Annotated in this window: 43 protein-coding genes and 1 pseudogene; 21 read left to right on the top strand and 23 right to left on the bottom strand. The window is 70.3% G+C overall.

Annotation, left to right across the window (positions count from 1 at the left end; all coding sequences use genetic code 11):
- The coding region (locus ACFU5K_RS18630) for a transposase (protein WP_384062675.1) at positions 1–635 on the bottom strand (635 nt) is incomplete at its 3' end.
- A 513-nt stretch (positions 636–1,148) separates the two neighbouring features.
- Between ACFU5K_RS18630 and ACFU5K_RS18625 the strand changes: the two genes are divergently transcribed.
- The 3 genes from ACFU5K_RS18625 (at position 1,149) to ACFU5K_RS18615 (ending at position 2,882) form a co-directional block, all read left to right on the top strand.
- Positions 1,149–1,310 carry a hypothetical protein gene (locus ACFU5K_RS18625; RefSeq protein WP_384062672.1) on the top strand — a complete coding sequence of 54 codons (162 nt, stop codon included), beginning with the start codon at positions 1,149–1,151 and terminating at the stop codon, positions 1,308–1,310.
- Between the two features lie 247 nt (positions 1,311–1,557).
- On the top strand, positions 1,558–1,833 hold the full coding sequence (locus ACFU5K_RS18620) for a GlsB/YeaQ/YmgE family stress response membrane protein (RefSeq protein ID WP_384062669.1): 276 nt from the start codon (positions 1,558–1,560) through the stop codon (positions 1,831–1,833).
- Between the two features lie 335 nt (positions 1,834–2,168).
- Positions 2,169–2,882 carry an SDR family NAD(P)-dependent oxidoreductase gene (locus tag ACFU5K_RS18615; protein ID WP_384062666.1) on the top strand — a complete coding sequence of 238 codons (714 nt, stop codon included), beginning with the start codon at positions 2,169–2,171 and terminating at the stop codon, positions 2,880–2,882.
- Positions 2,883–2,918: 36 nt separating this feature from the next.
- On the opposite strand, the gene ACFU5K_RS18610 is transcribed toward ACFU5K_RS18615, so the two are convergent.
- Entirely contained in the window at positions 2,919–3,614 is a 696-nt protein-coding gene (locus ACFU5K_RS18610) for a type 1 glutamine amidotransferase domain-containing protein (RefSeq protein ID WP_384062663.1), read from the bottom strand.
- Between the two features lie 448 nt (positions 3,615–4,062).
- Here ACFU5K_RS18610 and ACFU5K_RS18605 point away from each other — a divergent pair, with 448 nt between their 5' ends.
- Positions 4,063–4,746: a hypothetical protein gene (locus ACFU5K_RS18605; RefSeq protein WP_384062660.1), complete on the top strand. Its 684-nt coding sequence runs from the start codon at positions 4,063–4,065 to the stop codon at positions 4,744–4,746.
- A gap of 23 nt (positions 4,747–4,769) precedes the next feature.
- On the opposite strand, the gene ACFU5K_RS18600 is transcribed toward ACFU5K_RS18605, so the two are convergent.
- Positions 4,770–4,967, bottom strand: a complete 198-nt coding sequence (locus ACFU5K_RS18600) for a hypothetical protein (protein ID WP_384062658.1) — start codon at positions 4,965–4,967, stop codon at positions 4,770–4,772.
- On the bottom strand, positions 4,964–6,226 hold the full coding sequence (locus ACFU5K_RS18595) for an amidohydrolase (RefSeq protein ID WP_384062655.1): 1,263 nt from the start codon (positions 6,224–6,226) through the stop codon (positions 4,964–4,966). Before ACFU5K_RS18595 ends, ACFU5K_RS18600 begins: the two co-directional genes overlap by 4 nt.
- 166 nt (positions 6,227–6,392) lie before the next feature.
- On the opposite strand from ACFU5K_RS18595, the gene ACFU5K_RS18590 reads away from it, so the two are divergent.
- Complete coding sequence (locus ACFU5K_RS18590) at positions 6,393–6,563, top strand: thiazolylpeptide-type bacteriocin (RefSeq protein WP_384062653.1); 171 nt, start codon at positions 6,393–6,395, stop codon at positions 6,561–6,563.
- 80 nt (positions 6,564–6,643) lie between these two features.
- On the opposite strand, the gene ACFU5K_RS18585 is transcribed toward ACFU5K_RS18590, so the two are convergent.
- From ACFU5K_RS18585 to ACFU5K_RS18540, 10 genes are all read right to left on the bottom strand, one after another.
- On the bottom strand, positions 6,644–8,566 hold the full coding sequence (locus tag ACFU5K_RS18585) for a TOMM precursor leader peptide-binding protein (RefSeq protein WP_384062692.1): 1,923 nt from the start codon (positions 8,564–8,566) through the stop codon (positions 6,644–6,646).
- A 23-nt stretch (positions 8,567–8,589) separates the two neighbouring features.
- Positions 8,590–9,345 (bottom strand): ABC transporter permease, encoded by a 756-nt coding sequence (locus tag ACFU5K_RS18580; protein ID WP_384062650.1) that lies wholly within the window; start codon positions 9,343–9,345, stop codon positions 8,590–8,592.
- Positions 9,342–10,319 (bottom strand): ATP-binding cassette domain-containing protein, encoded by a 978-nt coding sequence (locus ACFU5K_RS18575; protein WP_384062647.1) that lies wholly within the window; start codon positions 10,317–10,319, stop codon positions 9,342–9,344. The genes ACFU5K_RS18580 and ACFU5K_RS18575 overlap by 4 nt, the downstream gene beginning before the upstream one ends.
- Before the next feature lie 43 nt (positions 10,320–10,362).
- Positions 10,363–11,490 carry a metalloprotease gene (locus ACFU5K_RS18570; RefSeq protein WP_384062644.1) on the bottom strand — a complete coding sequence of 376 codons (1,128 nt, stop codon included), beginning with the start codon at positions 11,488–11,490 and terminating at the stop codon, positions 10,363–10,365.
- Positions 11,487–12,629: a lantibiotic dehydratase C-terminal domain-containing protein gene (locus tag ACFU5K_RS18565; RefSeq protein ID WP_384062641.1), complete on the bottom strand. Its 1,143-nt coding sequence runs from the start codon at positions 12,627–12,629 to the stop codon at positions 11,487–11,489. Before ACFU5K_RS18565 ends, ACFU5K_RS18570 begins: the two co-directional genes overlap by 4 nt.
- Positions 12,617–15,379, bottom strand: a complete 2,763-nt coding sequence (locus ACFU5K_RS18560) for a lantibiotic dehydratase (protein WP_384062638.1) — start codon at positions 15,377–15,379, stop codon at positions 12,617–12,619. The genes ACFU5K_RS18565 and ACFU5K_RS18560 overlap by 13 nt, the downstream gene beginning before the upstream one ends.
- A 12-nt stretch (positions 15,380–15,391) precedes the next feature.
- The gene (locus ACFU5K_RS18555) at positions 15,392–17,020 is read right to left on the bottom strand and encodes a nitroreductase family protein (RefSeq protein ID WP_384062635.1); all 1,629 of its coding nucleotides are present in this window, start codon (positions 17,018–17,020) and stop codon (positions 15,392–15,394) included.
- A 44-nt stretch (positions 17,021–17,064) separates the two neighbouring features.
- The gene (locus tag ACFU5K_RS18550) at positions 17,065–18,990 is read right to left on the bottom strand and encodes a TOMM precursor leader peptide-binding protein (protein ID WP_384062632.1); all 1,926 of its coding nucleotides are present in this window, start codon (positions 18,988–18,990) and stop codon (positions 17,065–17,067) included.
- Positions 18,980–21,223, bottom strand: coding sequence for a TOMM precursor leader peptide-binding protein (locus ACFU5K_RS18545; RefSeq protein ID WP_384062629.1), 2,244 nt, complete (start codon positions 21,221–21,223; stop codon positions 18,980–18,982). Before ACFU5K_RS18545 ends, ACFU5K_RS18550 begins: the two co-directional genes overlap by 11 nt.
- Positions 21,224–21,406: 183 nt before the next feature.
- On the bottom strand, positions 21,407–23,311 hold the full coding sequence (locus ACFU5K_RS18540) for a BTAD domain-containing putative transcriptional regulator (RefSeq protein ID WP_384062627.1): 1,905 nt from the start codon (positions 23,309–23,311) through the stop codon (positions 21,407–21,409).
- Between the two features lie 576 nt (positions 23,312–23,887).
- Between ACFU5K_RS18540 and ACFU5K_RS18535 the strand changes: the two genes are divergently transcribed.
- The 8 genes from ACFU5K_RS18535 to ACFU5K_RS18500 all read left to right on the top strand — a co-directional run bounded on the left by ACFU5K_RS18535 (position 23,888) and on the right by ACFU5K_RS18500 (position 34,390).
- Positions 23,888–24,913 carry a helix-turn-helix domain-containing protein gene (locus ACFU5K_RS18535; RefSeq protein ID WP_384062624.1) on the top strand — a complete coding sequence of 342 codons (1,026 nt, stop codon included), beginning with the start codon at positions 23,888–23,890 and terminating at the stop codon, positions 24,911–24,913.
- Between the two features lie 465 nt (positions 24,914–25,378).
- Positions 25,379–25,957, top strand: a complete 579-nt coding sequence (locus ACFU5K_RS18530; protein WP_384062621.1) for a CGNR zinc finger domain-containing protein — start codon at positions 25,379–25,381, stop codon at positions 25,955–25,957.
- Positions 25,958–26,346: 389 nt separating this feature from the next.
- Complete coding sequence (locus ACFU5K_RS18525; RefSeq protein ID WP_384062619.1) at positions 26,347–26,526, top strand: hypothetical protein; 180 nt, start codon at positions 26,347–26,349, stop codon at positions 26,524–26,526.
- A gap of 1,253 nt (positions 26,527–27,779) precedes the next feature.
- On the top strand, positions 27,780–29,135 hold the full coding sequence (locus ACFU5K_RS18520; protein ID WP_384062617.1) for an ABC transporter substrate-binding protein: 1,356 nt from the start codon (positions 27,780–27,782) through the stop codon (positions 29,133–29,135).
- Positions 29,136–29,202: 67 nt separating this feature from the next.
- Positions 29,203–30,123, top strand: coding sequence for a carbohydrate ABC transporter permease (locus ACFU5K_RS18515; protein ID WP_384062689.1), 921 nt, complete (start codon positions 29,203–29,205; stop codon positions 30,121–30,123).
- On the top strand, positions 30,120–31,019 hold the full coding sequence (locus tag ACFU5K_RS18510; protein ID WP_384062615.1) for a carbohydrate ABC transporter permease: 900 nt from the start codon (positions 30,120–30,122) through the stop codon (positions 31,017–31,019). Before ACFU5K_RS18515 ends, ACFU5K_RS18510 begins: the two co-directional genes overlap by 4 nt.
- Positions 31,016–33,085 (top strand): beta-galactosidase, encoded by a 2,070-nt coding sequence (locus ACFU5K_RS18505; protein ID WP_384062612.1) that lies wholly within the window; start codon positions 31,016–31,018, stop codon positions 33,083–33,085. The genes ACFU5K_RS18510 and ACFU5K_RS18505 overlap by 4 nt, the downstream gene beginning before the upstream one ends.
- 327 nt (positions 33,086–33,412) lie before the next feature.
- Positions 33,413–34,390: a LacI family DNA-binding transcriptional regulator gene (locus ACFU5K_RS18500; RefSeq protein WP_384062686.1), complete on the top strand. Its 978-nt coding sequence runs from the start codon at positions 33,413–33,415 to the stop codon at positions 34,388–34,390.
- A gap of 111 nt (positions 34,391–34,501) precedes the next feature.
- Here ACFU5K_RS18500 and ACFU5K_RS18495 read toward each other — a convergent pair whose 3' ends face one another.
- Both ACFU5K_RS18495 and ACFU5K_RS18490 read right to left on the bottom strand, forming a co-directional pair.
- Positions 34,502–34,936 carry a hypothetical protein gene (locus ACFU5K_RS18495; RefSeq protein WP_384062609.1) on the bottom strand — a complete coding sequence of 145 codons (435 nt, stop codon included), beginning with the start codon at positions 34,934–34,936 and terminating at the stop codon, positions 34,502–34,504.
- Between the two features lie 18 nt (positions 34,937–34,954).
- Positions 34,955–35,377, bottom strand: a complete 423-nt coding sequence (locus ACFU5K_RS18490) for an organic hydroperoxide resistance protein (RefSeq protein WP_384062606.1) — start codon at positions 35,375–35,377, stop codon at positions 34,955–34,957.
- Positions 35,378–35,893: 516 nt separating this feature from the next.
- Here ACFU5K_RS18490 and ACFU5K_RS18485 point away from each other — a divergent pair.
- Positions 35,894–36,154, top strand: a complete 261-nt coding sequence (locus tag ACFU5K_RS18485; RefSeq protein ID WP_384062684.1) for a hypothetical protein — start codon at positions 35,894–35,896, stop codon at positions 36,152–36,154.
- Positions 36,155–36,215: 61 nt separating this feature from the next.
- Here the strand turns inward: ACFU5K_RS18485 and ACFU5K_RS18480 are convergent, their stop codons facing one another.
- The 5 genes and pseudogenes from ACFU5K_RS18480 to ACFU5K_RS18460 all read right to left on the bottom strand — a co-directional run bounded on the left by ACFU5K_RS18480 (position 36,216) and on the right by ACFU5K_RS18460 (position 42,108).
- Complete coding sequence (locus tag ACFU5K_RS18480) at positions 36,216–38,249, bottom strand: SpoIIE family protein phosphatase (RefSeq protein WP_384062603.1); 2,034 nt, start codon at positions 38,247–38,249, stop codon at positions 36,216–36,218.
- A gap of 412 nt (positions 38,250–38,661) precedes the next feature.
- Positions 38,662–39,594, bottom strand: a complete 933-nt coding sequence (locus ACFU5K_RS18475; RefSeq protein ID WP_384062600.1) for a hypothetical protein — start codon at positions 39,592–39,594, stop codon at positions 38,662–38,664.
- On the bottom strand, positions 39,591–40,307 hold the full coding sequence (locus tag ACFU5K_RS18470) for a PA domain-containing protein (protein WP_384062597.1): 717 nt from the start codon (positions 40,305–40,307) through the stop codon (positions 39,591–39,593). Before ACFU5K_RS18470 ends, ACFU5K_RS18475 begins: the two co-directional genes overlap by 4 nt.
- A gap of 56 nt (positions 40,308–40,363) precedes the next feature.
- Positions 40,364–41,532: pseudogene (locus ACFU5K_RS18465) on the bottom strand (S8 family serine peptidase).
- Positions 41,533–41,847: 315 nt separating this feature from the next.
- On the bottom strand, positions 41,848–42,108 hold the full coding sequence (locus ACFU5K_RS18460; RefSeq protein WP_384062595.1) for a hypothetical protein: 261 nt from the start codon (positions 42,106–42,108) through the stop codon (positions 41,848–41,850).
- Positions 42,109–42,979: 871 nt separating this feature from the next.
- On the opposite strand from ACFU5K_RS18460, the gene ACFU5K_RS18455 reads away from it, so the two are divergent.
- Entirely contained in the window at positions 42,980–43,816 is an 837-nt protein-coding gene (locus ACFU5K_RS18455) for an SDR family oxidoreductase (protein WP_384062593.1), read from the top strand.
- Here the strand turns inward: ACFU5K_RS18455 and ACFU5K_RS18450 are convergent.
- Positions 43,803–45,524, bottom strand: a complete 1,722-nt coding sequence (locus ACFU5K_RS18450) for a cytochrome c biogenesis protein DipZ (protein ID WP_384062590.1) — start codon at positions 45,522–45,524, stop codon at positions 43,803–43,805. The genes ACFU5K_RS18455 and ACFU5K_RS18450 overlap by 14 nt on opposite strands.
- Before the next feature lie 662 nt (positions 45,525–46,186).
- On the opposite strand from ACFU5K_RS18450, the gene ACFU5K_RS18445 reads away from it, so the two are divergent.
- The 5 genes from ACFU5K_RS18445 (at position 46,187) to ACFU5K_RS18425 (ending at position 50,791) form a co-directional block, all read left to right on the top strand.
- The gene (locus tag ACFU5K_RS18445; protein ID WP_384062588.1) at positions 46,187–46,576 is read left to right on the top strand and encodes a molybdopterin-binding protein; all 390 of its coding nucleotides are present in this window, start codon (positions 46,187–46,189) and stop codon (positions 46,574–46,576) included.
- A 416-nt stretch (positions 46,577–46,992) separates the two neighbouring features.
- Positions 46,993–47,775, top strand: a complete 783-nt coding sequence (gene modA / locus ACFU5K_RS18440) for a molybdate ABC transporter substrate-binding protein (protein ID WP_384062681.1) — start codon at positions 46,993–46,995, stop codon at positions 47,773–47,775.
- A complete protein-coding gene (modB, locus tag ACFU5K_RS18435; RefSeq protein ID WP_384062587.1) occupies positions 47,772–48,641 on the top strand; it encodes a molybdate ABC transporter permease subunit in 870 nt (289 codons plus the stop codon). The genes modA and modB overlap by 4 nt, the downstream gene beginning before the upstream one ends.
- A 61-nt stretch (positions 48,642–48,702) precedes the next feature.
- Positions 48,703–49,797: an ABC transporter ATP-binding protein gene (locus ACFU5K_RS18430; protein ID WP_384062585.1), complete on the top strand. Its 1,095-nt coding sequence runs from the start codon at positions 48,703–48,705 to the stop codon at positions 49,795–49,797.
- 166 nt (positions 49,798–49,963) lie between these two features.
- Complete coding sequence (locus ACFU5K_RS18425) at positions 49,964–50,791, top strand: siderophore-interacting protein (protein WP_384062582.1); 828 nt, start codon at positions 49,964–49,966, stop codon at positions 50,789–50,791.
- 723 nt (positions 50,792–51,514) lie between these two features.
- On the opposite strand, the gene ACFU5K_RS18420 is transcribed toward ACFU5K_RS18425, so the two are convergent.
- Positions 51,515–51,673, bottom strand: a complete 159-nt coding sequence (locus ACFU5K_RS18420; RefSeq protein WP_384062580.1) for a hypothetical protein — start codon at positions 51,671–51,673, stop codon at positions 51,515–51,517.
- A gap of 273 nt (positions 51,674–51,946) precedes the next feature.
- On the opposite strand from ACFU5K_RS18420, the gene ACFU5K_RS18415 reads away from it, so the two are divergent.
- The gene (locus ACFU5K_RS18415) at positions 51,947–52,204 is read left to right on the top strand and encodes an IS3 family transposase (RefSeq protein WP_384062678.1); all 258 of its coding nucleotides are present in this window, start codon (positions 51,947–51,949) and stop codon (positions 52,202–52,204) included.
- Positions 52,205–52,925: the final 721 nt, after the last annotated feature.

Genomic DNA, 52,925 nt, shown 5'->3' with positions numbered 1-52,925 from the left:
ACCTCGTCGCCGGCCAGCCAGCGGGCCGGTATCCCCAGCACGCGGGCGTGTCGCAGCATAGCGGCGGCGAGCTGGGGCTTGGTGGCGAACTCGATCTCGTCGGGCACGCCGGTCAGCAGCCGGCGTTCCTCGTCGGCGGCCCAGTCCTTGCCGAAGTACAGGGTCCTGCCAATGGGGGCGTGTCCGTGCCGGGACGCGTAGGTGAGGTGGACGGCGACCTGACACAGGCCGACGCCGCCGATTGCGCCGGAGTACTGGTGGGCGGCCCCGACGCAGTCGGTGGAGGACTTCTCGTCGCCGGTCTCGTCCACGATCAACACCGCGTCCGGGTCGGCGAGTTCACTCGCGGTCCAGATGGCGATCCGGTCCGCTGCGGTGTCGTGGTCGAAGACCGCGCGGGACAGCAGGTGCTGCAGCCGGTGCGGACCCGAGTGCCCCAGCGCCTCGGCCAGGGTCCAGCAGTTGCGGGTGTCCAGCTCCATCAGCATCCCCTCGCACACCTCCCGCACCAACTCGCGCGGCCCGCGCCGCTCGAAGCAGTCCGCAAACCGGGCCGTCACCGCCCCCAGCACCGTCGTCCACGCCTGCTCGGCTATCGTGGCCTCCACGGCCACCGTCTCTTGATACGTCGTCACAAACGTTCATGATCACGGTGGCCGTACCCATGCCCGCAGGCGCCCCCGCAACCACCTCGGCCAGGGCGAACGCGTCACTCAGCAGGATCTACAGCTGCCGTGACAGAGCGGCCTCTGTTCTGCAGCCGGATTAAACCAGGCGGCCAAGCCCGCGAGTTGAGGCCGACCAAGCTCCTGGCACATGGCCCCGCAGTCGAGAACCTCGCCAATGCCGGCTTGCGATCGTTCCTGATTGCACCCTCACTGGCATTGCCGGTGGTGAATGTGACAGGTGCCCCGCAGTATACATTTGCCCAGTCAAGTATACGCCCTCTTTTTCAGGCACACGTGAATATCTGCCCGGCGCGAGTGCGGCCATCGCGCTGTCGCTGGGTGCGCTGAGCGCTCCAAGCACTCTGTGCGGGCGGGCCCGCCAGGTGATCCGCCGCTCGCAATCGGTCCGGAAGAACGAGTGCGGAGCAACGGCGGCGCAACGGGAGCCGGCGCCGGCTGCTGCCTGGAGTACGGCCCGCCGTGTATGCCGGACGCGGAGACATCAACCGGCGCGAAGCACTACGACGAGGAGCACAGTTCACCGCTCTGGTGGTCCTGGCCTCCTGCCTGAACACGGCGAACCGGCTGAACGTCATCGCCCGGCAGCCGGCCGGCGACCACGTGGCCGGCCAGTTCCGCTGACCGCCCACGGACGACCATCCCGGGCACCCGTCGCGGCAGAGCGGCCTGCCATTCACGAGGCACCAACTGCGCCGCGGCGCAGCGGTCGGGTCGCCGCGCACCGGGAGGGGAGCCCCTTCTGGACCGGCGAGCGTGCGGGGCTCGCCGCAGACACGGCAAAGCGTTTGTGGATGGTGTGTTTGGAAACGCCGAGGCGGTAAAGACGGTGCGTTGACAGAATCTTTATATGAGAGGTAGGAGACGCATCATGGGCATCCTGGCCTGGATCATCATCGGACTGCTCGCCGGTCTCATCGCCAAGGCACTGATGCCGGGCAAGGATCCCGGTGGCATCATCATCACGATGCTCATCGGCATCGCGGGAGGCCTCCTCGGCGGCTGGCTCGGCAAGGTCCTTTTCGGCGTCGACTCTATCGACGGCTTCTTCGATCTCTCCACCTGGATCGCCGCCATCGTCGGCTCCATCATCCTCTTGGCCCTGTACCGGGTCGTCACAGGCAACCGACACTCCCGTCACGCCTGATACCGCACATCGCATGCCGAAAAGGGATCCGCGCCCCATAGGGGCGCGGATCCCTTTTCGGCGTGCGAAGCCGAACTTCGATGTGTGGAGGATCGCGGTGGCGTCCTGCGCGGAGGCGACGACTGAACATGCCCAGTGCTGTGGGTGACGCGGTCGACCTGCGCCCGCGGCGGATCGGCGCCCCGGAGCCTACGCACCCAGATCCGCGTATCTTTCGCCGTGCGGGCGCGTACCAGCAGATTTATCGTTGCCTGGCAGTCACAGGGGCTCCGCACTCCAAGGCATGTCGAACGTGCGCTCGTTGTCCCAGAGTTCGAAGTCGACAGGAGCTTTTCATGAACGCCACACGGAAAGTCGCCATCATCACAGGTGCTTCGGGGGGCATCGGGACAGCTCTGGTGAAGGCCTACCGGGCGATGGGGTACGCGGTGGCCGCGACCGGCCGTACCAAGCCGCCGTCGAGCGATCCCGGGGTGCTGGCCCTCGCAGCCGACGTGGCCGAGCCGGGTTCCGGGGCACGGCTCGTCGACGCGACGGTTGAACGCTTCGGCCGTGTCGACACGCTGATCCACAGTGCCGGGCTCTTCGTCTCAAAGCCGTTCACCGAGTACACCGACGAGGACTACGAACGGGTGACCGGAGTGAACGTGCGTGGCTTCTTCGAGGTGTCGCGCAGTGTCATCTCCGCGATGCTCGCCCGCGATGACGGTGGGCACATCGTGAACATCTCCACCAGCCTCGTCGACAACGCCGACGCCATGGTCCCGGCGGCCCTCGCATCCTTGACCAAGGGGGGCCTCAACGGGGTCACGAAGTCGCTGGCCATCGAGTACGCCACCCGCGGGATCCGGGTGAACGCCGTCGCGCTCGGCGTCATCCGAACCCCGATGCACCCGACGGATCCCGACGGGTTCCAGGCAGCGCGCCATCCGGTCCGCCGCATGGGCGAAGTGGATGACGTGGTCCGGGCGGTGCTCTATCTCGAGCAGGCCCCGTTCGTCACCGGCGAGATCTCGCACGTGGACGGCGGCCAGAGCGCGGGGCACTGACGAGGCGCGCGCTGCGCTCACCCGCCGCACAGGTGGTCAGGCGAGGATCTGCAGCATCCGCTCACCCAGCACGGAGGCGGAGGCCGGGTTCTGCCCAGTGACCAGGTTGCGGTCCTCGACCATGTACGGCTCCCACATCGGCCCACGACTGTACTGGACGCCGATCTTCTCCTTGAGCTCCGTCTCCAGCAGCCACGTCGCCTTGGATGCCAGCCCGACGCCCTCCTCCTCCTCGTTGGTGAACCCTGTGACCTTGTACCCCTTGAAGGGCGACACACCGTGGATCCTCGTGGCCAGCAGCGCGGCTGGAGCGTGGCACACGATGAACAGGGGGTTGCCCGACGCGAGCTGCGCTGTCAGTAGCCGCCCCGCGTCCGCGTCGTACGCGAGGTCCGACATCGGACCGTGACCGCCCGGCAGATAGACCGCGTCATAGTCCTCGAGACGGACATCGGACAGCTTGAGCGGTCGACGCATCGCCTCGGCGTCGCGGATGACGGCCTCCAGATCGAGGGCCGCCTGCTCGCCGCCCGTCATCGACGGACGCAAGCTCATCATGTCGACGTTCGGGGTCGTGCCGCCCGGTGTCGCGACGACGACCTCATGGCCGGCGTCCGTAAGTTCCTTGTACGGGTTAGCGAACTCCTCGGCCCAGTATCCAGTGGCGTACCTCGTGCCGTCCTTGAGCACCCAGTACGTCGCTCCGCTCACTATGAACAGGATCTTCGCCATCACTCATGCGCCTCCGCTCGGGCCCGTATGGGACGTTTTGGCTATCTTTAGCCTAATTGGGTGTTCCTCCAGGTGCACGCGTTGGACGTATCGGCGCACCCACCGCGCGAAACGGGCGGGCGGGAAGCCGCGGACAGGCCAACGCGGTCGCAAGGCGCCGCAGGCGCTCGCTGCCGGAGGCGACCGTCAGCACGCCTGAGGGCCTGTGTCAGGATGACCAGGCTGGAGCCGGTCGTCCCGCCCGCGATCCACAGGCCGAACGCCACGCCGGGAAGACAGCGGACACTGTCGACGACGCCGCTGACCGCACACACGCGTGCGCGGGTCGCGGCCGCGTCCGGTACGGCAAAGGAGCGGGCGCCGTACTGCCCTCGTCCTGTCTTTCCCGCCGAGCCGGCCGACGCGCGTGGGGCCGACAAGGCGCCCACCGCACCGAGGAGCAGACCCCATGGCACAGCAGACACCTGACACTGTCCTTGCCGACAGCTGCCGATGGGTCGTTCACTCCACGTGGGGGGCCGCCTACCGTGCCGCGCACGACGACGAGCCCGCGGAGTCCGACATCCAGAAGCGTGTGGAGATACTCATCCACGACACGGACTTCATCGATCTGGCGCTGCGCGGCAGCCAGTGGCGCAACATCAGCCGTCTCCTGGCGGCCTTCGCAGAGGCGGGTACGGCGGGCGACCCGAACGTCGCGGCGTTCTACACCCACACCTACTACCTGAGCCCCGGTGAGGAACCGCCGGAGCACCCGGAACAGTGGAAGGGCAAAATCGCCTTTCCTCTCCCGGACACCGCCCCGGCGACGGCCGGTAAGTCATCGGCACCGCCCGCCGCCACCTCCCGCGGATACGAACGTGAGGCGGCGTACAACGAGCTGCTCGTCGTCGCCGCGAAACTGGACAGCACCCGCCGGATCGGCGGCAAGAAGGTGCTGCCTCACGACACCGCCGCCATGCACGCGGTACGCCTTGCGGCGAGTCTCCTGTGGCCCCGCGTGGACTCCCCCGCCCCGCCGTTCCCGCCCCGGCGGACCGACCGTCTCCTGAAACTGGTCAAGCAGTGGCACGATGCGGCGCTCTTCCCCGATCGGATGGACAGGGACGAAGCCGCCGACGGCGCCGCCTGAGGTGAGCGTCGTCGGCCTGTCGGTCACAGCCCCTGCGCGGCGACCCCGGCGGGCGCGACGCGGGCTGCTCGCGCGATGAGCGCGTCCTGCGGCTTCGCTTCGCGGGAATCCCCCCGGGAGAGCACCGCGACGATGACCGGCGGGGAGTCCGGCGGCCAGATGACGGCGATGTCGTTGCGGCTGCCGTAGCCGCCCGTGCCGGTCTTGTACCGTCGTCTCACAAGGCGTCCCGGCGAGGGCACGGCACAACGCCCAGCCGGGTCAGCGCCGCGGACGTCAGCGCCGTGATGGCCGCCGGCAGTGCCGTGCGGACGTCCGGGGCGAAGTGCGGGGAGTGGTTCGGCGGCACGTGGGCCTGGGAGGCCGCCCACTGGGTGCGGCCTGTCGTACCCAGCATCCAGTAGGCCAGGGGGATTCCGGCTTCGCCGTGCACGGACTGGCCCGCGTCGCCGTAGAGCGGGAAGTCCTCGGCAGCCATGGACGCGGGCCAGGTCGTTACCCGTTCCGGGCCGTACAGGGCCGTGTGCGCGGACCGTATCGCCTCCGTCGCGTCCGGGTCGACCCGGAGGGCCGGGGAGCGCGACAGTGTGGTCAGGTTCGGGTCACGTGGGCAGGCGGAGGCCGCGCACTCGGCCCGGACGATGCGGTCCAGCGCCGCCAGGGCCCGGTCCAGGGTTTCGTCCGTGAGGGCGCGCAGACCGATGCCGAGTTCCGCGGTGTCCGGGACGACATTGACAACCGATCCTGCCCGCATCGTGCCGACGGTGAGGGTGAGCTGGTCCGCAGGGGCGGTCTCACGGGAAGTGATGGTCTGGAGACGGCTGATCACGGCCGCCGCCGTGACCACCGGGTCGACGGTGAGGTGCGGGGTCGCTGCGTGGCCGCCCCGTCCGTGCAGGACCACGTTCAGGGCGGCGCTCGCGGCGGCCATCGGGGTGTGCGGGCCGCCGTGGGCGATCATTCCGGCGGGCAGGGGCGCCGCGTGCTGGGCGAGCACGGCGTCCGGGCGGCCGCAGCGCTCGTACAGGCCGTCCGCGAGCATCGCGCGGGCTCCCGTCAGCGTCTCCTCGGCCGGCTGGCCGACGACGACGAGGGTGCCGCGCCAGTGGGCGGCGGTTCGGGCCAGCAGGTCGGCCGCGCCCGTCGCGGCGGCCAGATGCAGGTCATGACCGCAGGCGTGCATGGCCCCGTTCGTAGCGGCGTACGGCAGACCCGTCCGCTCGGCCAGCGGCAGGGCGTCCAGCTCGGTCCGCAGATACACCCTCGGACCGTCACCGTTGCGCAGGACACCCGCGACGCCGTGGCCTCCGACGCCGCGTGCGACCTCGAACCCGGCGCCGGCGAGCCGGTCCGCGAACAGGGCGGCCGTACGGCTCTCCCGGCCGGAGAGTTCCGGTGTGCGGTGGACGTCCAGGTAGAGGGTGAGTGCCGGTCGTACCGCCGACGTTACGTGGGTGAGGGCGGGGTGGTGCTCGGTCACGGGTTTCCTCTGCTGATGAGTGGGCTGCGGACCGCTGGCGTCCGGTGCCAGCGATGTGTGAGCGCGGGGCATGCCGAACGGTGAGCGGCCGACGGTGGAATGGGGTCGTACACCCCAAGCAGGAGGCCTTTCCCATCTCGGCGGGCCCCATCCGGAGGAGACACCCATGGACAAGAACCTGAGCACCCTCGCCGACGAGATCCTGGAGCTCGAGGCCGAGACCTTCGAGATCTCCGACTACTCGGACGCCAGCGAGGTCGTGCTGGCCGGTTCGACCAGCACCAGCTCGACGTCGACGTGCAGCTCCACCACCAGCACCACCTCCTGCTCGGCCTGACCGGACGTCAGTCAGGTCGCAGGGCACGCGCCCGGGATCCGTCCGCTCGACGGATCCCGGGCGTCGCCGTGCCCGAGGGGTCACGGGAACGGGTGCGGCACCCTCCGGATCTCGGCGTCCGCCAGGTCCGTCGTGCGGTGGCCGCCCCGCCTCAGCGCCGTGCGCAGCCGGGGCATCAGCAGAGCACGCTGCCGGTTCCAGCCGAAGTCGATGGGCAGGAGTCCGGGCACCAGGGTGCTGACCGTGCGCAGGCCCATACGCTCCTGTTCCGGGGTGGTCTGGTCGACCGCGATCACATCGTGCCCGGCCGCGGCGAGCTCACCGACGACCGCGCGTACGTCGTCGCGCAGGTCGCCTGTGCGGGGGCGCTGCGAGGTCTCCCACCGCCGGTAGACCTCGTCGAAGGACCGAACGGCGAGCGGTTCCAGATAACTGCGGGCGTGGACGGCCATTGCGGGCAGCCCGTACAGCTGGGCGTGGTCCTTGAGGTGGCGGACGCGGTGGAAGTCGTCAGCCATGGCCTCCAGTTCATCTCGGCGTTCCTCGGTCTGCCGGGCCAGGTGCGGGATGTAGGTGAGGACCTCGGAAAGGGCTCCTTCCACGGCGGACCGGGGGTCCAGCGACGCGGCCGCCGCGAACGACAGGGCGCCGGGGCCGCCGTCGCGGCGTACGGCGACGGCGGTGGCGACCGGGATCGCCAGGTCGACGCGGTTGTCCAGGACGTGGACGTCGTAGCCCTGGAGCGCGGCCCGTTCCGCCATGGCGGCGGTGGTGGGGCCGCCGACGGTCGCCAGGTCGATCTCGGTGAGGCGGGCATTGCCGTACCAGGCGTTCAGGAACGCGTCACGTTCGACGAGTTCGAGGAGGCCACCGAGGACCGCCTCCTCCAGGCAGCCCCCGATGGCGCAGCCGTTGGAGCACTCGAAGACGAAGTTGTCGGCCGCCAGCCCTGCGCTGTAGTAGACGAGGCGGGAGGGGACGAGAACCGGGCGGTCGTCGCGCAGGGAACGGCCCCACTCCCAGGGGATGGCGCGGTCCGGGTCGAAGGGATCGACCAGGGGGTCGTCCCGGTACGTACGCGGGTCGTAGAACCCGCAGACGGCGGGGTCCACGGCATCGGCCCTGAGCTCGTTCCAGGATCCGGTGACGGGGGTGGTGCGGCCCCGCCGGTGGGTTCCGGCGTAGCGTTCCAGACCCTCCAGGAAGGCCAGGGTGCGGCTGGTGGAGAAGGCGTTCTCCTGGCCGCTCCAGGTCACGTCGTTGAGCCCGGCGTAGCCGCGTACGAAGACGCTGCCGGCGACCGGGGCGGTGGTCGGCGACGTGACGTTCAGCCAGGTACCGCCGCCGAGGGCCCCGCACACGGGGTTGGCCAGTGCGTTCTCGGGGATCGGGTAGGAGGAGGCGGCGCGCAGCCGGTACGTGCCGGGGTCGGGCTTGGGCCGAGTCTCCAGGGTGAGCGGGAGTGGCCGCGCCGGGGTGCCGGGCGCAGCGCAGTCCGGGCAGAGGGGATCGGCGAGGAGAGGGTACGTCCGCACCTGGAGCGTCATCAGGTCGAGGCGGGACACCTGAGGGAGGGCACGGTCCGCCGGGTCGGCGGCCGGCGGTGCGGGGGCCGGGTCGGCGTCGAGCAGCGCGGTGCACAGGGCGGCCACGGCGTCGTACGTGTGCCCGCTGAACAGCGGCCAGGCGCCTGCCGGGCGGGGGCCGTCCGGCCCGCCGGTCTCCAGGGCGTCCCGCTCCGAGCGGCTGCGCAGCCTCTGCCAGCGCAGTGCCAGGCAGCGCCCGCAGGCCGGGGCGGTTTTGTCGCCGCCCCAGGGACCGATCAGTACGGCGGAGGCGGTGAGGTGGACACGCGCCCCTGCCCGCAGGTGCGCCCAGGGGTCGGGGGCGCCCCGGTCACCGAGGGTGGCGGCGGCGTCGGTCGCGCCGACCGGCACGACGGCGACGTCGCGGCCGGTGCGGTCGGCGAGCGCCGTGTGGAGGGCGTCGCGTGCGGCCTCCATCGGCAGGCGCCGCGTGGGGGCGCTCACGAGGACCTCGTCCAGCGGAACGTCCGGACCGCGATCACACCGAAGACGAGTGCGAACACGGCCAGTCCGGCGCAGCCGACGGTGACGTCCGAGCCGTCTCCGCGCCCGGTCAGCGCGTGGGACACCGCGTCGTTGAGGTAGCGCAGCGGCATGAGCAGGGAGACCTTCTGCAGCCAGGCGGGCATGGCGTCCAGCGGGAAGAACGACCCTGACAGGAACGCCATGGGCAGCATCAGGAAGTTGGCGACGGCGGCGACCGACTCGGGGGTGTCGGCGAGCGAACCGATGATCACGCCGAGCAGCAGGAACGTGGTGATGCCGAGGACCATCACCGGGATCAACAGCGGCCACCCGGCTGCGGGTTCGAGACCGAACAGCGGCAGCATCGCCACCCCGACGAACAGGAGTGACTGCACCAGCCCCACCGCCAGGGCGATGACGTAGCGGGAGCCGATCACGGCGGACAGCGGGGCCGGGGACATCCGGATCAGCCGGAGGATGTCGTCGGAGCGCCACTGCATCAAGGTGAACGCGATGCCGAACACGGCGGCGTTGGCGACGCCCCAGGACAGCACTCCGGCGGCGGTGTACGAGATGTAGGACAGGCCGCTCTGCTCGACCGCCTGGCCCCGGAAGATCAGGCCGAAGACGACGAGGAAGAGGAGCGGGAAGGCGAAGGTGAAGAACAGAGTCGTCCTGTCGCGGACCTGGGCACGGCAGCCCGCTGCGGTCAGTGCGGCGTACGCGCTCATGACTGGTGCTCCGGGGTGGTTTCGGCGGTGCGGCGGAGGGTGTGCGGATCCCGGGCGAGCCGGGCGGTGAGGTCGAGGTAGACGTCCTCCAGGCTGGGTGTGCGGGTCTGTACGCCGTCCAGGCCCACGAGTTGGTCGAGGGCACTGAGCACCCTGCCGGTGGTGCGGGTCTCCAGGACCAGGGAACCGCCCTGGACGGTGACGCGGTCGACGCCGGCGACGGCCGCCGCCTTCCGCTCGTCCAGCCGGCCGAGCGGCAGCAGGAGCCGGCTCGGTGCGCGGGAGGCGTCCACGAGGTTGTGCGGGCTGTCGGTCACCGCGATCCTGCCGTCGACGAGGATGGCGATGCGGTCGCAGAGCGCCTCCGCCTCGTCGAGATGGTGCGTGGTGTAGACGATGGTGCGCCCTTCCGCCTTCAGCCCGCGCAGTACGTCCCAGAGGTCGCGCCGGGCCTGCGGGTCGAGGGCGGCGGTCGGCTCGTCCAGGAAGATCAGCTCGGGGCCGTGGACGAGGGCGGACGCGATGGCGAGGCGCTGACGCTGCCCCCCGGAGAGGTTCTCCACCTGGACGTCGCGCTGCCCGGTGAGCCCCACGGAGTCGAGGGTCGCGTCGACGGCCGCCCGGGAGGCCCCGTAGAGCGCGGCAACGGTGCGCAGGTGCTCGTGGGCGGTCTGACGTACGAAGAAGGCGGAGGACTGGGTCTGTATGCCGATGCGGGGCAGCAGGGTGGTGTTGCGGGGCCACGGGGACTCGCCGAAGAGGGCGACCGATCCGGTGTCGGCGTGGCGCAGCCCTTCCATGATCTCCACCAGGGTGGACTTGCCGGCTCCGTTGGGGCCGAGGAGACCGAAGAACTCGCCCCGGCTGATGTCCAGGGACACGTCGTCGACGGCCTGCCGGTCCCCGTAGCGTTTGGAGACCCCCTGCACGTGGACGGTGGTGGGCGTGGGTCGCATGGCCTGTTCCTCACTCATGTGGTGCGTGGTCCTTCGGTTCGGGTGCGTGCGAGCGGTCGGGTCACGTGAGAAGCAGGAGCACGCCGGTGCAGGTACCGGCCACGGCGAGCAGGATCAGGAGGACCGACCCGGTGCCGTACGCCGTGTAGATCAGCCGGGCGCGGCGGGGATAGGCGGAGGCGGCCTCGGGGCGGGTGCGGCGCAGGGCGAGGTAGGCCCTGGTCTCGGGGGCGAGGTGGGCGGTGCGCAGGAGGTGGCCGAGCATCCGGTAGCCGTCCAGCGGGGGGAGCGGGACGAGGTTGCTCAGCGCCTGGACGCTGCCGAGCAGCAGCAGTCCGGCGAGCAGGGGGCGGGCCGGGGCGCCGCCGGGGAGCGTGGACCACCAGATCCCGAACGGCAGCAGCAGGACCAGGTTGATGTACGCCCCGGCCCCTGCGATCACGAGTTTGGCGCGACGGCCGGGTATGAAGAGGTAGTCGTCGACGGTGCAGTACAGCATCGCGGCCGGGAAGCGCCACCGCAGGCCGATCTCGGCGACATGGCCGCCGAAGTGCTGGGCGGCGACGCCGTGGGCCAGCTCGTGGACGGTGATGCTGATCCACAGGAAGAGTGCGACGGCCCCGAGTACCACGGGTTGGCGGGTCAACTCGGCTGCGCCGCGCATGAGTTCGCCGGTGTTCAGGGCGAGGAGCAGCACCAGGGCGAGCACGGCGGCGAGCAGCGGCAGCTGGATCGCGCGGTGCAGCAGGGGGCGCAGGATCCGGTGCAGCCGGGCGGTGGTCGCGTCGGCGTCGGCGACCAGCCGGCGGGTGCCGCGCCAGAGACTCTGCGCGGGTACTGCGGAGGGTACCGGGGCCGGCGGGTCGGGTGCGCCGTCCAGCAGGCCGCGCGCGCCGAGGAGGCCCAGGAGCCGGAACCAGCTGTCATCGGCGAGACGCCGGCCGAAGCGGGCGGCGTACTCGGGAGCCAGGTCGTCCAGGTCCCTGGTGCCGTCCAGCCGCGAGATGACGAAGTGCTCTTTGGTCCTGACCTCCGACACCGCGCCGGTGGCGGGGTGCCGGATGAGGTGCACGATGCGGGGGCCGCGCAGCAGGGGCGGGCCGATCCGGACCCCGGCCCGCAGCGCGGGACGGTAGGCCCGGGTCGCACCAGGGTCCACCGGGGCGGGGACGTCGGGGGTGGCGCTCATGCGCCGGCCGCCTTCGGCGCGCCCGCCGCGTCCGGCGCTCTCAGGACCTGGCCGAGCATGAAGGAGAGGTACGCCTCGTCGCGGATCGTCACGTGGAGCCGGTTGTTCGTCATGTGCATGTAGGGGGACAGGAGCCGGGGCAGCACGGCGGGCACATGGGTGACCGCCTCCAGCGGTGCCACGTCCGCGGGCTGTGCGCGTTCCTGACCGGTGTCCTCCCGGGCGGGCCCTTCCCAGGCCGGGAACAGCAGTTCGCCCCGGGTGGTCAGGTCCTCGATCCGGCCTCGCAGTTCGAGACAGTGCTCCGCCCAGCCGCGCAGGAAGCGCGGCAGCCGCCCCAGCTCGCCGCTCCGGACGGAGGTCCGGATCTCGGCGAACCGGCGTCCCAGCTGGGGAGCCATCCGCGCGTACGTAGCCTCGTACTCCTCGGAGCCGATGAAGCCGGTGCCGGGAAAGGCCCGGTGCCAGAAGGCGTAGTAGCTGTCCAGGTAGTCCGCGAGGCGGTCCTCCTCGGGCAGGAAGCAGCCGGCCATCACCATCATCAGCTGGGCGGAGGTGCCGAGCAGCACGGTCCGAAGGTGCAGGTTCATGGTGCGGAAGGCGTCGATGACCAGGTCGCTGGAGTGGCGGAAGTGCCATTCGGCGAGCTCGACGCCGGCCGGTCCACCGTATTTTTCGTACTCCGGGGCGTAGGGCTCGTACGCGAAGGAGTTGTTCGGCCGCAGGTTCATCCTGCCGTCCCCGCCCATGAAGCGGGCGCGGTCCTCGCCGGGGAACTCGATGTCGAACAGTGCGTTGTAGAAGTCCTTCAGGAAGCCGGAGTCGACCTCGTACAGGGCCGGGCGGCTGCGGAGGAAGCCGCTGAGCGCCTCCTCCGCCCGGCGCTTGACCTCGGAGGCGGCCTCTGCAGATGCGGGGCGCAGCCGGAGGCGGACGTGCGGGCCCTCCAGCCAGTAGTTGATGAAGAAGTGGCCCGCGAGAAGCCCGTCGGCGGTCAGGCCGTCCACCAGCGGCCGAACGCAGTTGACCAGCATCGGCTGCGGGCTGGCGGCGTAGAAGACGTGAAGTGCGATCCACTCCCCCGGCGACTCGGCCGCCGGTTCGGTGGTGGCGGGGCGGGGATCGGTCAGTTCCGGCATGTTGGGCCGTCCTCGGTGCGGGAGGGGCGGGAAGTGAAGGTCTCTACGGCCAGTTCGGCCACGTGGCGGCCCTGTGCGGAGGTCAGGTGCAACCCCTCCTCGGTGGGGAGCATCTCGCGCAGGATCACCGCGGTCCCCGGGGTCCGGTCCACGAGGGCTTCGAACGCGGTCAGGGAGAGGGGGCTGTCGAAGTCCACGTACAGGGGCTTGGCACCCGGGGTGCGGCGGCCGGCCCCGAGGATCGTGGCGAAGACCTGGTCGGGCAGCCCGTGGCTGCGGCGCCAGCGCTGCCAGTCCAGGTACCACAGCGCCTCGTCGGCCTCGGGACGGCGGACCGGGAGGGCGGTGGCGTCCGCCGTCCAGCTGCGGCGGCTGACGACCACGTCACCGTGCGCCACCCGCGGCCGGCGGGTGACACCCTCCACGGCGGGGCCCTCCGGGACGCCACCCCAGACGTCGCTCGGCGTCATGGTGCTGGGCGACAGGAGCAGCAGGGTACGGGGGATCTCCGGCAGGGCCACCGGGACGAGGTAGCCGAGGTAGACGGGAATGACCTCGCGGTCCAGCCGGCGCGAGCGCAGCACGAGGCGGTCGGCCACCTCGTCGTGGACGAGGTAGAGGTCGTCCAGGTGTATCCGGTCGGCCTCGGGCACGGTGGACGTCTCTCCGGGGCAGACGATCTGGTAGTCCGTCATACGGCCGTGGAGGTTGAGGTTGCTGGTGACCGTACCGCCCGTCACTTCGGCGAACACCGCTCCGAAGGGAAGCCGTCCGCGCAGTTCGTCCCGCAGCCGAGCGGAGAGGCCGGGGGCGTCGGTGGGGTCGTAGACGTGGGTGAAACGGCTGAAGGGGAAGGCGAGTCCGCCGTACGAACGGTTCAGGACGACCATGGGGCCCTCCGGGTGGCCGGGGACGGGCCCCGACACCTGGATGTGATGGCTCTGCGGAATGAAGTCGCCTGCCACTGAGGCGAGTTGCCCGGCGACGGAGGCGAGGAGGTCATCCGGCAGCTGCACCTCGTCGGCCGCTCCCTCCTTCGACCACAGCTCCCTCATGCCGGACACGAAGCCTCGGCGGGCGTCGTCCAGGGTCCGCAGCGCGCTCTGGCCGAGCCAGTTCTCCTCCGGGACGTAGACGCCGTCCTGGTCGAAGGCGGTGCGCTTGGCGGTGAACGAGGTGTACTGGTCGAAGAAGTCCTCGTGGAAGTCGTGGACCAGGCCGAGCAGGTCGTCACAGCGTCCACCGCGCCCGTGGCGGGCCGTGAAAAAGCCGCGCAGGGTGATGCGCTGGGGCAGTGTGATGTCGAATATGGGCAGGACGCCCTCGACCGCCCGCAGGGCACGCCCGGTCTCGCCGGCCAGCAGGCCCGGCGGGCAGACGAGGTCGCCGCCCGCACTGACGTCCTCGTACAACAGGGTCTGCGGGAGGGTCGGTTCAGCGGCGCCGAGCTCCTTCTGCGCCTGGAGAAGTCCTTCGCGCAGGGTGCGCAGCAGCTCCCGGCGGGTACGGACGTCGGCGGCCGGGTACGCCGCGAGGCACGCGGCCGGACCGTCCAGGCTGTCGGCCGCCGTTCCGGCCCAGGGAACCCCCAGCCCGCGCAGGGCCTCCTGGAAGGAGCGCAGCGGGTCAGGGCTGTGCACGTCGGTGCGCAGTCCCGGCACCCGGACCATGCCGAGTTCGAGCAGCGCGGTGGCGTACCGCTCGCACTCCGAGCGCTCGGCACCGTGCTCGGCGCGGAGCCATTCGACCAGGTCTCGGTGGCGCAGCCCCTCGCGGCTGCCGAAGAGGGCGAGCAGCCGCTCCAGGGTGCCGCTGGTGCGCAGGTAGAACAGCCTGTCGCGTACGGCGTCGAAGGTCACAGCTGCGCTGTCGTCCCCGGCGGTCACCCACTGGCGCACATAGCGCACGCGGTCCGCGTCACGGGCCCAGCCCGGGGAGAGCACGACGGGCAGGTCCTGGCGGCGCACCGGGTCGGCCAGGACGAGATCGGCGATCCGGTTCAGAGCGACGACGCTGAGCCGGACGTGACTGGTCCACTCCTCGCCGACCCGCAGGGCGGCGGTGGTGTCGGCCGGGTCGCCGTCGAAGGTACCGAGGGCCACCGCGGTGAGCGTGGAGAACGGGCTGGTCTTGCAGGCGGTGCGGTAGAGGTAGGTGAGTGCGGACCGCTCGATCTTCCGCATACGGCCGCCGGGTTCGGCCCGGGTGTCACTCAGGTAACCGTCGAGCCGCGCGTCCAAGGCGGGTGACGCGAGCAACAGCCCCTTGCGGAAACGGTCGTGGGACAGGTGAGTGCGCAACTCGGCTCGTGCACAACGCAGTTCTTCGGCCAGTCCCACGGATCCCTTCTCCAGCAGCGCGCCGTAGCGTGCCCGCTCGGCGAGCCAGGCCGAGGCGCGGTCGCCGATGGCCTCGTCGAGACCGGAGACCAGGCGTACGGAGGCCGAAGGGGCCGCGGGCAGACGGTTGTTGTACACCTGGCGGCGCAGGGCGAGCAGGGCCCGGCGGGCAGTGCCGCCCGCCGCGTCGGCGGCCGGGACCAGTCCGTGCAGCAGGTCGCTCAGTGCGGCACCTTCGCGGGCGAGGTGCTCCTCCTGGGCGAGGATCTCGTCGGCCCATCGCCGGGTGCGGGGGCAGCGCAGCCCGTGGACCGCCTCAACGGGCAGCCCGGCGGCCCGGAGCACGAAACGCCGGCCGGGCTCCCACCGGCCGGTCTCGCGGGGAGCGGTGTCGGACGTCAAGAGGGTCATCAGGTCTCCCCGTCAGGCGATCTCGTGGCGGAAGTCGGCGGGCCGGGGCCGTTCGTTACCGAGGGGCATGATCAGCAGGGGCGCCTCGTCGCCCCCGGCCAGGCCGAGCTTCTCGATGAAGGAGATGTTGTCGAAGCCCAGCGCCACGCCCGCGCCGACCCCGAGGGCCGCGGCAGCGACGTAGAACGTCTGGGCCACGGCGCCCGCCGTGCCGACGGCGAGCCGGTAGCCGCGGTCCCCGACCGCGTCCAGGACGGCGGTGGTCCGGACGGTGGGCACCAGGACGGCGCCCGCCTGCTCCAGGTTGTAGTTGGCCAGGAAGTAGTTCTCCTGGAGGAAAGCCCCCTGGTGACCGGCCTCGACGAGCCGCAGTTCGCCCGTGTCCGGATCGTAGGCGTACGCGCCAGGTTCAATGCCCTCCACATGGCTGACGAAGGCGTAGAGCCGCGCCTGCCGCACGGCGCCCTCGGGGTCGGCGTCGCTCTCCAGCGAGGTCGCCGCGCAGGCCGCGAGGACCGCCGAGAGCTGGGCCGGGGTGAGCGGCCGGGCGGCGTCGAAGCGGCCGAAACTGCTGCGCCGCTCCCGCAGTGTCCGGCGCACGGGTGCGTCGGGGAAGGCCGCGGCGGGCAGCGCGACGCGGGTGCCCCCGGCGGGCACCGGCAGGGCGGCAGCCGGGGCGAGCGCGCCGGGGGCGGGACGGCCGGCCGCGTGCGCGGTGGTCGCGGTGTGCATGGCACGCACGGTCGGGAAGTCAAGGACGGTACGCGACCGTTCGACGTCCCGGTGCCGGACGGCCGGGTCGGGTCCTGGGACGGTGACCGTTCCGGCGGAGGGGCGGCGCTCGCCGGCCCAGCGCAGCGGGACGACGGCGAAGACGGCCTCCTCCTCTCCCGCTGTGCCGAGCAGCCCGTTCAGCCGGGGCTCGTCGAACCACAGGACCGGCGCGGTCCGCAGCCCGCGGGCACCTGCCCAGATCCGCCAGGTCTGTACGAGTGTGCCGAGGTCGGTGGAGACCACGTGGTAGGAGAAGCTGTTGTACTTGAACGTGTTCTGCCAGTACTTGACGCCGAGGATCAGGTACTGGTCCGTCTCCAGCGCGTCGGCGGGCGCGTCCGGGCCGAGCGCTTCGCGGATCCTGGCCGAGACGTCACCGGTCAGCAGCCGCTGCACGGCATGCCGGTGGACGTCGTAGTAGTGGATACCGGGAGTGAGCGGACCGGACGGGCCGCACGCCCAGTAGATGCTGACCGGATAGAGCCCGCCGCCGCCCGCCGTGCCCCTCGACCAGTTGGCGTGGGTGTAGAAGGGCAGGCCCGACAGGTCGCTGTTGGCCTGGATCCCGAGGCGGCGGCCAGTCAGCCCGTACGAGTCCTTGAGCATGGCGGAGAGCAGCGGAAGCGTGAAGCCTGCCGGGTCAGGCGCGACGGCGGGATGCGGCGCGGATGCGCACGCCGGGAGCAGCCCGCGGGCCACCGGAGCGTCGGGGAGGCCGTCGCCGTCCGGCAGGACGCAGGGCTCCACTGCGGGGTAGAACTTCCCCTTGCGCGGCCCGTCGGGCCAGTTCGGCACGAAGTCCGCAGGTTCCATCGGGACGCGGCCCCGGTGCAGGACGGCGTCGGCGTACTCGTGGGCGTACCCCATGGGGCCGGCCCCCTTTCTGATGGGCGTGCCGAACGGATGGCCCGTCACGGGAACGGGTGCGGCGCTGGGTTGAGGCCGGCATCCCCGAGGACGGTGCGCATCCGGGGCATGCGGCGGGCGCGCTGACGGGACCAGCCGAAGTCGATGGGGACGAGACCTGGCACCAGGACCTTCACCGTGTGCAGCCCGACCGCGCGCTGCTCGGGCAGGGTCTGGTCGACCACCACGACGTCGTACCCGGCGGCGGTGACCGCGCCCACCGAGCGCTGCAGGTCCTCGCGCAGGTCCGGGGCGGCGGGGGCGCCGTCGGCGTCCGGCCACACCAGGTCTGCGACGGTGAGCATGGGTTCCGGGACTTCCTGGCGCAGCAGGAAGTCGGCGTGCCGCCCCATCTCCGGGACACCGTAGGCCAGCGGGTGGTCGTGCAGGGTGGTGACCCGGTCGAAGTCGGAGGCCATGGCACGCAGCCGGGCCTCGTCGCGCCGGGTGCGGCCGACCAGATTGACCGAGTCGGTCGCGATCTCGCAGAGCGCGGAGTCCAGCGCGGACTCCGGGTCGAGACCCGCGCCCGCTCCGAAGCACATGCGCCCCACTCCCCCGTCGAAGCGCTCGGCGACGGCGGTGACGACGGGGACGGGGAAGCTGATCCGGGTGTCGAAGAAGCGGGCCCGGTAGCCGTACATGGCGAGCCGGTCCACCATGTGCCGGGTGGCGGGGCGGGCGCTGGTCGCGGGGTCGATCTCCCGAAGGGGCAGCCGCCCGTACCATGCGAGCAGGAAGGCGTCCCGCTCGACGACCTCCATCAGCCCGAAGTAGGCGGCCTCTTCCGTACTGCCGCCGGAGGCACAGCCGTTGGAGCTCTCCTGCACGAAGCGGTTCTCCAAGCCGGGGGCGTGGTAGTAGGCCAGGATCTCGGGGACCGGGCGAGGCCTGGCGTCACGCAGGGACCAGCCCCACACCCAGGGGATCTCCCGGTCCGGGGCGAAGGGGCGCACCCGGGGGTTGGCACGGTAGAACTCCTCGGAGTACAGACCGGTTTCGCGGGGGTCCAAGGCGTCGGGGCCGAGATCGTCCAGCGACGCGGTGAGGCGGGTGGTCTTCGCCCGGGCGCGCATCCCGGCATAGCGCTCCAGCCCTTCCAGGACGCCGATGCGCTGGCTGTGCGCGTAGGTGCCCGCGTGACCGCCCCAGAAGGTCTCGCGCAGGTACTCCCCGGACCGGGTGGAGAAGCAGCCGACCGTCGCGGAGGTGGTGGTGGAGGCAACATCGCAGATGACGGACGGGCCGAGCGCGCCCCAGTGCGGATTGGCGTAGGCGTCCACGGGCAGTTGGTAGTCCTCGATCCGCCGCACCCGGAAGGCGCCGTGCCGGTACTTGGGTGCGGGCTCAGGGGCGTATGCGGCACCGTCGGCGGTATCCGGCCGGGGCGCCCCGCAGTCGGGGCACTCCGGATCGGGCACCAACGGGTGGCTGCGCACGGTCATGGCGTCCAGGTCCACCAGATGCACCCTCGGGTACGGGCCCGGGTCCGGATCCGAACCGGTGAGGCCGGCCAGGAGCGCGGCCACGGCTGTCACGGCGAAGGGCACGGCGTACGGCCATTCGCCCACCGACCATGTGGCGGAGCGGAGTTCGAGCCCTTCTCGAAGCGGTACCGAGCGCACGCCCTGCCATCGGCGCGCCAGGCAGGTCCCACAGCCGGCCGCCCGGCCGTCGGTGGGCCATGGCCCGACCAGCACCTGCCGCCCGTACAGGTGGACGGGCACAGCTCGCCGTTCCGCCGGAGCGGCGCCGGTGCCGGCGTACGCGTCGCGGACGCCGAGAGGAGCGACCCCGACGGCGGGCGCGGCGGGCGCGAACTCGCCGAGTGCGCGCTCCAGGGCCTCGGCGAAGCGACGCGCGCACCCGGCCCGTGCGGTGGTCCCGGAGCGCTCAGGTGCCCGTGTCGGCGCGGAGACGTCAGCACGCATCGGTGACTGCCCGGGTGAGCAGGACGCGCACGGTGCAGACGCCGGCGGTGGGCAGGTCAGCGGCGTACGTGGGCGCGACCAGCGCGTCCCTGCCGGTGGCACGCAGGCGGTCCAGGACGTGGGTCCAGTCAGTGGCGGGGCCGACCGGACCGGACTCGGAGCGGGTGACCGTGATCAGGGCCGCGTCCAGGTCACGGAGGAGGGGGTCACCGGTGTCGGGCGCGGCGCCCGCCCCGCCCTCGGCGTCGGCCGCGTACTGCGTCTCGCCGAGCAGATCCCGGACGGCGTCGACGACGGCGCCCGAGGAGTCAAGGGCGGCGCCGACGGCCCAGAGGGCGGATCCGGACGCCCGGGCCAGGACGACGTGGGCGCCCGAGCGGCGGGATTCGCCGAGGTCGAGCAGTTCCACGGCCAGACCCAGGTGGGCGGCGGAGCGGAGGAGGAACGTCACCTCGGGGTCGTCTCCGAGCGCCCCGTGCGGGATCACGGTCACCTCCCCCGCCTGCCTGACAGCCCGGCCCAGGGCGTCATGGGCGAGCGCGGAGAGCAGTCCGCAGCCGGCCGCCTCCGGAAGGTCGGCCCCGGCCCCCGCACCTGCGCGGGTGGGCTCGAAACGCCGGTCGGCGTTGTCGCGGCCGAAGGGCCGCACGGCCCCTGCGGGCACCCGCACCTGCTCCTTGGTGACGAGCGAGGTGGCGGGGCTCCAGGCGGTAGGGGTGGCGAGGCCGGTACCGGAGGCGATGGTGAGGACCGCCGGGTCCACGGCGGGCACCGTGTCGTCCACGGTGGGGGCTGCGAGCACCACATACTCGGCGTAAACAACCGCCGCCGCGTTCAGGGCACGCAGCCGGGCCCCGGCGGTGTGGTGGACGTCGAAGGCGGTGACGGTGCGAAGTCCGCGCGGGCCCAGGCCGACGGCGACGGAGCCGACCTTCAACGGGGTCTGCGTCAGGGGCTCGTCCGCGTAGTGGGAGAAGGCCCCGGCGTGCGGGCGGACCAGCACGGATCGGCGCTCCAGTTCGGCCAGCGGGCCCTGGGCGGCATCGTCGTCCGGTGCGGTGGCGACGGTCGGCAGGAAGGCCGGGCGCGCAGGGGCCGAGGACAGGTCGACCGGTTCGGGGGAGGTCGCGACAGGGGCACAGAACGGGCAGCGCGGGTGGGGCAGGAGTGGCTCCGAGGCAACGTCGAACGACGCCATGTCCTGGATGAGCAGCTTGTTCCGGGTCTCGGCGGGGAGCGCCTCCGTGACCAGACGGAACACCTCGTAGCCGAGCAGGTTGCCGAGCATCGCGGCGAGCGGCCCGGCGGGCTGGGCGCCTGACGTGCCGGTGCCCAGGGCGAGCCCGCTCCACAGGTCGGCGGCCGCGTCGCCAGCTCCGCCGGCGGCGCCGAGCCGCAAGGCGGCACACGACCAGCAGCCCGTCGACCCGGCCGTCATCACCGGTCCGACCACCGCCCGGGACCCGTACGTCCAGGCGGGCAGCAGCGTCCGGCCCTCGGGCACACCTTCCCGCAGGAGGGCGAGCACGGTGGCCGGTACGCCGGGCCCGGCGGCGGCCACCACGACGTCGTACCCCTCGTACGCCGCCCAGCCCGCCGGTCCGGCCGCGGTGTCCGGCAGCACCGCCAGTTCCACGGGGCAGCCCTGTTCGGCGAGTCCGGCCGTCTCGCGGTGGACGGTCGCGAGCTCCTCGGTGGCGATGCCCGCGGAGCCGTCCAGCAGCGCGGGAGCGACGGCCACGGCGGCACAGCCGTTGCGGATCAGCGACAGCACGCACCAGCGGGCCACCGGGCCGTCGCCGAGTACGGCGACCCGGGTGGTGCGATAGCGGGCGAACCGGGTACCGGCGTCGTCGGCGTAGTGGTCGATGTAGGCGATCTGCTCGGCGAAGCGGGCGGTGACGGCCGGGGATACGGTGAGGGCGTCGACCGGCCTCTCCTCGGGCGGCGGCACCGGACGGGCGAAGCCACGCGCGTAGAGCGCCGCGACGAGTTCGCCCACCATCGCCTTCTGCCGCTCCCCGAAGCCCTGGCAGATCTCCTCCACGGATCTGCTGCCGTCCAGGTGAGGCACCAGGAGGCTGGCGAACCGGTAACCGGACTTGGCGGTGAGCTGGAACCCGCCGTCCGCGTTGTGGAAGATCACCCCGCTCGGCGTCTCGGTGAACAGGACGTCGCGCCGGACTCGCGGCCGGGTACCGGCGGTCTGTGCGTACGGCGTTGTGGTTGCCATGCGTGCGTCACACCTCTTGTTCGGGGGGGGGCGGCCCGGGGTCGGGACCTTTTCGCTTGTGGTGCCGGGGGCACGGATCTCGGGCGCCTGACGGGGTGCAGGGGATGGGGCTCGTGATCTTCTATGGAGTGGAGTGGGGTGTTCGTCGGGGCCCGGCGCAGAGCCGGGCTCGGTCGGTCAGCGTCAGCGCAGGGCGGCGGCGCTGCCCACCGCGGGGATCTCCTGGCGCCGGGGCGGGCGCACCAGGGTCGTCGGCGCGTGTCCTTGGCCGGGTGCCGTGGCCCGCCGGGCGTGCGCCCGGAGCAGGTCGTGCATCCAGAAGGCTCCGGGCCTTCCCTCCTCCAGGAGGCCGGCGTCGAGGAGCCGCTCCATCACCTCCTCCGCCATCTCCGCCGGGATGCCCAGAACAGCGGCGGCCTCGTCGGCGGTCAGCGGGTCAGGCGCTCCGGCAAGCCTCAGATGCGCCTCGGCCAGCGCCGGGGGGAGCCGCTCCAGCGCCTCGTCCAGGGTCAGCGGCACCGACATCCGGGGATCGTCCGCCAGGGTGAGCCGGGCGGGCAGATCGCGGCGCAGCCAGTCAGCGCAGTCGGCCAGGGGCAACCGGGGCCGGGTGAGCAGCCGGGCGGCGGCGATGCGCAGCGCCAGCGGGTGGTGCCCGCACACGGCGGCCAGCAGACGGGCGGCCGAGGGCTCGGCCTCGACCCGTTCACGGCCGAGTACGGCGATGAGCAGAGCGTAGGACTCCCCGGGTTCGAGGGCGCCCAGGCGGTGCACGGTGCCACCGTGCGTGGCGACGAGTGCGGCGAGCCCCATCCGGCTGGTGACGATCGCGGCGCCCCCCGCATTGGCGGTCAGTAACGCCCGTACCTGGTCGGGGTGGACGACGTCGTCCAGGATCAGCAGGGCCCCGCCACGCCCCGCGGCGGACGTGGCAAGTGAACGGCGCAGGTGCTCGGTGGCTTCGCGCACGGGCTGCGGGGTGCCGTCGGGGCGGGTCATGGTGATCAGGACACAGCCACCCGGGTAGTGGGCCGCCACCGTGTGGGCGGTGTGCAGGGCGAGCGCGGTCTTGCCGATGCCGGGCGCTCCGGAGAGCACCGCGACGGGCACGCGCCCCGGCAGGTCGCGATTGGACTTCAACAGGTCAGCCAAGGCGTCGACTTCGCGCTCACGACCGGTGAAGCACGGCACGGTGGGCAGCGGTGCGTTCTCCGAGGCCGTGTCGTCGGGTCGTCCAGCGGGGCCGGCCCGATCCTCGGCGCGGGCGCCCGCTTCTCCACCGGTCGCGTGCCCGGTCCGGGACTCCGACGCCGGTGCGACCGAGACGGAGACACGGCCCGTCTCGGTGCTGCCGAGGTCGTCGCCGCGCAGGATCGCCAGTTCGAGCCGCCGGAGTCCGGCCTGCGGGTCGACACCGAGTTCGTCCCGCAGGTAGCCCTTGATCCGGCGGCACTCCGCCAACGCCTCGCTCTGCCGACCGGTGCGGTACAGCGCCAGCATGAGCTGCTCCGCGAACCGTTCGTGGCCCGGGTATACGCGCGTAACCTCCCAAAGATCAACGAGCGTCTCGCGGCAGCGACCGCGCTCCAGCTCGACGTCGCAGACCCGCTCCAGCACCCGCAGCCGCTCCTCCGCGAGCCGAGGCACCTCATCCCGGTGCAGCAGGTCGGAGGGCACGTTGGCGAGCAGCGGGCCCCGCCACAGCGCGAGCGCCTGGCGCAGGGTGTAGAGCTCGGACTCACCCCCGGAGGCGCCCGCCCGGTCCACGAGCTGCCGGAAGTGAAGCAGATCGAGGGTCTCGGCATCTGCGCTCATGCGGTAACCGCCGGCCACCGCCACGACCGCCTGGTCCTCGATGCCGTACTTCGCGAAGATCCGGCGGAGCCTGAGGACGCAGCTCTGCAGCGCGGCCTTGGCGGTGGCCGGCTGCTCCTCACCCCAGACGACGCCACGCAGATGCTCGGTGGAGACCACGGAGCCGGGGCGGATGAGCAGCGCGGCCAGCAGTGCGGTCGGCTTGGAGGGCGGCAGAACCACTACGTCCCGCCCGTCGGTGATGCTCAGTGGCCCGAGCAGTTGGAATCGCACTCTCGCCCGCCTTCCCCTCGTACCTCGTCCCGGCCCGCACCGTGCGGTCGACCCTCCGGCTCACTGCCAGCCGAAGTCGTGACGGCCCCGGCCGGGAACGGGTGGGCCGGGGGGAGCCGGGGGACGGACGTGGCCGGAGGCTCCACCGGAGAGGGGCGCCCCGACGGACGCGGCGGCGGCCGGAGCGACGGGTGGGGTCCCGGCCCGGGCCGGAACGGCAAGGATGACGACGGCGAACCCGGCGAGGACGAGGGGCACGAGTCCCGGACAGGAAGCGCGGTGGAGGCGGGTCATATGAGGAGCCCTTCCGACTGTCTGTGGGAAGCGGTCTGCAGCATGGCGAGTTTTGTATGAAGTGATGCAACGGTGAAGGTGGGGCCGGTGGACCGATGAGGCCATGGCCTCTTCCGTCCAGTCTTCGTGAACCCGGCCGCACTGGCGCGAAAGGCCCCTGCCCGAACGGACGGGCTCGTGTCATGATCTCTGCCGAAGCATCATCGGAGAGTCGAAGAGAATCCATCGTGACCTGCGGCGACAACCATCCGGGGGGCGCCCGTCTCCTGGCAAGGAGATACGATGCTCGGCCCTTTGGGTCTGGATGCCACGGCCGAGGCCGTGTACCGCGCGCTGCTCGGCCACCCGCACGCCACCGCCCCGGAACACTGCTCGCGACTCAACCTGACGCTGAATCAGTTTTACTCTGAAATATCTGAGTTGACGGACCTGTCACTCGTCCGTCCCGCCACAGGTGACGACACCCGCCTGGTCCATGTGGTCGATCCTAGGCTCGCCCTGGAGACACTGCTGGCCCGCCAGCGTGCCGAACTGGCGGCGCGGGAGCAGCAAGTGCGGGCGGGCGAGGCGGCGGTGGCCGATCTCCTCAGCGCGCTGCCGGCCTCGGCCCCCGGCACGGGTGGGTCGCCGGTGGTGCACCTGGACGGCGTCGACCATGTCCGGGACTATCTGGACCGGCTGCACGAGGAGGTGACGGAGGAGATCCAGACCTTCGCCACGGGTGGTGCGCAGACCGAGGAGAACATGCGCGCCTCCCGCCCGCTCAACCAGCGGCTGCTCGGGCGCGGCGTGCGTATGCGCACGGTCTACCTGGACAGCATCCACAACCACGCCCCCACTGTCGCGCACGTGACCTGGCTGGCCTCGCTGGGCGCCGAGGTCCGTACCGCGCCGTCGCTCAGCACCCGCATGATCATCGCCGACCACCGAGTGGCGTTGGTGGCTCTGGACGACCAGGACTCCTCGCTGGGGGCGCTGGTGGTGACCGGGAGGGGGCTCATCGCGTCGTTGGAGGCGTTGTTCGAGAGCGTCTGGGACCGGGCGGAACCGCTGGACCAGGCGGAACCGCCGGGCCGGGAGCAGAAGCACGATGACAACACGCTGACCCGCCAGCAGCACGAGACGCTGCGGCTCCTGGCCCGGGGGTACACGGACGAGGCCATAGCCAAGAGGCTCGGCGTCTCCCCCCGCACCGCCCGCCGCATCGCCACAGGCCTGCTCGTGCATCTGGACGCACGCAGTCGCTTCCAGGCGGGCGTTCACGCGGCCCAGCGGGGCTATCTGCGAGCAGGTGGGCCCAAGCCGTAAGGGGGCGGGGGTACCAGCGAACCGCCGGCGCTCGACCGGAGGCCCGCTGGGCAGGCCCGGTCCTGCCGGCGACGAGTGGCCCACTTCCGCCGTCCTTGAGCACGCTGATCGCGGCCGAAGACATCGAGGCCACCCCCATCGGGCTCCCCACGACTGCCGGGCGCCCTACCCTGCCGGAGCCGTCGTCCCGAGTCACCCACTGGCGGAGGAGCGGATTGCTGCTCTTCAGTGATCGTCTGCCTGCGTCCACCATCCGACTGCCGCCTCCGCTCGCTCATCCGCGGTCGCCGTGCGCCGCTCCGGTACAGTGACACCCCGTACGTCACCAGTCAAGGCAGTGACGAATGGAGGTGCCCTCTTGAGACGTGAGGCAGGGCGGCGGCTGCACCCTTGCTCCCGCACGGCAGCCGTGGACCACAGGGCCGGGTTCTTGCGTCCCAATTCGTCACCATTTAGACTGGTGACATGATGCATGCGTTCGCAGGAGGTGCCCAGTCCCTCGACTTCGCAGGAACCCTGCGCTACCGACACCGGGCCAACCCCCGCGAAGACATGCACTCCCCCGTCGCCCTCAGCACATGGTTTCGCGAGAGCGGCATCCTGGACCGTGAAATTCCGTGCGGACCGACAGACCTCCGCGACGCCTGGATCCTCCGAGAAGCCGTCTACCGACTGATCCTGGCGAAGATGTCCGGCCACGTCTCCGATCAGGACGCCCTGACACTCGTCAACGACTATGCGCGCAAGCCCGCCCCCGTCCCCCAGCTCACCCCGGACGGGCAGCGGCATGTCGCCGAGCCGTCCGTCGAGCAGGCGTTCGCCGCCGTCGCCCAGGACACCATCTCGACCCTCGGCGGGCCGGAGGCGGCACTGCTCAAGGAGTGCGGCAATCCAGAGTGCTCGCAGGTCTACATCGACCGCTCCCGGGGATCACGTCGGGAATGGTGCGCCATGGACCCGTGCGGCAACAAGATCAAAGCCGCGGCTTACCGAGCCCGCAAGCGCATGGGCGAACTGAAGGCGACTTCCAGTCGCTCGCGATAGCCGGGCACCCCGGCCATGAGCGCCGGACAGACTCAAGACGGGGCACAGATCGCGGCCACCTTCCCGAGTAAGCCGGCGGCGACCGCTCGGGCCGCCCCGATCGGCCCGAGCGGTCGCGGTGATCATCTTCCCGCTCGACCGCCCCCGCCCGGCCGGGAGGCCACCTGCCGGAGCACGCAAAGACGATCGCTCACCCGCTTGACCAGTGACGATGAGTAGTGCAATCATTGCGTCACCGATTCAACAGGTGACGCACAGGGACGCACACCTCCGCACGTGACGATCCCCGCTTCTCCGCGTCGATCGGGTCACAGGAGGCAGCAACCTCCACCGGGGACAGGAGACTCCCTGCCGCCCAGCGCACGCCGGACACACAGAGAGGCGCCGAAATGGAGCAGGAACACGAGCTCGTGGACGCGGCACAGCTGCAGCGCACCCTGCGGTTCTCGAAGCTGCCGGATCCCATCCGGCTGACGGACACCGTGGAAGAGCGGCCTGCCGCGCCACGCGACGCTGAAAGCGGTGCCTACAACTCGGACTGGTGGCTCATTCGCATGGGCGGCCTGTGACCCACGGCGCTGGAGGGCGATCGGCCTACTTCCGATCCACCCCCCAGAACGCAGCCGTGACGCACCCGTCAGAGGAACAGAGACATGACGCTCTCCCGAAAGAGATCTGCTTGATGGCCCGCACGTTCATTCTCAGAGTGACCTCGATCGCAGCTGCCGGCGCCGTGACGCTCGGATGCTTCCTGCACATCTTCTAGCCCCGTGACCGGCGGGCCGGGCTCTGGTCGCGCACGGCCCTGTGGCCCGGCCGGATGCCCGACGACGTCCTCGCAGCCCGGTCCCCCGCACCCGCCCCCGAGAGGCCCGCCGAGGGAAGTACCCGGCAGGCCCACGTGGAACCAGCCGACCCGCTTCCTCACCGCGCACAGCCGCCTCGGGCGGCGTCGTACCGGCCGGCACCTCGCACAGCACCGCCGGCCGGTGAGCCTTCCCGGCCACAGCCGGAGGTGGACGGAAAGCTGCGGCGAGCCCGCCCGGAACCGTACGGTAGAAGCACTTCACGCGGACGGGCCGCACGCCCCGCCCGCAGGTACAGCCCGCCCGCGACGGCTGCGAGTCAGCACAGCCGTGGGCCGATGCGCCGCCCCCCAACGCCGTCGCGACACGGCCGGAATCCCGGCAGGGAAAGCAGCTCTTCCCCGGCAACGAGCGGGGCGTCCTCATATCTGTTGATCAGCCCGCCGCCCCAGGCTGCCAGCCACCTCCGAGGACCCTCCAACCGCCCCCTTGATCCCGTCAGGTGCTGCTGTCTCTCGCGCGAACCTCTGTCCCGCCAGAGGACAGCACGCGCTCTTCAGCACGAGGGATAAACGCTCTCCGAAGAGACCTACGCAGCCAACCTCCCCAAAGACCGTCACAGTCAGCGGCGTTGTCACTCCGCTCACTCGTCACCACCCCTCGCAAGGACTGGAACGGATGAGGACGGAGCCACCGGCCCGCTCCAAACCCTGGAAAGCCGACATCCACATCGATATCGGCCTCGATGCCCCCTGGACCGCCCCCAGTTCGGCGCGCTCGCACACCCTAACGTAATCGATTCCGCATGACGAGAGATCACACGCCAACACGAGGGGTGATCATCAAACTAGCAGGTCAAAGGCTCTTGAGTACTCGTCAGCAGCGTTTCGGGCAGGTCACGAAGGGGACTCGGAAGTTGCGAGTCATTCCCAACCTATTGACTTCGGCCGATTCTTGTCGTGATGGTTGCGCCCACCGCTTCGTCGGAGCGGCATCCCGGTGTAAGGAGCAACCTCATGGCGATGCGCGATCGCACTTCCCTGGCCAGGCGCTGCACGCTCGGCGCGGTGGTGCTGGCCCTCACGGCAGCGACGGGCTGCGGTGGCGGTGGCGGCGATGAGAGCGGTTCGGACTCCGCTTCGTGCAAGCCTTCCTCCGGCAAGGTCACGCTGGACTACTGGTCCTGGGTCCCGGGCATGCAGAAGGCCGTCGACGTCTGGAACCAGCAGAACCCGGACGTCCAGGTGAAGTTGAAGACGACCCCCTCGGGCAACGCCGGCACCTATCAGAACCTTTCCAACGCCCTCAAAGCCGACAAGGCTCCGGACCTCGGCCAGATCGAGTACGACTCCCTCGCCAGTTTCCGGATGAAGAACGGGCTGCGGGACATCGCCTCGTGCCCCGGCGTGAGCGACGCCGGGCAGAAGTTCGTGGACTGGACGTGGTCGCAGGTCGAGTTCGGCGCCGACGGCAAGGACGGCGTCTGGGCCGTCCCCCAGGACACCGGCCCCATGGCCCTGTTCTACCGCAAGGACATATTCGACAAGCTCGGCCTCAAGGCACCCACCACGTGGGACGAGTACGCGGCGGACGCCCGCAAGCTCAAGGCGGCGGGCAAGTACATCACCCACTACTCGCAGACCGACCCGAACTGGTTCACCGGTCTGCTCTGGCAGAACAAGGCCACCATGTTCGAGCGCGAGGGCGACGCGTGGAAGGTGACCGTCGACCGGCCCGAAAGCCGTCAGGTCGCCGACTACTGGCAGAAGATGATCGACGACAAGCTCGTCGCCACCGACCTTCAGGGCTTCTCCCCGGCGCTGTACAAGGCTTGGAACGACGGCGAGGTGGTCACATGGATCAGCGCGGCCTGGGGCTACAGCACCATCCGGGACAACGCGAAGTCCACCGGCGGGAAGTGGGCGGTCGCTCCGATGCCGCAGTGGCAGGAGGGTGGCCGGCAAGCAGGCAACTGGGGCGGTTCCACCACCGCGGTGCTCGGCGGCACCGAGCACCCGGCAGAGGCCGCCGAGTTCGCGCTCTGGCTGAACTCCGACCCCGAGGCGCTGGAGATCCTCAATCGTGAAGGCGGCCTCTACCCGGCGTTGAAGACCGGCCTCGACATGCCGGCACTCAAGCAGCCCGTCGACTTCTACGGCAAGCAGAAGATCTTCGACGTCTTCGCCGAGGCCTCGTCCGACGTGGACACCGACTTCACGTGGGGCCCCACGATGACCGACACCTACCGCTACCTCAGCGACGGGACCGCCGACGTCATCGGAGGCAAGGCCACCCTCGGCGACGTGCTCGAGCGGACCGGTTCACAGAGCGTGGACTCCCTGCGCAAGCAGTCGCTCGACGTGACCGGCTGACCGGACCGGTCAACTCCCCTGTTCATCGCCGCCCCGCCCGGGCGGCAAGGAACAGCACCCGCAAAGGCTGCCAACAGTGATACCCACCAGAACACCGGCCGAGGTGCGTCGCCGCCCGCGCCGCACTCTCGCTCCCTACGCCTTCCTCGCCCCGTTCGTCATCCCGTTCGTCCTGTTCACACTCGTACCGGTCGGATACGCGTTCTGGCAGAGCCTGCACAAGACCGAGCGCACGGGCGGGACCTTCGGCCGCACTCACTCCGTCTTCGCAGGTTTTGACCAGTACGCGGCGGTCGTCAAGGAACCCTTCTTCGCCGACAGCGTGCTGCGCGTCGTCGGCTTCGCCCTCGTCCAGATCCCGGTCATGCTCCTGCTGTCCCTGGTCCTCGCCCTGCTGCTGGACTCGGCCGTCGCGCGCGCGAAGCGCTTCTTCCGGCTGGTCTACTTCGTCCCGTACGGCATCCCGGGTGTCGTGGCCGCCCTGATGTGGGCGTTCCTGTACGACCCGCGACTGTCACCCGCCGTCGACCTTCTGCACTCGGCGGGGGCGCACGTGGACCTTCTCGGGCCCGGCGCGATCCTGTGGTCCATCGGCAATGTCGTCACCTGGACGTACACCGGCTACAACATGCTCATCCTCTACTCCGCCCTGCAAGCCGTACCCGCCGACATCGGGGAGGCCGCGCGGGTGGACGGCGCGAGCGGATGGACCGTCGCCCTGCGCATCAAGATTCCGATCATCCGTCCCGCCCTCGTACTCACCGGGGTGTTCTCCATCATCGGTACCTTCCAGCTCTTCACCGAACCACAGGTCTTCCGATCGATCGCCACGAGCGTGACCAGCACCTACACGCCCAACCTCGCCGCCTACTCGCTCGCCTCCGGTGACAACTACAGCGAAGCCGCCGCTCTGTCGGTCCTGCTCGCGGTGGCGACTTTCGCACTGTCCTTCGCGTTCCTGCGCTTCACGTCCCGGAGGCAGGCATGAGCATCCTCACCCGCACCGACGGAGCCCACGCGACCTCGACGCCGGCCGGTCGCAGGCCGCGGACAAGCGCATCGACCGTTGTCACCATGGTCTTCATGATCCTGGTCGCCGGTTACATGCTGCTCCCCGTCTACTGGCTGCTGGTGTCATCGACCAAGAGCCAGGCCGACCTCGTCACCACGCCTGGACTCCTGCCGGCCCAGTGGCACTTCGGTGACAACCTCAGCGCCCTCTTCGACCACCAGGACGGCGTGTACTCCCGATGGCTGCTCAACAGCCTGCTGTACGCGGGCGCGGGCTCGGCCGTTGCGACCGTGCTGGCCGCCGCGGCCGGGTACGCCCTGGCCAAGTACACGTTCCGGGGCCGTGAGGCGATCTTTTCCGTGGTTCTCGGCGGGGTTCTCGTCCCCGCGACGGCGCTGGCACTGCCGCTGTTCCTCCTGTTCGCCGAGGTCGATGCCACCAACACGTTCTGGTCCGTGTTCCTGCCCAGCATCGTCAGCCCCTTCGGGGTCTACCTCTCGCGCATCTTCGCCGCCGCGTCCGTCCCGGACGAGGTGATGGAGGCCGCGCGCGTGGACGGCGCGGGCGAGTTCCGCATCTTCCGTACGATCGCGATGCGCCTGATGTCGCCGGCGCTCGTCACGATCTTCCTGTTCCAGTTCGTCGTCATCTGGAACAACTTCCTCCTTCCCTTGGTGATGCTGCAGGACGAACGTCTCTACCCCGTCACCCTCGGCCTGTTCACCTGGCAGTCGCAGACCAGCCGCCTGCCGGAGCTTCAGACGCTCACCATCGTCGGCGCCCTGGTGTCCGTCGTCCCCATCGTGCTCACCTTCCTCCTCCTGCAGCGCTACTGGCGCGCCGGACTCGCCGCCGGAGCCGTGAAGTCATGACCCCTTCCCTGGCCGACATCACCCGCCGCTTGGGAGGCGTCGCCTACGGTGGCGATTACAACCCTGAACAGTGGCCCCGCGAGACCTGGCTCGACGACGCCCGTCTGATGCGCCAGGCCGGCGTCAACCTCGTCACCCTGGGCGTGTTCTCCTGGTCCCGCATCCAGCCACGCCCTGGGGTCTACGAATGGGGCCTGCTCGACGACGTACTGGACCTGTTGCACCGTCACGGCATCGCCGTTGACCTGGCCACCCCCACGGCCGCCCCGCCGCCCTGGTTCACCCGGCTGCATCCGGATGCCAGACCCATGACGGCCTCGGGGACCCGGCTGGCCCACGGCAGCAGGCAGGTCTTCTGCCCCAGCAGCCCCGCCTACGCCGAGGCCGCCGACAACCTCGTAGCGGAGCTGGCGCTCCGCTACGCCGACCACCCCGCGCTCGTTCTGTGGCACGTCCACAACGAGTGGGGCAACCACAACGCCCTGTGCTACTGCGACACCAGCGCCGAAGCCTTCCGAGTCTGGTTGCGGGAGCGGTACAAGACACTCGACGCGCTCAACGAGGCGTGGGGCGGTGACTTCTGGAGTCAGCGTTACGGTGAATGGGAGGAGGTGGATCCGCCCCGCGACACGACCGCGTTCCGCAACCCGGGGCAGGAACTCGACTACCGCCGCTTCTCCTCGGACGCACTGCTCGAACGGCACCGCGCCGAGACGGCCGTTCTGCGCCGGGCCGCCCCGCACGTCCCCGTCACCACCAATCTGATGGGGACGCTGGAGAAGAAGGTCGACGGATACGCTTTCGCCGCCGAATGTGACGCCGTGTCGATCGACCACTACCTTCCCGCCGCGGACCCGAACGGCCACATCGACCTGGCGCTCAACGCCGATCTCGCCCGCGGGATGGCCGCTGGCCGGCCTTGGCTGCTCATGGAGCATTCGACCTCCGCCGTCAACTGGCAGCCGGTCAACGTGGCCAAACGGCCCGGTGAGACGCGCCGCAACAGCCTGACCCACCTCGCGCGGGGCGCGGACGGAGTGCTGTTCTTCCAATGGCGGCAGTCCCGCGCGGGGGCGGAGAAATGGCACTCCGCGATGCTGCCCCACGCCGGAGCCGACGGCCGCGTCTTCAAGGAGGTCAGCGCCCTCGGCGCCGAACTGCAGTCCTTGCGCGAGGTGACCGGCACGCGCGTGGTCGCTGACGTGGCCGTCCTGTTCGACTGGCACAGCTGGTGGGCGCTGGAACTCCAGGCCCGCCCGTCCGGCGAGTTCCGATACCTGGATGCCGTGCGCGACTGGTACGAGGCACTCTGGAAGCTCGGCGTCACCTGCGATGTCGTCGCTCCGGGCGCCGATCTCACCTCGTACCGGGCGGTCATCGCGCCCGGCCTCTACCTCTTGTCCGGCGAGGACTCCGACAACCTCACCCGCTACGTCCAGCAGGGAGGTCACCTCGCGGTCGGCTGCTTCAGCGGCGTCGTCGACGCGTACGACCGGATGCATCCCGGCAGCCACCCCGGCGCGCTGCGGGAGACCCTCGGCCTCGTCGTCGACGAGTACCTGCCGTTGAGGCCGGGCGACGAGGTACGGCTGGAGGACGGCACCGGGGTGCTGCAGTGGGCGGAACGCGTCGAGCCCCGCGGCTGCAGCACGGTCCTCCGTTTCGCCGATGCGCCCGAGGGCGGACCGGCCCGTGGTGGTCCCGCAGTCACACGCCACGACGTCGGGCAGGGCGTCGGCTGGTACACGGCGGCCAGGCTGTCCCCGGACGCGCTGCACACCGTGGTGCGTGCGCTGTGCGACGAGGCCGGAGTCACTCCGGCCGCCCGCACGCCCTCCGGCGTGGAGGCGGTGCGACGCGTCGGCGATCAGGGATCGTACCTCTTCCTGATCAACCACACGGAGCAGAGCGTGCCGGTCGCGGTCGGCGGTGTGGGCCTGGCGAACGCCGAGGTGCACGGCGGCGAAGCGGTCGTACCCCCCGGTGGCGTGGTCGTGGTGCGCGAGAGCGTCCCGCCGGCCGGGAACCGACGGGACACGAAGCCGGGTCGGGAAGACTCCACATGACAGCTGCCGTGACGAGGTGTTCGGATTTGAGCGGTCCGGTACGCCGCCCTTTTCGCCTGCGTCACTGCGGCTACCGATCGCGACCGTCGTCGGCCACGACGTGCCCGAACCCTTCGGGCCACCTCCGGGTGTGACGTGCAGGGCGGCCGGAAGCAGCCGGGTGACAAGCCCGCTGATCCGGTCGCCTGTCATACGTGACACGGAACCTGGCGGGGCACCGAAGGAGCGTGCGGGAGCCGTGCCGCGAGAGCGCTTTCACCACGTTCGGCCTGGTGAAGTAGGGTGACCCTTCCGAGAGGAAGGGGTAGCGTGCCAGAGCGGGTCACCATGGCCGATGTCGCTCGTGTGGCCGGAGTTTCTTCCGCCACTGTCTCGTACGTGCTGTCAGGCAAGCGCCCGGTGGCACCCGAGACCCGAGCCGCGGTCGAAAGCGCCATCTCCGATCTGGGGTTCTCCGTGAACGCCACGGCACGCAGCCTGCGGACGGGCCGGTCGAGCCTGGTCGCGCTGATCGTGTCCGACATCGCGAACCCGTTCTTCGCTCAGCTTGCCGCCACTCTGCAGGAGGAGTTGCGAGGCCTCGGACTGCACGTGGTCGTGTGCAACACCTGGGCACGGCGGGACGAGGAACGTGCGCTGCTGGCCGAAGCAGTGCAGCAGAGGTTCGCCGGGGTCGTGATCACTCCGTTCCGGCTGCGGCCGCAGGACTTCCAGCTGATCGCGGATGCCGCAATACCCGTCGTGGTCAGCGCTGACGTCTCCTTCGGTCCGCTCGACCTCGTGACGCCCGACGCACGAGCGGCCACTCGGCGCGCCCTGGAACAGGTCGCCGCGGCGCAACGTCGGCGCATAGCCGTGATCGCGGGGCCCCGGGACGCCACGGGCGGGGATCCGCGACTGGAACTCCTGCGATCCCTGGCCCTTCAGTACGGCATGCCGCTGCCGCACGAGTTGGTGGTGAGGGGCGAGCACACCCGCGAGGCCGGAGCTGTCGGGTTCGGGGAGCTCATGAGCCGGGCGCATCGCCCTGACGCCGTCTTCTGCAGCAACGACGTCATCGCCGTCGGTGCGATGGACAAGGCGCACGAGATGGGCATCGATATCCCGGGGGACGTGGCGCTCGTCGGCCACGACGACGCGTCCTTCGCGTCCCTGGTGCGCCCCCAGCTGACAACGATCCGGTATCCGGCGGCAGATGTGGGCCGTGCGGCCGCCCGGCTGCTCACCGAGCGCCTGCACGGCGGGCGCGACGTACACAGAACCGTGCACATCAGGGCCGAGTTCGTAGCACGCGCCACCGTGTGACCGTCCTGGCCGGCCGGCCGGTCCACGACCCGTCAGGCGCGTGAAGGCAGCTCAGGACCCGCTCAGTCGGGCGGGCTGGGCCTTCTTCATGACGCCTTGGGACCTCCTGGCTCAACCCCTGCGAGCCTCCCCCGGAACGCCTTCAGAGGCATCGGAAGCCAAGGCGCCGTCGAGCCACGCGGCAAGGGCGGTCACCGCGGCGGCATCTGCGTCTGCGAGACGTCGGACGAACGGCAGTGCGTCCTCATCCGCCGCTGTGCCGGTGCGGGAGAGGACGGCGAGCAGCGCCTCGTGGGCGCGCGCGGGCGACGACGGACCTGTGAGGTCGACGAAGTTGCCCCCGTGTTCGGTGAGAGCCTGCGCGAGCCAGGCGTCGGTCTTCTCGCCCCGCGGGTCCCTCCGGCGCGCGACGAGGGCCCCGGCGGCCTCGTCGCCAAGGCCGCTCGGCACCGTGGCCGTGGGGCGGCCGGGGCGACGGTCCGGTCCGACGTCACGGCCGGCAGTGCGCTGCAGCGCTTCGCACTCGGGACCCGCGGATCGGGACACCCGCCGATTTCCTGCGGGTCAGACGGCGAAGGCGTTGATGGTGACGGGGATGTTCCCGCGTGTCGCCTTGGAGTAAGGGCAGATCTGGTGCGCGGCGTGTGCGAGATCCTCGGCCTCGGCCTGAGTGATGCCCCCGACCTTGAGGTTGAGGACGGCGGAGAGGGAGAAGCCGTCGCCGCCGTGGTCCAGTGTCACATCGGTATCGATCTCGGTACTGGTCAGCCGGACCTTGCGCTCCGATGCCGCAAGGCGGACAGCGCCGAGGAAGCAGGCGGACCAGCCCGCTGCGAAGAGCTGCTCGGGGTTGGTGGCCGTGCCGGCCCCGCCGAGCTCCCTCGGCAGCGACAGGTCCGTGTCCAGAAGGCCGTCGTCGGACCGGGCATGACCGCCGTTGCGGCCCTCGCCGGTGACCTTCACAGCGGCGGTGTACTTGTGCGACATGAGATGTCCTGTTCCGGAGTGGGAACGTACGTATGCCGTACGTCGTGGATCGTTGGCGGTGACACACCCAGTGCGTCACCTGCTCAAGCGGTAACTCGATCATCACAGGAAAATCGTCACCTGTCAAACAGGTGACGATTGGATTGGCGAACTCCTCGCCCCTGGCCCCGGCAGGCCGCAAGGCCTGCCGGGCAAGAGGGAGTTGCCTGCCCCTCCCGGTCTGCCCCTGACACGCGACGCAACGCCCACGCCCCCGCATCCGGAGGATGTCGCTCTTGCGACGTGTCGCCGTTGCGGCCCTGAGGCGACCCGGCTGAGCACGGGATCGCAGAATCGAGATGACGCACCGGACATCGGACCACACGTGCGTTCGAACTCCGGTTTCCGGTGGAAGACTTGAGGTATCCGCGGTACACACTGACCGCGTCCGCCCAGGGAAGGTGGCTCAGCGTGCTCTCCGCCCGTCGTGCGTTCGCACCGCTGCGTAAGGTCTTCACCGCCCATCCGCCCGTTCCCGTGCCGGCCCGGGACCCGGGCCGGCCGCGGCACAACGTCTTCGAAGCCGCCGCGACCTACGTGACCGCGAGCGTCGAGGAGGACGCGGACCGTCTCGACGAGGCGTCGGGATGGGTCACGCCCGACGCCTTGGCCTTCGGGATCAACGAGCTGGCGTCCCGAGCCGTGATCGCACTGGCCAACGCACGTGGTGAGCCCGTCGAAGCCGTGGCGCGCGGCCTTCTCGGCCTGCCCGGAGCAGAACCGTCCCGACCGGCGTGACGCCCCCGGTCCCTGCCGCCCTCTGCCGGCCGGTCACCTCGGTGACGGCCAGCTGGACACCTCAGATGCGGCCGGCGGGAGGCATCACGGTCTCCGTGTCGGGAATCAGCACATCCAGAGACACCGTCTTGCCCCGGCCGTTCGGGAAGCTCTTCCATCCCTCGGTCAAGGCATCGACGATGAAGAGGCCACGGCCGTGCTCGGCTTGCGAGAGCCCTTCTTCGGAGAGTGACAGCGGCGAGGGCACCGGCGGGTTGCTGGCCGAGTCCCGTACCTCGAGCCGGATGTGCTCCGCGAAGACCCGCAGGCGCAGCTCGACGTCACTGCCGGCGTGGACGAGAGCGTTGGTCACGATCTCGGAGACGACGAGTTGGAGGGTGTCCGCCATCCCGGCCAGTCCCCAGCCATGCATCCGGTCGTCGACGAAGTCGCGTGCGGTCTTGACTCCGCGCAGGTCGCGGCGTTGGATACGCAGGCTGTCGACCTGCGAGGCCGCCTCACCGTGGACGGGTTCACATCGGGCGAGGAGCAGGACGGCGTCGTCACGGCGCCGCTGGGGACCCGACGTGTCGGCGATGACCCGGTCGGCCAGTTCCTCGAGGTCGGAGACCGCTGCCCGGTCGCCGGAACCCAGCAGTGCTCTCACACCGGCCATCGGGTCGGCCCTGCTCCAGTCGAGCAATCCGTCGGAGTACAACATCAGGATCGACCCGGGCACAAGGGTGTGCTCACGCCCCAGGTAGCCCGCCTCGGTGGTGACTCCGAGAGGCACGTTCGCGGGGGCTCCCAAGGCGTCGACGCTCCCGTCGGGCAACCGCACCAGCGGCTCCGGATGCCCGGCCAGCGCTACCTCGGCCATGCCTCCGACGGTGTCCAGGGCGACGACACAGCATGTGACCAGCAGGTCCGCGCCCATGGCGGTGAGCCACCTGCTGGTCCGGTCGATCACCGCCGCCGGACGGTGGCCTTCGGTCACGTAGGCCACCACAGCGCTGCGGACCTGCCCCATGACGGCGGCGCTCTCCATGGAGTGACCCTCCACGTCTCCGACGACCAGCACCACCCGGTCGTCCGGCAGCATGATCGCGTCGTACCAGTCCCCACCGGCTTCGGAGGTGACGACGGCGGGCCGATAGCGCGCTGTGGTGGCCAGTCGGGGCAGCTCGGACAGGGTCGCCGGCAACAGCTGTCTCTGCAGGGTTTCGGCGGCGGCGCGCTGCTGCCTGCTCAGCTCGACACGTTCGACCGCCGCGCCCAGCGATCCCGCCATCATGGCCAGGATCGCCCTCTCCTCGGGCGGGAAGTCGCGAGTCCTCTCGAACGTCAGGCAGCACAGGCCCACGACGTCCTTCCGCTCCGCGAGGAGAGGGAGGTCCATGGCGTGTCTGCTGCCCAGCAGGGGGAGGTAGACCTCCGTACGCGACTCGTCGGAGGAAAGGCGGGAGATGAAGACGGGGTGCTCGCGGACCGCCTTCGATGCCGGCGTCGACTCGTCCAGGGTCGCGCCGTGGAGGTCTCCGACGATGCCCGACGAGTCTCCGGTGTGCCCGAGGACCCAGAGGCGTCCCTCCCTGGCAGAGAGGAGAACCAGGGCCTGGGCGCGAAAGGGGGCCATGACGCAGAATCTGGCCGCCCGCACGATGTGGTCCATGGTCGTGGCCTGGTTCAGCATGTCGGCCAGTCGCCGTTGCGGGTAGATGAGGCTCATCCCCGCGGATCCCGGGACGTCGGGGATACCCCAGCCGGGTGTGTGGTTCTCTGCGTGTTCGCTGAGCGCCGGCACGATCACGGGCATGTGCCCCGGAGCGATGGCAGCGCCCTCTTCCGCGAGCCCGGCGAGGTCGAGGGCCAGTTCGTCCCCGATGTCCCGCATCGCCACGGCATCCGCCCTCCCGCAGCCGCCGTACGTCTCGAGCCGAAGCACGGTGATGGCTCCGAAGCGGCGGCCCCGGGCTGTTACGGGGGCCGAGATGGCGACGTACGGGTAGGGCGCCCCCTCGCTCTGCTCACCTTCGGCCAGATCGGGATCGGCCAGTACCTCGACGTTTCCGGACGCCAGCGCGCGTGCGGAGGCGTAGGAAGCGTGGAGAGGCATCCGACCCGGAAGGGTGAACGCCGACGGAGGACTGCCCCCGATCATCGCCGCACGGAGGTGAGTGCCGTCTTCCTCCAGGAGGTACACGACGGCCGTGGCCGCGTCCAGCCGGTCCACGGCACTCTGAACGGCGCCGTGGAGAACAGCCGCCAGATCGCCCTTCCCGGTCTGCGGAAGGTCATCTCGGCGGTGAGATTCACCCCCGGCACTGGAACCACCTGCGGACCGGCTGCCCATGCAGAAAATTCTAGGTGGCTCCGCGCTCCCGGGCGACCTGTGCCGAGATGTCCTTCGACTCGAGGGGCAGCGCACCGGTCCGGAACGGCGGGCCGTGCTCGAAGGCGCGGCCCGCCGTATCGGGACCGCCGGTCGCCGAAGGCCGAAAGCCCTGGTCACGGACTGGGTGACGGCGTTATGGGCGTTGTCCAGCGCGGTGGCGCGAAGCGAGACGAAGCGGGCTCCGTGCGGTGCGGCCAGGGCGAAGAACCCGCCGTGTGTACGGCGGGCCCGCTGCCAGGTGCGCCCGTCGTCGTAGGAGAGGTCCACGGTGAGCGAGGAGATGGTGCCCGCCCCGGCCGCACCCGGCAGGTGGGAGGCGGAAACAGCCATCTTCGCGCCCCCTGCCCGCCTTGCCCGAGGCGTCCGTGTCGATCGCGTAGTCGAGCTGGATCAGCGGCAGGACAGCAGGACGGTCCGTCGCGTTGGCTTCGGAGGTGAAGGCCCACTCGGTGTGCGTGGCGCTGGAGTACGGGCTCACGGACGCGTCCCGGTCCGCGTCGAGGACCAGCCGGTAGGGCTGCCTGTCCGGACGGGGGGCCTGGGCCGTGACCGTGGTGTTGTACGTGGCCTGCGCGAGCCGGTCGGCGCCCTGATAAAGGGTGAGGGTCTGCCGGGTTCCCTGGTAGTCCATCGACGCACCGACATGGTCGGAGCCGCCCCACCCGGGGACGTCGAGAGTCAGCCGGCTCCCCTCGCGGGTGGGAAGCTTGCAGTTGTTGTTGAGGTGGGGGCGCTCGATGGGCTCGAACCACTTCTGGGTGTGCTTGCTGCCCGGCTTATAGGTCTTTCTGGGCTCGATCTCGTAGAGAAGGTCATCGACGTACGCCTCCTGGCCCCAGCTGTTGCCGGGGCCGGTGGAAACCCAGTCGACGCGTCGGCTGTTCATGGATTCACGCACCGTCAGGCCGATGCCCCAGTCTGAGTAGACGGGCCAGTCGAAGCGGAACTCTCCGCCTCCGCGTGCCGCGTCAGGGTTGTTGAAAGTGACGTCCACCCGGGCCAGGGTCTTCGGACCGCCCTGGACGACGAGGTGCTCGGGGATCTCGTTGTGCCACGTCCACATCAAGTCGTAGACGTAAGGGCTGTCCGGCTGGGATCCGACCCGGAGCGTGGCACCGCGGCGGGAAGCCTGGCCGAGAAGCCTGGCGCCCTCGTCCGTACTGAGGAGGGCAACGTCGATGGGGGCGGGTGCCGGGGGGCGATGGCGTAGCTGCGGACCGCTCGTCCGGGCTGGTTGTTGACGACGAGGAGGAGCCTCGCACCGGCCGTGACGGCTGCCGCCGCCTGGTCGGCGTCGCTCACCACGTCGTTGCGGCGGACGACGACCGCCTTGCCACGCGCCTCGAGCCCCGCGTAGTCCGTGCTCGCCCCGTCGCCGGCGGCGATCATCGGGAGCTTGTAGTCGCCCCGGGGCAGGGGTGTGACGCCCGCCTGGCGCAGGACGTCGGTGAAGTCCGAGGTGGTGGTGGACACCTCGAGCACGGGCTGTTCCCTGCGCCAACGGGCACCGAAGTAGAAGTCCCCGTGGGTGACCTTGTCCGTGGTGGGCTGGGCCCAGAGACTGTCGTAGCTGGTCTGGGTCTCCATGTAGTCGCGCCACACGCCGCCGCCCATCGCGCGGCTGTATTCCAGGCGTTGGTAGGTCGCCTCCGTGGGCTGCGGCGCGGTCATGTCGACCCGGCGCACCTTCGCGGCGTCCATGGTCACGGTGGCGTCGCGGTCGAGCCGCACCTCGGGGTCGCCGAGCAGTGCCATGCCCATGGAATGCGGACCGTGCATGCCTTGGACGACCTTGAACGACAGCACGGAGTAGACGTCATCGGGCAGGACGGCCGTCAGTGGGCGTCCTTGAGGACGACGGTGAGTTTGTGCGTGACATCACCGAGTGACACCGCGGTGTGGGTAATCACCGTGCCTGCCGGGTCTGACGCGACCACCTGCCCCGTCCAGCGCCCGTCTCCCTGCGCCTTGGAGCCGTCGATGGTGAGCGTGACCTCCGCGGTGCCGTGCGCGGGAACGACGATGCGCGACGTGGACAGCCGGAACAAGCCGTCCGGGGCCGTCGGGGCCTGGACGGTCAACGCGAGAGTGACGGCGGTGGCACCGGCGTTGGTGTACGTCACCGGGCGCTGGACCGCACCTGCGCCACCGGCCGAGGCCTGGCCTGCGAACGCGGTGGCCGAGGCGAAGACGTCCGCGTGCAGCGCCGAGGGTACGTCGACCCGGCCGCTGCCGGCCTGGAAGGAGTCGTAACCGGGAGTCCGCTTCGAGCTGCTGACCAGAAGGTCCTTGAGCTGTGCACCGCTCAGGCCGGGGTGTGCGGAGGCGAGCAGGGCTGCGGCACCGGCGACGTGTGGAGTGGCCATGGACGTGCCGCTCAGTATCTGGTAGCTGCCCTCGCCTTCGGCCGCGTACCGGGAGCGTGCCGCCAGGACATCGACACCGGGACCGGTGACCTCCGGTTTGAGGCCTCCGTCCCCGACGCGCGGCCCCTGGCTGGAGAACGGGGCGACGTCATCGGCGGAGTCGACCGCGCCCACCGTGAGGGCCGCGTCCGCGGCACCTGGGCCACCGATGCTGCCAGGTGTGCCCGAGTTGCCTGCCGCGACGACGAACAGGGCACCCGTCTGGGCGCTCAGGCGGTTCACCGCCTCACTCAGGGGTCCGTGCCGTCCGACGGGGCTCCGGACCCAAGGCTCATGTTGATGATCTTCGCGTGTCGGTCCACGGCCGCCCACTCCATGCCGGCCAGCACCCAGGAATCCTGACCGCTGCCGTCGTCGGAGAGCACCTTGCCTATGTGCAGGCCGGCTCCGCTCGCGACGCCCCGTTCCTTCCCGGCTGACGCTGCTCCGGTTCCCGCGATGGTGGATGCGACGTGCGTGCCGTGCCCGTTGTGGTCCGTCACGTCTTCGCCCGGGACGAAGGTGCGCGCGGAGGCTGTTTGGCCGGCGAGATCGGGGTGGCCGGTGTCGGCGCCTGTGTCCAGGACAGCGACGTCCACTCCCTGCCCGGTGTCGCCGGCCTCCCATGCACGCGGCGCTCCGATCTGGGCGGTGGTGTCGGCGAGGTCGGCCTTGACCACACCGTCCAGCCAGATGTGGGCGATCCCCGCGCCGAAGGCGGGCTCGGCGGGGGGCGCGGAATCCGGAGCAGTCCTCGACCCCGGGGACGGCGCCCCGGTGACCGCCCGCCAGAAGTCGGCCGAGCGGGCGCGGTCGGCCGTCACTGCTGCGCCGTGGACACTGCTGAGGCTCCTGACCCGGTTCGAACCCGGAAGTTCGGTGGGACGCAGGCCCGCCGCGGTCTCGGACTAGGACTAGGACACGATGAGGGGCAGGCGGTCGCGGTGCGCGTCGTCGAAGCCGTCCGCGACCAGGTCACTGATGTTGAACAGCCGCCGGTCCAGTGTTCCGGCCGCCACATAGGGCAGAGCGGCTTCGGGGTAGACGTAGAGATCACCGCCGGACTCCATGACGCGCGCCTGGGCGGTGGTGCCGCTCGCGCTGCGGACCTCGACCGTGCCGCCGGCCGTCGCGGACCGGCGGGTGGTGACCACATCCCCGGTGATCAGTGTCACGGAATGCACCCCCGGGAGCACTTCGTGCCGTGTGGCCGACGCCGGTCGGGCGTCGGGAAGTGCTCCGAGCGGGTGGGCGGTCGCATTGGCGGGGTTCGCAAGTATCAGGAGAGCGGCGCCGGCGGCGGCGAGCGCACTCCCGCGTCTTGAAGATGAACTCAAGGCAATTCCCGTGCTGTTCCGAGGGACCGCGGCCCGGCCTGAGATGCATGACCGCCTGGGTGGGTGGTGTTCAGCTGAGGTGTCTCCGACTGCGTCGGACACACCCTCTGTATGCAGCCGCCCTTCGTCGTGACCGGCCGAGGGTTCCCTGCCGACCGGAGGTCGCAAAAGTGTTCTACCCCCAGGCGTACAGAAGATCGTTCTGCCGAACGGTAGGGAAACAACTGCCCCTTGGACCATCCATGGTCGTGACGCACATGGGTCATGTCCCAAAGGCGACGCCCCCGACGCGCCTCGCCGTCCTGACACCCGCGGTGTCCTGCCACATCGCTCCCGGGGCACGAGATCACCGTTGAAATGCGGGGGCGGAGCGCCGCCCACCGGAACCCGCCGCTCCCCCACCGGTCCCGGAGCGACCAGGGGAGTTGCCTGCCGGACACGTGGAAGCGCCGGGTACGCGCGCCTCGGCGCCTCCACGCGCCCCCGTCGGGGGGATGACCTCGAACCCGAATCCCACGACCATGAACTGCCGCCACCGGCCGGGCAGCCACGGCCTCGGCATCCGACGACGTACAGCCTTCATGACCCCACGGCTGCGCACCAGCGCTGCATCCCGCGCCGCCACCCGCATCGCGGGGACGGCGACGATACGACGGCCACCGCGCCCACCACCACTATCCGGAACCACATCAGTCACCACGGGGGAACAATGGGACGACGCTGGTTGATCACGGGCTGCTCCTCAGGCCTCGGGCACGCCCTGGCCGCCGCTGCGGCCGGGGCCGGGGACGAGGTGGCGGTCACCGCCCGCAAGACGGCCGACCTGGAGGACCTCGCCGCCGCCTGGCCCGGCCGCGTCACCCCGGTCCCTCTCGAACTGCGTGACGCCACCTCCTGCGAACAGGCCGTGCACACCGCGTCCGACCGGCTCGGCGGTATCGACATCCTCGTCAACAACGCCGCCGTCGGCCTGTTCGGCGCCGTCGAGGAAGTCTCGGACGCCGAACTGCGGGACCAGCTGGAAACCCTGGTCGTAGGTCCCTGGAGACTCACCCGCCTGGTCCTGCCCCTCATGCGGGCCCAGGGGCACGGCCACATCCTCAACGTCTCCTCCGTGGTCGGCCGGACAGCCTTCCCCGGCCTTGGGGCCTACACCGCCGGAAAACACGCCCTGGAAGGCATGAGCCAGACCCTGGCGGCCGAAGCCGCTCCGCACAACATCCGCGTCACCGTGCTCGAACCGGGCATGTTCGCCACCCGCTACGGCGTCTCCATGGCCGAAGCGGGCCGGAGAATCCCCGCCTACGACGGGACGAACCACGCGATGCTGGAAGGCTCGCGCGGCCTGGCGACCAACCCCGGGCCGGGCCGCCCCGAGGACTTCGCGGCAAGCGTCCTCGGCATCGTCGCCGCCGACGCTCCCACACCCCTGCGGGTCCCGGTCGGAGACGACGCATACGGCTACCTGGAACTCGCCGAACGGGCAGCCCGCGAGGAACTCACCGCGGCACGGTTCCTCACGGCAAACCCGCCTACCCGAAGGTGAAGGAGTATGCCTTGAGACCCGGGGAGAGCGTGAGGTTCAATACCCGGTTCCGAGAGTCATGACCACCCGCCAGACGGTAGATGTTGGGCGCACCCGAAACCTTCTGAGTGGTCTTCCTGCCGTCCACGGTCGCGGTGATGGTGCCGGTGCCGCCCACGTCCAGGTAGACCTCGCGGGCGGAGTATTTCAGCGTGATCCCCGCGCTGTGACCGCTCGTCACCGACTCCTTGCCCACGTCCCAGCCTCCCGTGAGGGCGTACTGGCCGAGCCCGAGCGTGTCCGAGTAGGTGAAGTCACCGTGTCCCCCGTCGAGCGGCCCGTTGGCGACAGCATCGCTGCGTCCCACGCCCAGGCCGATCTCCGGGGTCTGCGTAGGATCGGTCGGGGTATGGTCCGGCAGGCCCGTGGGCGCCGGCAACGTCGCACCGGGGTTCGCCTTCATCAGCAGTTGCCGGATCAGCTTCTCCCGGTCCGCGTATCCTCCCTCGCCGACGGCCACGTTCCGCACCCGCCCATCGGCGTCGATCAGGTACTGGGCGGGCCAGGCGACATTGCTGAAGTTCTGCCAGGTCCTGAAGTCGTTGTCCAGCGCCACCGGGTACTTGATACCGAGGCGCTCGGCGCCAGCCTTGACGTTCCCCAGGTCGTGCTCGAAGGCGTACTCGGGAGTGTGCACGCCGACGATCTCCAGGCCGTGCCCCTTGTACTTGTCGTACCAGGCGTTGATGTGCTCGCCGGCGCGGTGGCAGTTGATACAGGAGTAGGCCCAGAAATCGACCAGGACGACCTTGCCCTTGAGGGAGCTGATGGTCAGCGGCGCACCCTTCGGTGTATTCAGCCACGACTGGATGCCCGCGAACTCGGGTGCCTTGCCGCAGTCGTGCAGACCGGAGGACGGCTGCTGCACACACTGGCGCAGTTTCCCGCTTCCTTCCGAGCCGAGGGCACCGGTGACAGCGGAACCGGAGATCGCTTTGTTGACACTCGCGGTGTAGTCGGGAACTGCACGCTGCAGGGCGTCGGTGACGTTGAAGGTGAGGCCGATGGCCAGGGCGACGAACGTCAGACCGGCGAAGAACTGAACACGACGCTGGCGGCCCCGGAAAGCACGTACACGCTCCCCGATGCGCTGACCCGCCAGAGCGAAGAAGGTCAGCGGGACCGCCGTACCGAGAGCGAACGCGAGGGCGAGGGCGACCGTGTCCAGACCGATCTGGTGCGTCGCGCCCGCCACGGTGATGGCGGCGAGTACGGGCCCGGCACAGGGAACGTAGACGGCGCCGAGGGCCAGTCCGAGGAAGAAGCCTCCGCGAGTTCCGCCGACCTGCCGCTGCCCGATGCGGGCGAAGGGCCGTTCCAGCAGGTCCTGCACCCTCGGGAACATCATGGCGACGCCGAGCACGAGCAGCACCACCAGGCCTGCCCACCGGATGATGTCCTGGGGCAGCGGCAGGGCGCTGAGTACCAGCGTGCCGAAGAGGGTGATCAGCGTGAAGCTGACGACGAGCCCGGCTATCACCGCGTACGGCCGCCGGCTGCGGGTCGTGGCCTGTTCCGGCTTTCCGCCCTGGACTCCGCCGGAAAGGAAGACCAGTGGCAGTACAGGGAGAATGCACGGAGATATGGCGGTGATGAAGCCGCCTATCAGCCCGATGAGGACCAGCGTGATCAAAACAACCTCCGGGCGGGACCGCCGGGTCTTCGTCACCCCGGCGAGTTTCGGTGGGCGGAGAGCCGCGGCCTTAGCGGCTTCTCGGACCGGCTTGTCGCCCGTGACGCACCGCTCGGCGCGCCGGACTCCAGCCTTGAGACGCGCGCCTCGGGCCGGCGCGGCTCGGTGTGGGCATCGGCCATCGGCATGCGGCGGTCGCCTGCCCCGCCGACGGCCTCGGTTTCGGGCGACGGGGCTGCGCGCCCCTTGCCCGCCGTACGAATCAACGAGGCGCCGACCGGCACGCCACGCTGGACGCCCGTCGGCACCTCCCTGAACAGTGACGACTCTGACGTACTCTTCGTCACCTGTCAAGATAGTGACGAAGAGGGGCGAGCGAAAGGCTCACCCCTCACCCGCCGTCCGACCGGGAACACCTCCGATCAGCGCGGTAGCCGGATGTATCGCGGGCGGGGCTCGGCGACGCGATCACTTCGGCAACACCTTCACGTACATGCGACCAGCACGGCCCGACCGGATGCCGGAATCGTCACTGGCGCCGATGCCGGGGCATATCCGCCCAAGCGCACCGCCCTCACGGGATGCCCGAAAGAGGCCGGTCGAGGAGTCGACCAACCATTCTTTTCAGCTAGCATTTACCTATGATTAGGTGCATTTTAGCTTGCAGGTGCGCACTTCGCTGACCTACCTTTGCAGGCATGCAGCTCTACACGATCGGTCAGGCAGCCCGACTGCTTGGCGTGAGCCCTGATACAGCACGCCGATGGGCGGACGCGGGCAGGGTGGCCACCCACCGTGACGAGGGCGGGCGCCGGCTCATCCACGGCAAGGACCTGGCTGCCTTTTCGGTGGAGATCGCCGGCACGGGAGAGGGCGCCGCTTCGTACACCTCGGTGCGCAACGCCTTTCCCGGCATCGTCACCGCTGTGAAGTTGGGCGATGTGGCGGCCCAGGTGGAGATCCAGGCAGGTCCTCATCGCCTGGTGTCCCTGCTCACGCGTGAGGCCGTGGAGGAGCTCGCGCTGGAGGTCGGGGTGGAGGCGACCGCCCGCGTGAAGTCGACCAACGTGCATATCGACCGCACCTGATCGAGCGCGCCCGGGAACGTACGGGCGGCCGGGCGCCGCCTGCGACTCACAGAATGCCGGCCGAGTGGCAGGGAAGGACGCCGCCACTGCCGCTGAGCAGGGCCTGCCATCCGCAACTCCGGCTGCGCGATCTCCGCCGGAGCCGGCCAAACACGAACCCCTCCTCGCCGTGGGGACAGACTGCGGCAAACGGACTGGTCCACGAGACACCACGCCCCAGGAAGACGCACCCGGACGAGAGGGCCGTACAAACGCACATGCCCGCCCCTTCCGTGGCTGACCCGGCTCATGCAATGGCACAAGTGACTTACGCCTTGAATCTGCGGCAGTATGATCAGCGGAAAGCCGACGGACTCTTCTGTAGAGCCAGAGGGAGTGGACCCGTGAAGACACGTTCCACACAGCGGACCCTGCGGATGGCCGGGGCTTGCGTGGCCGCGCTGCTGGCCTCGAGCGCCTGTTCCTCCTCGCAGGACGCGTCGCCGATGTCGGATTCCTCCGCGTCGAACGCGTCCCAGAAGCTGTCGGGCACCGTGACCGTGTTCGCCGCGGCATCCCTCAAGGAGAGCTTCACCACGCTGGGCGCGGATTTCGAGAAGGCTCACCCCGGCACTAAGGTCACCTTCAGCTTCGGCGGGAGCGACAGCCTCGCCGCGAGCATCACGGGCGGCGCCCCGACAGACGTATTCGCCGCCGCCAGCCCCAGGACGATGGCCGTTGTCAGCGATGCGGGCGGCGTGTCCGGCACACCCACGACCTTCGTGCGCAACCAGCTGGAGATCGCCACCCGTCCCGGCAACCCCGACGCAATCGGTTCCCTCGAGGACCTCACCGATCCGAAACTCAAGGTCGTCCTCTGCGACAGGACGGTGCCGTGCGGCGCCGCGGCGCAGAAGGCACTCGACGGCAGCAAGCTGAAGCTCACCCCGGTCTCTTACGAGCAGGACGTCAAGGGCGCCCTGACGAAGGTGGTGCTGAAGGAGGCCGACGCCGCCGTCGTGTACAAGACCGACGTGAGGGCCGCTGGTGACAAGGTGGGGGGTGTGGAATTCCCCGAGTCCGCCGATGCCGTCAACGACTACCCGATCGCTCTGCTGAAGGACGCGCCGAACGCCGCAGCCGCCAAGGCCTTCATCGACTACGTGCAGTCCGCCGCGGGGCAGAAGGTCCTGACCTCAGCAGGATTCCTCAAGCCGTGACCGAGCAGGACAAGTCCGGTGTCGCGGCTCGGGCCACCGCGGGTGGCGGCGCGCCGCAGCGGCGGCGTGTCCGGCCGCACGGTGGCCGCCGCGGGGTGCCGCTGCCGCTGCTGCTGCCCGCTCTCGTCGGCCTCGCGTTCCTTCTGCTCCCGCTGGTCGCCCTCCTCGTGCGGGCACCTTGGCGCAGCCTCCCGGAGCAGCTGACCAGCCCGGAGGTCTGGGACGCCCTCCGGTTGTCGCTGATCTGTGCGAGCTCGGCGACGGCTGTGAGTGTGGGGCTCGGGGTACCACTGGCCTGGCTCCTGGCACGGACGGATTTCCCGGGGCGAGGCTTCGTGCGTGCGCTGGTGACGCTGCCTCTGGTCCTGCCGCCGGTGGTGGGAGGTGTCGCGCTGCTGCTGGCGCTCGGCCGTAACGGGATCGTGGGGCAGTGGCTGGACTCGTGGTTCGGGATCACTCTTCCCTTCACCACAGCAGGGGTCGTGGTCGCGGAGTCGTTCGTAGCCCTGCCGTTCCTCGTCATCAGCGTGGAGGGCACGCTGCGCGCGGCGGATCCCCGGTTCGAAGAGGCCGCCATGACGCTCGGGGCCTCCCGTTTCACGGCGTTCCGGCGGGTGACACTGCCGCTGATCATGCCCGGCATCGCCGCCGGTTCCGTCCTGGCGTGGGCGCGAGCGCTCGGGGAGTTCGGCGCGACCATCACCTTCGCCGGGAACTTCCCGGGACGTACCCAGACCATGCCGCTGGCCGTATACCTCGCACTGCAGAGTGATCCCGCGGCAGCCATCGCGCTGAGCCTGGTACTGCTCGCCGTGTCGATCGCGGTCCTCGCCGGGCTTCGCGACCGGTGGATGACGGTGTCATGACCCGCCTCCCCCACTCCCCCACGGTCTGCGCCGGACCGTCCGACCGCTGGATGACCACCTCATGACAGACACGGGCCAGGGGACAAGCCCTTCTCGCGGCACCAGCCTCAGCCGTTCGGAGGGGATGGACGCGCACCTCGTCCTGGACCGCGGCACTTTCCGTCTCGATGTGGCGCTGGCCGTCGCCCCCGGGGAGGTCGTCGCACTGCTCGGACCGAACGGCGCCGGCAAGACAACGGCTCTTCGCGCCCTTGCCGGGCTCACCCCGCTCACCGGCGGCCACCTGTGCCTGGACGGTGCCGCCTTGGACGGGGCACCGCCCGAGGAACGCCCGGTGGGCGTGGTCTTCCAGGACTACTTGCTCTTCCCCCACCTGACGGCCCTGGACAACGTCGCGTTCGGACCTCGCTGCCAGGGCGCGTCCAAGTCGGAGGCCCGCGCGCAGGCCGCCCGATGGCTGGACCGGATGGGGCTCACCGAGTACGCCGGTTCGAAGCCGCGCCTGCTCTCGGGCGGTCAGGCCCAGCGCGTCGCACTCGCCCGTGCCCTCGCGACACGTCCCCGGCTGCTCCTCCTGGACGAACCGCTCGCCGCGCTCGACGCCCGTACACGCCTCGGCGTACGTACCCAACTGCGGCGGCACCTGGCAGACTTCGAGGCTGTCGCCGTGCTGGTCACGCACGATCCACTGGATGCCATGGTGCTGGCCGATCGGCTCGTCGTGATCGAAGACGGGCACGTCGTCCAGGAGGGAACGCCCTCGGACATCGCCCGCCATCCGCGGACGGACTACATCGCCCAGCTCGTCGGACTGAATCTCTACAAGGGGCAGGCTGCCGGTCACCGGGTACGGCTCGATGCGGGGCCCGTGGTCACCACCACCGAAGATCTCACCGGTCCCGCCTTCGTCGCCTTTCGCCCGGGTGCCGTCACGTTGTACCGAGAGCGCCCCACCGGTTCGAGTGCGCGCAACCTGTGGCACTGCGAGGTCGCGGGACTCGAAACACATGGCGATCAGATCCGTGCCGACCTCAAGGGTGACCTGCCTCTCGCCGCAGACCTGACGACCGTCGCCGCCGCCGAACTCGACCTCCACCCGGGCGCTTCGGTCTGGGCCACGGTCAAGGCCGCGCAGGCGCACGCCTATCCCGCCTGACGGGACCGTCTCGACAAGGTCTTCGGGCGCGCGCCGGCAATCTCCCTCCCCCGCACCGGTGCACGTCGTCTTGCGCGGGGTGGGCGGGGAAGTAGCCGTCGCGGGCCCCGGACGACATGCGCCGGCACGGGTTGGGATGATAGTTAGCTTAGGCTAACCTTCATTCGTGTCGAAAACCCCCAGGCTCATGCCGAAGCATCCCGGACTGTTCCGTGGCGAAGTAGTCCGCAGTGAGCGCTTCTCACCGTCGATGCAGCGCGTGACGGTCACCGGTCCCACCCTCAGCGACTTCCCGTGGCTGGGTTACGACCACTGGTTCCGATTGTTCCTGCGCCTGCCGCACCAGGTCGAGTTCGTGCTTCCGGAGCTGTCCGGCCCCCGATGGTGGGATCCCTATTTCGCCATTCCGGAGGAGGTGAGGCCGCACTGTGCCAACTACACCGTCGCCGACTTCCGGCCCCGGACGGCCGAGATGGACATCGACTTCGTCGTCCACTGCGGCCCGGAGGGTGAGCCCGAAGGCGCTGCGGCGATCTGGGCATGCAGGACCCGCTCCGGTGACCCGGTCGCCCTTCTGGACCAAGGGCTCATATTCGATCGTCCCGACGATGCCACCGAGGTGCTGGTGGTCGCCGACGAGAGTGGGCTGCCCTCGACCGCCGGCATCCTGCGCTCCCTCCCGAGGGACACCGTGGGACGGGTCATCCAGGAGATCCCGCTCGCAGAGGACCGCCGGCCCCTCGTCGCACCGGCCGACGTCTCCGTGACCTGGGTGATCCGGGACGACGCGACCGCGGTGCCCGGCGCCGCGGCCCTTACGGAACTCCGCCGCCACGACGCCATCGACCAGGCGGGCTACGCGTTCGTCGTCGGCGAGTCGACGCTCGCCACCGAGGGGCGACGCCACCTCGTCCGCGCGGGGCTCCCCAAGAACCGCATCACGTTCTCCGGGTTCTGGAAGAGCGAGAAGAGGGGGAAGCTCGCTCGCGTATGACGGATGGGATGAGCCATGTCGTCGGCAGCGCGCAGAAACGGTCACTTCTTCGCCAGGCGCTTCTTCAGGCCCGGCCGCGCACTCAACATGGACGCGACGAACCGGCCGTGGCGACAAGGGCCCCTGGACTCAACCGGTCGTCGCAACACCAGCTTCCTGGAGGGATAGTAGGTGCTCGCTGAGGGCTTCGGCGGGGGTCTTCCAGGCGAGGGTGTTGCGGGGGCGGTTGTTGAGCCGTCACCGACGGGGGCCCGGGCGGCGGGTACGCCTTCACCGGTCTCGGCGGCTCGCGCCCAGGCGACTTCCCGAGCCTGGGCGCAGGCCGAGCGCAGGGCGATGGTGGGGGCTGAACCGAAGGGGCCCGTGACCGTGGGAATGTCTGGGCCGTGGGCGACGGTCTTTGGCACCGGGGCGGGTGACGGCAACTGAGGCTGCCGGCAGCGGCCGATCGTGGCCGCTCGCTCCGGCGTAGGCGGTCTTTCCGCTGGTGCAGGCGGAGAGCGGGAAGACGGGCAGGAGAAGAACAGGTGCGACGAATTTACGCACGAGATGTCCTTGGGTATTGCGATGACCGGACAGGGGAACGCGTGGCCGCGTGACGCGCGGGTTCCCTCCCTCGGTGCAAGGGCGAATGGGACGCGGGGCATCGCGAGCGGTGCCCCGGCGAGGGGTGGCACGCGCGATACGGGTGCGGATCTCACACCCGTATCGCGTGGTGCCCGGTCAGCGCGGCAGGTGGCGCTTCTTCCTGCGGCGCCGCTCACCGAGAGAGGTGACCCAGAAAATGGCCCCGATCACCGCTGCGAAGGGGAGCGTTCCCAGGAGGTCTCCGGTTGCGATGACTTCCACCAGGTAGAAGATCGCCCCGACGAGCAGTCCCATACCCAGAGGGTGGCGTGCAGCCCACTTGCGGGTGTGGACACGGGGGTCGCGGAACACGCGAAGCCTTCCCTTCGGTTAGTAGTGGGGCAGACATGCGTGTAGCGGCCTCGCCACCAATGCCTCGCGGATCGCCGTACGGTTCTCGCGCGGCGGGTGTAGTGAGCTGTGCGGCCGGCGCCGTAGCCGTACAGCCCGTCGCGGGCTCCGCGCCAGCTGCTGGCCCAGTATCCACCGAAATGACGGCTCCGGCGCTTGTGACCGTAGCGATAGGAGATCCATCCCGTTCCGCGCATCCATGCTGAACTGCGGCGCCTGGGGAAACGCGTAAACCGCAAGCGGGTCGCCCGGCTTATGCACGAGCACGGCATCCAGGGAGCTCACCGCCGCAGGCGGCGGTCGCTGACCCGGCCGGACAGGAACGCGAAGCCGGCCCCCGATCTGATCGGCCGCGACTTCCACGCCGAGACCCCCGGCACGAAGCTGGTCGGCGACATCACGGCCCTGCCCACCGGCGAGGGCTGGGCTGCATAGCGCATTCGGACCGCGGCCTGCTACTCCAGTCGTAGTGTGCGAACTGACGGAGCGGCAGGCGTCGACGGGGCGCGCCCACCGGAGCCGAACGCGCCGATGCCTTGCGGGCAAGGGGAGGCCGGCGCCGGCCGGCCTCGTGGCGAACGCGGAAAGGTGCGTGCGGGGCCGGGCACAAGCAGCCCGGAGAAGGCATGAGGCCGGCGACCAGCCCTCGGCGCATGGAGCGGCAAGCAGCACGCAACGTCAGAACGTCCTGAGCAGTCGGCACAGGGATAGACAACTGTCCTGCTCAGCTTGTGGCCGCACGGCCTGTGCTACCGCCCTGCGAGGGCGGGCCCGCCTACGGGCGGCAAAGACAAAGGCAAGGAGATTCAGCCCCTTGCCTTTTCCAAGTTATAGCGCACCGGGGGGCTTGCCGCAAGGCCCCGGTCGTGGCACAGAATGATCGGCCGAGGCCACCACCTGCGGAAATGGGAACACGGCGTGCGCATTTTGTTGTCGACGCCCGGAGGGCGCGATGACGTCGAACGAGAAGGAGGACTGGCAAGGATGAGAAAGCGCCCGACGACGGATTCGACGGAATTGGAGGCGCTGGTGATTCGATCGGCCTGTGAAGGGCTGCTGAGCCTGGATCCACCGGCTTGATTCCGGAGTGATCGTTTCGGGGTTGTCTTGGCGGTCGGCGAGATGATCTGGCTGTTCGGGCAGGGGGTATCCGCTG

The organism is Streptomyces sp. NPDC057428 (assembly GCF_042803195.1).
Lineage (GTDB): Bacteria > Actinomycetota > Actinomycetes > Streptomycetales > Streptomycetaceae > Streptomyces.
Note: the sequence above shows the minus strand (reverse complement) of the source record. Positions and strands in the feature narration are given on the sequence as shown.

Excerpts from the sequence above, each read along its gene's own strand:
- ACFU5K_RS18500 (WP_384062686.1), top strand. The coding sequence starts at position 33,413 with ATGGCCGATGTCGCTCGTGTGGCCGGAGTTTCTTCCGCCACTGTCTCG.
- ACFU5K_RS18430 (WP_384062585.1), top strand. The coding sequence starts at position 48,703 with ATGACAGACACGGGCCAGGGGACAAGCCCTTCTCGCGGCACCAGCCTC.
- ACFU5K_RS18555 (WP_384062635.1), bottom strand. The coding sequence starts at position 17,020 with ATGGGGTACGCCCACGAGTACGCCGACGCCGTCCTGCACCGGGGCCGC.
- ACFU5K_RS18470 (WP_384062597.1), bottom strand. The coding sequence starts at position 40,307 with ATGCACGGTCCGCATTCCATGGGCATGGCACTGCTCGGCGACCCCGAG.
- ACFU5K_RS18570 (WP_384062644.1), bottom strand. The coding sequence starts at position 11,490 with ATGAGCGCCACCCCCGACGTCCCCGCCCCGGTGGACCCTGGTGCGACC.
- ACFU5K_RS18580 (WP_384062650.1), bottom strand. The coding sequence starts at position 9,345 with ATGAGCGCGTACGCCGCACTGACCGCAGCGGGCTGCCGTGCCCAGGTC.
- ACFU5K_RS18520 (WP_384062617.1), top strand. The coding sequence starts at position 27,780 with ATGGCGATGCGCGATCGCACTTCCCTGGCCAGGCGCTGCACGCTCGGC.
- ACFU5K_RS18615 (WP_384062666.1), top strand. The coding sequence starts at position 2,169 with ATGAACGCCACACGGAAAGTCGCCATCATCACAGGTGCTTCGGGGGGC.
- modA (WP_384062681.1), top strand. The coding sequence starts at position 46,993 with ATGGCCGGGGCTTGCGTGGCCGCGCTGCTGGCCTCGAGCGCCTGTTCC.
- ACFU5K_RS18530 (WP_384062621.1), top strand. The coding sequence starts at position 25,379 with ATGATGCATGCGTTCGCAGGAGGTGCCCAGTCCCTCGACTTCGCAGGA.
- ACFU5K_RS18505 (WP_384062612.1), top strand. The coding sequence starts at position 31,016 with ATGACCCCTTCCCTGGCCGACATCACCCGCCGCTTGGGAGGCGTCGCC.
- ACFU5K_RS18525 (WP_384062619.1), top strand. The coding sequence starts at position 26,347 with ATGGAGCAGGAACACGAGCTCGTGGACGCGGCACAGCTGCAGCGCACC.
- ACFU5K_RS18545 (WP_384062629.1), bottom strand. The coding sequence starts at position 21,223 with ATGGCAACCACAACGCCGTACGCACAGACCGCCGGTACCCGGCCGCGA.
- ACFU5K_RS18575 (WP_384062647.1), bottom strand. The coding sequence starts at position 10,319 with ATGAGTGAGGAACAGGCCATGCGACCCACGCCCACCACCGTCCACGTG.
- ACFU5K_RS18620 (WP_384062669.1), top strand. The coding sequence starts at position 1,558 with ATGGGCATCCTGGCCTGGATCATCATCGGACTGCTCGCCGGTCTCATC.
- ACFU5K_RS18565 (WP_384062641.1), bottom strand. The coding sequence starts at position 12,629 with ATGCCGGAACTGACCGATCCCCGCCCCGCCACCACCGAACCGGCGGCC.
- ACFU5K_RS18560 (WP_384062638.1), bottom strand. The coding sequence starts at position 15,379 with ATGACCCTCTTGACGTCCGACACCGCTCCCCGCGAGACCGGCCGGTGG.
- ACFU5K_RS18455 (WP_384062593.1), top strand. The coding sequence starts at position 42,980 with ATGGGACGACGCTGGTTGATCACGGGCTGCTCCTCAGGCCTCGGGCAC.
- ACFU5K_RS18605 (WP_384062660.1), top strand. The coding sequence starts at position 4,063 with ATGGCACAGCAGACACCTGACACTGTCCTTGCCGACAGCTGCCGATGG.
- ACFU5K_RS18550 (WP_384062632.1), bottom strand. The coding sequence starts at position 18,990 with ATGCGTGCTGACGTCTCCGCGCCGACACGGGCACCTGAGCGCTCCGGG.
- ACFU5K_RS18480 (WP_384062603.1), bottom strand. The coding sequence starts at position 38,249 with ATGCCTCTCCACGCTTCCTACGCCTCCGCACGCGCGCTGGCGTCCGGA.
- ACFU5K_RS18585 (WP_384062692.1), bottom strand. The coding sequence starts at position 8,566 with ATGGAGGCCGCACGCGACGCCCTCCACACGGCGCTCGCCGACCGCACC.
- ACFU5K_RS18510 (WP_384062615.1), top strand. The coding sequence starts at position 30,120 with ATGAGCATCCTCACCCGCACCGACGGAGCCCACGCGACCTCGACGCCG.
- ACFU5K_RS18535 (WP_384062624.1), top strand. The coding sequence starts at position 23,888 with ATGCTCGGCCCTTTGGGTCTGGATGCCACGGCCGAGGCCGTGTACCGC.
- ACFU5K_RS18610 (WP_384062663.1), bottom strand. The coding sequence starts at position 3,614 with ATGGCGAAGATCCTGTTCATAGTGAGCGGAGCGACGTACTGGGTGCTC.
- ACFU5K_RS18490 (WP_384062606.1), bottom strand. The coding sequence starts at position 35,377 with ATGTCGCACAAGTACACCGCCGCTGTGAAGGTCACCGGCGAGGGCCGC.
- ACFU5K_RS18420 (WP_384062580.1), bottom strand. The coding sequence starts at position 51,673 with ATGGGACTGCTCGTCGGGGCGATCTTCTACCTGGTGGAAGTCATCGCA.
- ACFU5K_RS18590 (WP_384062653.1), top strand. The coding sequence starts at position 6,393 with ATGGACAAGAACCTGAGCACCCTCGCCGACGAGATCCTGGAGCTCGAG.
- ACFU5K_RS18445 (WP_384062588.1), top strand. The coding sequence starts at position 46,187 with ATGCAGCTCTACACGATCGGTCAGGCAGCCCGACTGCTTGGCGTGAGC.